This window comes from Isoptericola sp. NPDC057559, from assembly GCF_042801555.1.
Lineage (GTDB): Bacteria > Actinomycetota > Actinomycetes > Actinomycetales > Cellulomonadaceae > Isoptericola.
On record NZ_JBHVFQ010000003.1, the window covers coordinates 190,576 to 234,690 of the forward strand.

Sequence of the window (44,115 nt, forward strand, 5' to 3'; positions counted from 1 at the left end):
GCGGTGCGGGCCGCGGTGAAACGGGCCACCGGCAACGCCTACACCGTGCTGCCGCTGGAGGGCCTGTGGTGGGCGGACGACCTGAGCCGGTTCAGCGTGGACGCCAAGGACCGGTGGCGCTGGACGATGATGATCGGCCTGCCCGACCCCGTCCAGCACGTCGACGCCCCGGCGCTCGTCTCCCGCGTCGCGCGGGAGAAGGACCTGCCCGCCGGCCACCTCGTCCGCCTCGAGCACTTCGGCGACGGCGACGCGGCGCAGGTGCTGCACGTCGGGCCCTTCGCCACCGAGGGGCCCACCGTCGCAGCGCTGCACGCGTTCATCGCCCAGCAAGGTCGTGAGCTGGCCGGCACGCACCACGAGGTCTACCTGTCCGACGCCCGCCGCGTCGACCCGTCCAGGTGGCGCACGATCGTCCGCCAACCCGTCGCCCCCTGACCGCCAGATCGAGGTAGCCGTCGTCAGGTCGACCTTCGGTGGGTCGATCTCATGACAGGTCCCTCGATCTCGGAGGGCGTGATCGCAGCGCCGACCGGATGCGGGCGGTCAGGAGCTCGGGATGCAGCAGGTCCTCCCAGACGACGCGGAGGACGAGCCACCCGGCCTCCGCCAAGGCATCGTGCCTGAGCTTCTCGTCGAAGAGGCGCTGGGCCGGGTCGCCGTACTCGCCCCCGGAGTACTTCACGGCGCCGTCGAACTCGAGCGCCACCTTGCGGTCTGGCCACGCCAGGTCGAGCCAGAGGTCGCCGCGCCGGGTCGTGACGCGGTGCCCGGTCTCCGCGGCGGGCAGGCCGGCGTCGTGGACGATCCAGCGGAGCAGCGACTCGCCCGGTGACTCGGAACGTGGGTCGGCGAGCCCGATGACCTCGCGGGCCCGCCGGACGCCGCGCCCGCCCCTGGACTCGTCGAGGATCGCGTCGATCAGCGTGAGGTCGGCACCTCCTCGCAGCGCGGAGTCGGCGATCACGAGGCCTTGGTCGGGGGGCAGCGTCCGTGCACAGTCGACCACCGTCCGCTCGAGGCACGTGACGGGCAGTCCGTCCAGGTCGGTCCGGTCGCGCTCTGGTAGAGCGGCCCAGTGACGGCGGAGGTCCCGCTCGCGGGTCTGGTCGGCATTGGGCGGCCGCAGCTGGGTGACGTGGACCGTAGGGGAGAGCCGGACCGTCCAGCACCCGTGCAGCAGTGCCGCGGTCGCGTGCGAGTACCAGAACGCCGTCGAGAGCCGGACCTCGACGGCGCGGACCTGCCGGAGGATCTCGGCGTGCCTTGTGCGCGCCGGCCCCTCCGCCGCGACGGGTGCGAGGTAGACGCCCTTACGGACGCGCTCCAGCGCGCCACGCGCCGCCATGCCCGCGATCTCGCCGCGGCGGGCCTCGCTGAACAGAATGGCGGGTGGGACGGCCGGCGCGGTGAGCTCGCGACGGTCGCCGGGCCGCGGGGGCAGCGTCGTCATGCCGAGCGAGCGTGTCAGAAGCGGGCACCGCGCGGAGGGGACGTTGTGGACAACCCCACGAGATCGAGGCACCCGGCACGAGATCGACCTTGGGTGGGTCGACTTCGCAACGGGTGCCTCGATCTCGGCGGGCGGGCTACTCGTGCTGCCAGCTGTGCCAGAGCTTGGCGTAGTCGCCGCCGGCGGCGACGAGGTCGTCGTGCGGGCCGATCTCGGTGATGCGGCCGCCGTCGACGACGGCGACACGGTCGGCGTCGTGCGCCGTGTGCAGGCGGTGCGCGATGGCGACCACCGTGCGGCCGGTGAGCACGGCGTTGAGCGACCGCTCGAGGTGGCGGGCGGCGCGCGGGTCCAGCAGCGACGTCGCCTCGTCGAGGACGAGCGTGTGCGGGTCGAGCAGCACCAGCCGCGCGAGCGCGATCTGCTGCGCCTGCGCCGGGGTGAGGGTGTGCCCGCCCGACCCGACGGCCGTCTCGAGGCCCTCGGGGAGCGCGGCGGCCCAGCTCGTGGCGTCGACGGCGCCCAGCGCGCCCCACAGGGCGTCGTCGGTCGCCGACGTGTCCGCGAGCCGCAGGTTCTCCGCCAGCGACCCGACGAACACGTGGTGCTCCTGCGTCACCAGCGCGACGTGGTGGCGCAGGTCCTCCAGCGGCAGCTCGACGAGCGGCACGCCGCCCACGGTGACCGACCCGCCGGTGGGCGGGTGGATGCCCGCGAGCATGCGGCCCAGGGTCGACTTGCCCGCGCCCGACGGCCCGACCACGGCCAGCCGCTCGCCGGGCGCGAGGTCGAGGTCGATGCCGTGCAGCACGTCGTGACCCTCGCGGTACGCGTACCGCACGGCACGGGCGCGCACGTCCTCCGACGTCGGCACCGCGGTGCCTGCCGTGCGGTCCGGGCCGACGAGGCCGACGCCGACCACGCGGGCCAGCGCGACGGCCGCGACCTGCAGCTCGTCGAGCCAGAACACGAGGTCGAACACCGGGCCGCCCATCTGGTGCCCGTACATCGCGATCGTGGCGACCGTGCCCACCGTGGTGAGGTCCTGCGAGACGAGCCAGCCGCCCCACAGGATGACGACGATCGGCGCGATCGCGACCGCGGCGTCGAGCGACGGGATGAGCCGCAGCCGCAGGCCGAGGGTGTACGACTCGGCGTCGAACGCCTCGCGCAGGTCGCGGTCGATCCGCCGGCGCACGCGCCCGCCGAGGTGCAGGGCGTCGGTGGTGCGCGCGCCCTCGACGGCCTCGGTGATGGAGCCGTTGATGGTGGCGTAGGCCGCCGACTCGCGCAGGTAGCCCGGCGTGGCCCGCTTGAGGTACCAGCGCGTGGCCACGACGATCAGCGGCACGCCCGTCAGCAGGCCGATCGCGACCAGCGGGCTCGCGAGGAACGACGCGACCAGGGTCAGCGCGATCGTCACCACGCAGACCAGCACGCGGGGCACGCCGAACCGCACGGCGTGCTGCAGCTTGTTCACGTCGTTGGTGGTGCGCGCGACGAGGTCGCCGGTGCCGGCCTTCTCCACCGTGGACAGCGGCAGCCGCGTCACGGCGTCCATGAACTCCTCGCGCAGGTCCGCGAAGACCCGCTCGCCGAAGACCATGGACAGCCGCTGCGCGTAGCGCGTGACGACGGCCTGCACGACGACGGCGCCGACGAGCACCATGGCGAGCGAGTCGACGGCCTCCAGGGTGGTGCCGGCGGCGACCTTGTCGATGATCCGGCCCAGGAGGAACGGACCGGCCAGGCCGGCCAGGGCGGCGAGCGTGTGCAGCACGGCGACGCCGCCGAGCTGGCCGCGGTGGCGCCGGAACAGGCGGCCCACGGTGCGGTTCACCTCGGCGCTGTCGGCGATCGGCAGCAGGTTCGGGTTGGCCGCGGGTGCGGCGGCGGGGGCGCTCATCGCGCGGCTCCTTCCAGGTCGATCTCGTCGGTACCGAGCTCGTCGGTCTCCTCGTCCTCGGCCATGCTGCGGCCGACGACGGCGCGGTACGCCGCGCCGTGGGCGTCGCCACGGGCGAGCAGCTCGGCGTGCGTGCCGCTGGCGGCCACGGTCGCGTCGGCGTCCAGCAGGACGACCTCGTCGACGTGGTCGAGCACGAGCGGGCTCGCGGTGACCACCAGGGTGGTGCGGCCGCGGCGGACCTCGCTCACGCGCTCGGCGATCCGCGCCTCGGTGTGGGCGTCCACCGCGCTGGTGGGCTCCACGAGCACGAGGATCTCCGGCTCGGTGAGCAGGGCGCGTGCCAGCGCGACGCGCTGCCGCTGCCCGCCCGACAGGGAGCGTCCCTTCTCCGGCAGCTCGCCGGCGAGGCCGCCGGGCACGCTGTCGAGCACGTCGTGCGCGTCCGCGGTGACCATGGCGGCCAGCAGGTCGGCCTCGGTGGCGCGGCCGCGGGCGTCGAGCGCCTCGCCGAGCACGCCGGAGAACAGGTGCGGGGTCGCCTCGGAGACGACCACACGGTGCCGCAGCGCCTCCTTGTCGAGGTCGGCCAGCAGCACCCCGCCGAGCCGGACCGGCGTGCCGGCCTCCGCCTCGTCGTCGAGCCGCCCGAGCCGCGTCGCGACCCGCGCCGAGGCGTCCGGGTCGGCGCTGACGAGGCCCACGACGCGGCCGTCGCGCAGCACGAGGCCGCTGGTCTCGTCGACCAGGTCGACGCCGGCGTCGGGCGCGTCGGCGGGAGCCTCGGCGGACGGCGTCGCCTCGGTGACCCGCAGCACGTCGAGGATCTTGCGCGACGAGATCACGGCCCGGATGACCATCTGCAGCATCTGCGTGGCCATCTGCACCGGCCAGGCGAGGAACGCGGCGTAGCCGTAGAACGTCACGAGCTGCCCGCTGGTGATCTCGCCCCGGACGGCGGCGCGCGCGCCGAGCCACAGCACGAGCGCGGCGAGCAGGCCCGGCAGCAGCACCTGCAGCCCGTCGAGCACCGACTGCAGCACGGCCACGCGCACGCCCTGGTGGCGCACGTCCTGCGACTGGCGCGCGTACCGGGCGGCGAACTCGTCCTCGCCGCCGATGCCGCGCAGGATGCGCAGCCCGGAGACGGTGTCCGCGCCGAGCGACGTGAGCCGGCCGGTGGCCTCGCGCTGCGTGGTCTGGCGCGACTGCAGCGGCTTGACCAGCAGGCCGAGCACGACGGCGACCGCGGGGATGCCGAGCGCCAGGACCAGCCCGAGCTGCGCGTGCTGGGACAGCATGATCGCGACGACCACGACGTACGCGATCACGCCGCCGGTGAACCGGCCGGCCATGGAGAACATGTCGCCCACGCGGAGGGCGTCGTTCGCCACGGCGGACACCACCTCGCCGGTGGGGAGCTTGCGCGTGATCGCGTGCCCCGCGCGCGACGCCTTGTAGCCGACGAGCTGGGAGAACGACAGCGACGCCCGCACCCAGTTCTCGACGTCCCAGATGTGGTTGAAGATGCCGGCGACGACGATGACGAGCGCGGCGCCCAGCATCGCGCCGCACCACAGGAACAGCGGGCCGCCGAAGCCCTGCGACAGGCCCTCGTCGATGGCGCGACCGATCAGCAGCGGGGCCGCGGCCGACGCGAGCATCGCCACCACGCCCGCCACCAGGGACTTCGCCAGCACGTCGCGCTGGCGCCACCCCTGCCAGGCGAGGAGCTTGGCGGGGGACGTCAGAGGGGGGTTGCCCACGTCGGGGAGGGGGAGGGGTCGCACGGGGATCAAGCGTACGGAGCCGTACCGACACCGGGCGACGGAATAACGCGCGGGCGGGCGGGCCGTCGAGGTCCGAACCCCGCCTACGATGCTGGGGTGAGCACGCCGCAGCAGACCCCCGCCGCCAGCCAGGCCCAGGCCGAGACCGCCATCCGCAAGGCCCGCGGAGCCCTGAAGCGCTACCGGTTCATGGCGATCCTCACCGGTGTGATGCTGCTGATCCTGTGCTTCGAGCTGTTCTTCAAGTACGTGGTGAAGGTCGACGTCGTCGTCGACTACCTGGGCTGGGTGCCGTTCGCGCACGGCTGGATCTACGTGGTCTACCTCGTGAGCGTCCTCGACCTGTGGTCCAAGATGCGCTGGGGCTTCGGGCGGCTCGCCACGATGGTCTTCGCCGGCGTCGTCCCGGTGATGTCGTTCATCCTCGAGAAGCGCGTGCACGCCGGCGCGGACGCCAAGCTCGCCGCGCTCGCGGAGCGGTACTCGGCATGAGCGACCCGGCCGCCGTCGCCCTCGCCCCGCTCGTCGCGCCCGGCCCGGCGCTCGACGCCGCCCGCCTCGCCCGGTACGCCCGGCACCTGCCGCTGCCGGGCGTCGGCGCGGAGGGGCAGCGGCGGCTCGCCGCGGCGCGCGTGCTGGTCGTGGGCGCGGGCGGCCTGGGCAGCCCGGCCCTGCAGTACCTCGCGGCCGCGGGCGTGGGCACGCTCGGCGTCGTCGACGACGATGTCGTGGACCTCTCCAACCTGCAGCGCCAGGTGGTGCACGGCACCGCCGACGTCGGCCGGCCCAAGGTCGACTCGGCCCGGGACCGGCTGGCGGACCTGGCGCCCGACGTCGACGTCGTCGCCCACGCGGAGCGCCTGACCCCCGAGAACGTCCTCGACATCCTGCGCGGGTACGACCTCGTGCTCGACGGGGCCGACAACTTCCCGACGCGCTACCTCGTGTCGGACGCCGCGGAGGTCCTCGGCGTGCCGGTCGTGTGGGGCGCGATCCACCAGTTCGACGGGCAGGTGAGCGTCTTCTGGGGCGCGCCCCGGTCGGCCGACGGGGTCCGCGAGCGCGGCGCCACCTACCGCGACGTCTTCCCCGTGCCCCCGCCGCCCGGCACCGTGCCGGACTGCGCCACCGGCGGCGTGCTGGGCGCGCTGTGCGGCACCGTCGGGTCGGTCATGGCCACCGAGGCCGTCAAGCTGATCACCGGCGCGGGCACCACGCTGCTCGGCCGCATCGCGGTCTACGACGCCCTCGACCTCACGTGGCGGCAGCTCGCCGTCCGCCCGGACCCCACGCGCGAGCCCGTCACCGCCCTGCTCGCCGACGACGCCGCGTACGCGGCGTTCTGCGGCCTGCCCGCGCCGTCGGGCGGCGCCGCCGACGCGGGCATGGGCCCGGCGAGCGTCACCGCGCGCGAGGCGGCCGCGCTGCTCGCGGGCGACGCCCCCGTGGCGCTCGTCGACGTCCGCGAGGACTGGGAGGCGCAGGCCCTGCCCGTCGCCGGGTCGCGGCTCGTGCCGAGCGGCGTGTTCCTCGGGCCCGACGGCGCCGACGTGGCGCGCGCGGAGCTGCCCGTCGACCGCCCCGTGCTGCTGGTCTGCGCCGCGGGCGCCCGCTCGGCCCGCGTCGCCGACGTCGCCCGCGCCGCGGGCGTCGACGCCCGGTCCGTCGAGGGCGGCGCGCCCGCGCTCCTCCTCGCCGTCTGACGCCGAGGGGGTCCGCACACCTCGCGAGGTGGCTCGAGCACGGGCCCACCTCGGCATGGTGCGGACCCTCGCGCCGGGCGGGCGGGGCGGTCAGAGGGCGAGGTCGAGGCGGCCGTCGGGCGTCGAGCTGGCCAAGGCGCCCTCGCGCCGCGGGATGCGGCCGGCGCCGGCGGCGAGCCGGCCGGCCTGGACGGCCAGGCGCATGGCGTGCGCCATCCGGACGGGGTCCGCGGCCCGCGTGACGGCGGTGGCGAGCAGGACGCCGGCGCAGCCGAGCTCCATCGCGAGGGCCGCGTCGGACGCCGTGCCCACGCCCGCGTCGAGGATGACGGGGACCCGCGCGGCGGCGGCGATCGCCTCGATGTTGCGCGGGTTGAGCACGCCCAGGCCGGTGCCGATCGGAGCGCCCAGCGGCATGACGGCGGCGCAGCCGACGTCCTCCAGGCGGCGGGCCAGGATCGGGTCGTCGTTGGTGTACGGCAGCACGACGAACCCGTCGCGCACGAGCTCCTCGGCGGCCTCGACGAGGCCGAACGGGTCGGGCAGGAGGGTGACGTCGTCGGCGATCACCTCGAGCTTCACCCAGTCGGTGCCGCACGCCTCGCGGGCGAGCCGCGCGGTGAGCACCGCCTCGCGGGCCGAGAAGCAGCCGGCGGTGTTGGGCAGGGCGCGGATCCCGAGGCGCTCGAGCAGGCCCCAGATGCCGCCGTCCTCGGCGCCCGCCCCGCCGGGCCGCACCGCGACGCGCCGCATCGCCACGGTGGTGAGCCCGGTGCCGGACGCGACCAGCGCGTCCTCGAGCGTCATGAGGTTGGCCGCCCCGCCCGTGCCCATGACGAGGCGCGAGCCGATCGTGGTGCCGGCGATCTCGAGCGGGTCGGCGAGGGTCGCGGTGCTGGTCATGGTTCCTCCTCAGCCGCCCTGGACGGCGGTGACGATCTCGACCCGGTCGCCGGGCGCGACGCGGGTGCCGGCCCACAGGCCGCGGGGGACGACGGCGTCGTTGACGGCGACGGCGATGCCCTGCACCGTGCCGTCGGCCACGAACGCGGGGACGAGGGCGGCGACCAGGGCCTCGACGCCGTCGCCGTGCGGCCCGTCGAGCGGGTAGGGCTCGCCGTTCACGGCGGCGGTGGGGGTGGGGGGCGCGGTGGTCATCGGACGGCTCCTTCGGTACGGCGGGCGGGGGAGGGGGCGAAGCGCCGCGGGTCGGCGGCGGCCAGCGCGGGGTCGGGGGCGGGCGCGCCGGTGAGCGCGGCGACGACGGCGTCCGCGGTGAGCGGCGCGAGCAGCACGCCGTTGCGCCCGTGGCCGACGGCGGCCAGCAGCCCGGGGGCCGCGGTGGCGCCGACCAGGGGCAGGTTGTCGGGGGTGGCCGGGCGGGCGCGCGGCGTGACGTCGACGAGCGCGGCCTCGTCGATGCCGGGCACGAGGGCGCGCGCGTCGCGCAGGAGGGCGAAGACGCCGCCGGCCTCGGCCCGGCGGTCGTCGGGTCGCTCCTCGCTGGTGGCGCCGACCACGACCTCGCGGTGCGCGGGCCCGCCGCCGGGGCCGGTCCCGGTGCCCGGCGCGCGCGGCACGAGGTACACCGGCCGACCCTGCACGGTGCCGCGCACCACGTGCTCGAGGGCGAGCCCGGGGCCGGCGTCGAGCCGCAGGGTGATCCCCTTGACGGGCCGGACGGGCACGGGCGCCTCGGGGACGGCGTCGAGCAGCGCGGCCGCGGGGACGGCGCCCGTCGCGAGCACCACGGCGCCCGCGGCGTGGCGCGCGCCGGCGTCGTCCTGCACCGCGACGACCCGGCCCGCGCGGTCGCGCTCCAGCCGCACGGCGGCACGGGGGACCAGGGCGTCGCCGAGCGCGGCGCGCAGCGCGGCGTGGGCCCCGCGCGGGTCGACGGCGAGGTCGCCCTCGACCGCCGCCGCGCCCGCCAGGCGCGGGCCGAGGTACGGCTCGCGGCGGCGGGCGTCGGCCACGGTGAGCTCGGCCGAGCCGAGCCCCCAGCCGCGGTGCAGCGTCAGGACGCGGCGGAGCAGGGCGAGGTCGTCGGCGTCGTACGCGACGGCGAGGGAGCCGGCCCGCTGCAGGGGGACCTCGCGGCCCGACGCGGCGGCGAGGTCGGCGGCGAAGCCCGGCCAGCGCGCGGCGGACGCGAGGTTGAGCCGCGTCAGCTCGTGCTCGCCGAAGTCGGCCTCCGCGACGGCGGCCAGCATGCCCGCGGCCGCGCGGGTCGCGCCGTCGCCGGGGGCGGGGTCGAGCACCGTGACGGACATCCCGGACGCGGCGGCGCGCCACGCGACGGCGAGGCCGACGATGCCGCCGCCCACCACGACGACGTCGCGGGGGGACGGAGGGACGGACGTGGGCATGTGCGCTCCCTTCGCTGGCATGACCCAGATCAGGTTCGACGGTCGGCTCCTGCGCCCTCTCAGCCCCGAGCGGGGCTCCCGTGCGCCGTCACTGTAACCCGGGCCGTGGTTACCCTGACCGGCGTGACCACGACCAGCGCCGCTCCCGGCACGACGCGCGCCCGCCTCGCCGCCGCCCGCCTGTACCTCTGCACCGACGCCCGCGAGGACCGCGGCGACCTCGAGGACTTCCTGCACGCGGCGCTCGCGGGCGGGGTCGACGTCGTGCAGCTGCGCGACAAGTCCCTCGACGTGGCGCGCGAGCTCGAGCTGCAGGAGGTCGTGGCCCGCGTCGCGGCCGAGCACGGCGCGCTGTGGGCGGTGAACGACCGGGCCGACGTGGCGGCGGTGACGGGGGCGCCCGTGGTGCACATGGGGCAGCGGGACCTGCCCGTCCCGGCCGTGCGGGGGCTGCTCGGTGCGGCCCCGGTGCTGGGCCGCTCCACGCACTCGGCGGCGCAGGCGGCGCAGGCCGAGGCGGACCCCGAGGTCGACTACTTCTGCGTGGGCCCGCTGTGGGCCACGCCCACCAAGCCCGGCCGCGCCGCGGTGGGCCTCGACCTGCTGCGGGAGGTCGCCGCGACCCGTCCCGCCACGCCGTGGTTCGCGATCGGAGGCGTCGACGCAACCCGGCTCGGCGAGGTGCTCGACGCGGGCGCGGACCGGGTCGTCGTCGTGCGGGCGATCACGCAGGCGCCGGACCCGGAGCGTGCCGCGCGCGAGCTCCGCGAGCGCCTCGGCTGACGACCCTCTCCCCGTCGGGCGCTCTCCCCGTCGGGCGCGGGTCGCCGATGGGGAGGTCTCCCCGTCGAATCCTCTCGCCCCGGGCGGGCGGCCCGTGCCAGGGTGAGGCCGACCCCCCTCACGGCCGGCGACGGCCGCCCGGAAGACGGAGCACCCATGACCGCACGGCCCTTCGCCCGCGCCCGCACGGCCACCGCGCTCGCCCTCGCCGGCTCCCTCCTGCTCGCCGGGTGCACCGGCGAGGCGGACGACGACGCGACCGCCACGACGGGCGGCCCGGAGCAGGGCGCGGACGCCGAGCAGGCCGCGGCCGACCCCGGCACGGCGACCGTCGCCGACCAGGCGATGGCCGAGCAGAAGCTCGCCACGCCGCACGGCTCGGACGCCGCCCCGGGCGGCGAGGTGACCGTGACGCTGCGCGCGGTCGAGGTGGGCGACGGCGTGATGACGGTCCGCTGGGCGCTGCGCTGGGACGACGACGCGGCACCGGCCGACGCGGGCGTCAGCTGGTACGACATGTCCGTCGAGCCCGCGACGACGGTGACCGACCGCGCGGGGCTCAAGGCCTACCGCCCGTTCTGCACCGAGGGCGCCTGGCAGGAGGACACCGACAGCGCGACGGACGCGGCGCTCGCGCAGATCCGGTGCCGCGAGTCGATGCTCGTGTCCCCGCTCGAGAAGCACTCCTTCGAGTTCCCCAACCACGGCGCGGTCGAGGTGTCCGCGGTGCTGCCCGCGCCGGAGGGCGAGCCCGCGACCGTCGACGTCCTGCCCGCCGAGGGCCTGCCGCTGTTCACGGACGCGACGGTCACCTACCGCGACGGCGCCGCCGAGTGAGCGTCCGCCGCGCCGTCGCCCCGCTCGCCGCGGCCCTCGCGCTCGTCGCCGCGGGTGCGGTGCCCGCCGCGGCGACGACGGACCCGTCCGCCTCGCCGGCGGCGACCGGCTCCGCGGCCGTGGCCGACCCCGACCTGCTGACGGCGGCCGCGGACGCGCTCGCGGAGGCCCGCGCGCGGGTGGAGGGAGCGGAGACCACCCCGGAGATGGCGGCCGACGCGGCGGTCGACCTCCGCGCGGCGGACTCCACGTTCGCGCTGCGGCCGGACGACTCCACCACCGTCCTGGAGAAGAAGCGGGAGAAGAAGGAGGACACCGTCGTCACGCTCACCGCCGACCTGCTGTTCGAGTTCGGCGAGGCCACCCTCACGCCGGAGGCGAGGGCGGCGGTGGCGGAGCTCGCCGAGGACGTCCCGCAGGGCGCGACGGTGCGCGTGGACGGGTACACCGACTCCGTGGGCGCGGACGCGTTCAACCGGAGGCTCTCGACGCAGCGCGCGACCGCCGTCGCCGACGTGCTCGGGGCCGAGCGCCCGGACCTGGCCCCGAAGGTCGAGGGGCACGGCGAGCAGGACCCGGTGGCGGAGAACGAGGTCGAGGGCGAGGACAACCCGGCGGGCCGAGCGCTGAACCGCCGCGTGGAGGTGACCTACCCGACGCGGTGAGCGGGCCGACGGCGGGTGGCGCGCCGCTACGATGGGTCGGTGACGTCTCCCGCCACCGACTCCCCCCGCCCGGTCCTGGTCGTCGACTTCGGCGCCCAGTACGCTCAGCTCATCGCACGCCGCGTGCGCGAGGCCAGCGTCTACTCCGAGATCGTGCCGCACACGTTCACCACGGAGCAGATGCTCGCCAAGAACCCGGCGGCGATCATCCTGTCGGGCGGGCCGTCGTCGGTGTACGCCACCGGCGCGCCGTTCGTCGACCCTGCGCTGTTCGAGGCGGGCGTCCCGGTGCTCGGCATCTGCTACGGCTTCCAGGCGATGGCCCAGGCGCTCGGCGGCACCGTGGCCCAGACGGGGCAGCGCGAGTACGGCGGCACCGAGGTCGAGGTCTGCGAGGCCGGCGTGCTGCTGGCCGGCACGCCCGACCACCAGACCACCTGGATGAGCCACGGCGACTCCGTGCACGCGGCGCCCGCCGGCTTCCAGGTGCTGGCCACGTCGTCCGGCTCGCCCGTCGCCGCCTTCGAGGACACCGGCCGCCGCCTGTACGGCGTGCAGTGGCACCCGGAGGTCAAGCACTCCGCCCACGGCCAGGCCGTGCTGGAGAAGTTCCTCTACGAGGGCGCCGGCCTGAAGCCCGAGTGGACGGCCGGGAACGTCATCGCCGACCAGGTCGCCGCGATCCGCGCGCAGGTCGGTGACGCCCGCGTCATCTGCGCGCTGTCCGGTGGCGTCGACTCCGCCGTCGCGGCCGCCCTGGTGCAGCGCGCCGTCGGTGACCAGCTCACCTGCGTGCACGTGGACCACGGCCTGCTGCGCGAGGGCGAGGTCGAGCAGATCGAGCGCGACTTCGTCGCCTCCACGGGCGTGAAGCTCATCATCCGCGACGAGAAGGAGCGGTTCCTCACCGCCCTCGCCGGGGTCAGCGACCCGGAGACGAAGCGCAAGATCATCGGCCGCGAGTTCATCCGCGTCTTCGAGGACGCGCAGCGCGACATCGTCGCCGAGGCGGGCGCGCACGGCGAGGAGGTCAAGTTCCTGGTGCAGGGCACGCTCTACCCGGACGTCGTGGAGTCGGGCGGCGGCGAGGGCGCGGCCAACATCAAGAGCCACCACAACGTGGGCGGCCTGCCGGACGACCTGCAGTTCGAGCTGGTCGAGCCCCTGCGCACCCTGTTCAAGGACGAGGTCCGCGCCGTGGGCCGCGAGCTCGGCGTGCCGGAGGAGATCGTCGCCCGCCAGCCGTTCCCCGGCCCCGGCCTGGGCATCCGCATCGTCGGCGAGGTCACGGCCGAGCGCCTGGCCACCCTCCGCAAGGCGGACGCCATCGCCCGCGAGGAGCTCACCAGGGCGGGCCTGGACGGCGAGATCTGGCAGTGCCCCGTGGTGCTGCTGGCCGACGTCCGCTCCGTCGGCGTGCAGGGCGACGGCCGCACCTACGGCCACCCGATCGTGCTGCGCCCGGTGTCGTCGGAGGACGCCATGACGGCCGACTGGACGCGCCTGCCCTACGACGTGCTGTCCGTCATCTCCACCCGCATCACCAACGAGGTGAGCGAGGTCAACCGTGTGGTGCTCGACGTGACGAGCAAGCCGCCGGGCACCATCGAGTGGGAGTGACACCCCGCGGCCCCGCCCCCCGGAAGGGGAGCGGGGCCGCGGTCGTTCCCGGGGTCGCGGTCAGGAGATCGCGAACGAGCTCGCCCGGTTGTCGAGCGCGCCGAGCCGGCCGGTGCGGTCCACCCAGCCCGTGTGCGTGCCGTTCTTCGACGCGCCGTCGAACAGCTTGATGTCGCAGTGGTTGTACGTCCGGACCGACGTCACCTTGTTGGACATCGCGCCGAGGACGGAGCCGCCCTCGTTGTCGGTGGTCTTCGCCGTGCAGCCCACCTTGTACTTCGGGTTGAAGATGACGACCTGCCGGCCGGAGTAGTTCGCCCCGTCGTACAGGCGGGCGACGACCAGCCCCTTGCCGGGGGAGTACGGCTTGCAGCCGAACGTCCCGTCGAGGACGGCGCAGTACAACGTGCTCGACGACGCGGTCGCGGCGACGTCCTGGACGGTGACGGGCCTGTCGCTCGCCACCTTCTGGACCTGGACCGGGGCGGCGCCGTCGTCGGGCGCCGCCGTGGCGGCCGGGCCGGTGAGGCCCAGGGCCGCGATCGCCGCGAGCCCGCCGACGACGGCGGCGAGCCGTGCGCGGCGGGTGCGGGTGCGTGTCGTGATGGTCATCGTCGCTCCTCACGTCAGCCGGCGATCCCCTGGTCGCCGGTCTGCGAGTGACAGAGGGGGCCGCGCCCGCGGGTGATACGCCGGGGCATCGATCGGTGCGTGGCCAGGGCCGTCACCCGCGACGGGCCCGCGGGACCGACGTCAGCGGGCGAGCGCGGCGGCCCGGTCGTAGGCGGCGGCCACGTCGGCGAGCACCCGCGGCCACGACGTCGCGAGCTCGGCGGTGCGGTTGTGGGCGACGATCGCGTCGAGCAGGTCCGGGTCGTCGGCGAGCCGCACCAGCGCGTCGGCCAGCGCGGCGTCGTCGTCCACGAGCAGCGCGTCGCGGCCGTCGACGAGGCGCTCCGCCACGCCCGACTGCGACCGGCTCACCACCGCCAGGCCCGCGGCCTGCGCCTCCAGGGCGGCGATGCCGAACGCGTCCTGCACGGCCGGGGCGACGAACACGTCCGCGCGCACGTACAGGCGCTTGAGCTCGGTGGGGGTGAGCCGCCCGACGAGGCGCACGACGTCCGCCAGCCCGCGCTCGCGCACCCACCGGCGCGCCTCCGCGAGCTGCGGCCCGTCGCCGCCGATCGTCGCGACGAGGCGCCCGGGCGCGCGGTCGTGAGCCACGGCGATCGCCTCGAGCATGGGCAGCACCCGCTTGCGCGGCGCGAACCGGGTGGCGGACACGACGTGCACCTCGTGCCCCTCGGCCCGCTCGCCGCGCTCGACGCGCGGCAGGCGCCACGCCTCGACGTCGATGCCGTTGCCCAGCACCGACACCCGTTCCGCGGCCGCGGCAGGGCCGAGCCGGCGGCCGACGACGCGGCGCAGGGGAGCGGCCGTCATCTCGCTCACCGCGGACCACTGCACCGGCCACGCGGACCAGCCCGTCAGCCGGTCGAGCCCCGCGAACGCGCGCTCCCAGCCGCCCCACACGCTGTGCACCGTGAGCAGGGCCGGCAGGCCCAGGCGGGTGACGGCGCGCAGCGACGCCTCCACGGTCGGGGCGAGCACGCCCATGTGCAGGTGCACGACGTCGGGCCGGCGACCGTCGGCCTCCAGGGCCCGCAGCCGCGCCACGACGTGCCGCGTCGCGCGCGGGTGCACGGGGTACCCGCCGGGGACCCGCGCCGCGACGCGGTGCACGACCACGCCGTCCTCGTCCCGCGCGGTGGTGACGCCGTGGGCCCCGCGCGCCGCGGGGGTCGTCGTGATCACCTCGACCTCGTGCCCCGCCTCCGCCTGCCGGCGGGCGAGCCGGGCCACCTGGGTCTCGATGCCGCCCAGCAGCGGCAGGTAGGAGTCGGAGACGTGGACGATGCGCACCGGGTCATCCTGCCATCGCGACCGGCGCGGTCACCTGCGGCTTCACCGAGCCGGTCCCGCGCGAGAGCGCTACCGTGCCAGGAGCAGTACCTGCGCATGCATCACGGCCCACCTCAAGGAGAAGGTGCGACATGTCGAGCACTGTCACCGTCCAACCCCCCAAGGGCGTCCGGGGCATCGGTCTGATCACCCTCATCGCTGGCATCGTCATGATCGTCGCCGGCGTCGTGGTCTGGATCGTCGTCTCGCAGACGCTCTCCGACGAGCAGATCACCGTGTCGGACGACGCGAGCATGTTCGCGGGCCAGCACGTGTCGGGCCCCTTCACGGCCTACGCGCAGGCCGAGGTGATCAACAAGCACGCCCTGGAGGCCTCGGGCGGGCAGACGTACGCGGAGCTCCCGCAGGACGACCCGACCCGGGACACGGTCATGCAGGCGTCCTTCCTGCGGGCGTCGCTGTTCACCTCGGTCGTGGCGTTCGGCGTCTGCGCCCTCGTCATCGGCCTGGGCATCGTGTTCCTCCTGCTCGGCAGCGCGCTACGCAGGCTCGCTGGCGGGCCGCAGATGGTGATCGACTCGGGGCCGGTCACCTCGGGCGGCGACCTCTCGCACGCCGCCCACCGCGCCGACCCGGTCGAGCCGGCACGGCCCAGCACCCCGGCCCCGCCGCCCGAGCGGCCGACCACCCGCCCCGCCCCCGAGGCGCCCCCGGCCGGGACCACGCCCCCTCCGTCCACGTCGTCGACACCTCCGTCGACGCCCCCGGAGAACCCGCCGTCGGCCCCGCCGGCCGGGAGCAGCGGCTCGCCGACCGCCTGAGGTCCGCGGCCGCCCAGCACGACGACGCGGTGGTGACCCCCACCCGGGGGTCACCACCGCGTCGTCGTGCTGCGCGTCAGCGGGCGGACGTCGTGCGGCGCCGGCGGCGCACCGCGCTCACCACCGAGCCGATGACGAGCAGCACGCCCGCGGCGGCGAGCAGCACGATGGCGGCGAGCTCGACGTCGATGTGCATCCCCGCGCCGTTGGCGACCAGGCCGACGCCGAACGCCACCACCAGGAAGCCCCACACGATCGTGCTGGCCCGCGGGCCGGGGCTCGGGGCGTGGCGGTCGTCGACCGGGCCAGCCGCGGCCGCGGGTACGTCCGTCGGCGTCGCGGGCGGCACGTCCGCCGCCGCGGCCGTCGCGGACCCGGCCGACTGGTCGTACGCCGGCTGGTCGTACGCGGGCTGGTCGTACGCGGGCTGGTCGTACGCCGGCCGGCCGGGGGCGGGCTGGCCGTACGCAGGCCGGTCCGGCTGGTCGAAGATCGACAGCGGGTCCTCGGGCCCGGCCACGGGCAGCGCCCGGGTGGCGTCCGTCGTCGCGAAGGCCTGCGTCTCGTCCGGGGACGGGAGGGCCTGGGTCTCGTCCGGGGACGGGAGGGCCTGGGTCTCGTCCGCGGCGGGGAGGGCCTGGGTCTCGTCCGCGGCGGGGAGGGCCTGGGTCTCGTCGCCGCCGTCCGTGAGCCCGGGGTCGGGCGTCGTGGGCTTGTCGTCGCTCATCGGGACTCCTCGATGGTCAGGTCGCCGGCGCGGACGTCGACGTCGAGCACCAGGCGGGCGCCGCCCGCGGTGTGCACCTCGTCGGTGGTGAACCGCGCCGGGCCGTTGGTGTAGGTGTTCACGGAGTTGTCCTGACCGTCGGCGCGCCAGGTGGCGTTGCCGGCGATGACCTGGACGTCGGCCTGGACGGCCTGGTCGGCGGGGATCAGCACCTGCGTGCTGCCCGCGGCCATGGAGATCGGCACGACGACGGGGTCGCCGGGGGTGACGGAGCCGAGGTCCAGCTCGGTGAGGTCGACGACGGCGCTGCCGAACCGCACGTTGACGCCGTCCTCCGCCTCCTCGATCGACCGCGGGGTGACGGTGCCGTCGCTGACGACGGTCGCGGAGCCCGACTCCTGCGGGCCGGCGTCCCAGAAGTCCCACGAGCCGCGGGTACCGGCGAACGGCCAGGTGATGACCCCGGCGATCAGGGCGAGGATCGCGAAGAAGGTCAGCATGCCGCCGCGGCGGCCGCGCAGCCCGGTCACGACGAGCCCGACCCCGAGGACGACGATCGAGATGCCCAGCCAGGTGGGGCCGAGCGGCAGCCCGAGGTTGTTCGTGCGGTCGGCGACGAGCAGGAGCGCGCCGGCGAGGAGCACCAGGCCGAGGACGATGCCCACGGCGCCCGCACCCGGCCCGCGGCGCACGGGTCGCGGCGGCCGCGGCGGTGCCGGGGGAGCGAGCGGTGCCGGGGCAGCGAGCGGCGCGGCGGGGGCCGGCGCCGCCGCCCAGGAGCCCGTGGCTGCCGGGGCGGGCGGCTGCGGCAGGGTGGGCGCGGCCAGGTACGGCGCGGGGGGCGCCGGGGCGAACGAGTCCGTGGGCACGGCGCCGGACGGGCCGCCGGCGCCGTACGGCATCCCGGTGTCGGAGGTGCCGCCGCCGGCGGTGCCCGACGGGGCCGGGGCCGCGGTCCCGGGGGCCGGCGTCGAGGCGTACGGCGTCGCCGGGTACGGCGTCGCGGGGTACGGCGGGGCGGGCGGCACGTTCGGGCCGCCGGAGCGCGGCTTGCGGTCGCGGATCAGCTTGACGATCAGCCAGACGATGGCGACCCAGACGGCCACCCAGAGGATGCCGGCGACCCAGTCGAAGAAGCGTCCGCCGCCCCACGACCAGAAGCCGTCGCCCCACGCGAAGCCGACGATCAGCGCGACGACCGCCCCGAGCAGCGCGACGTCGAAGTCGCCGCGGAACGCCTGCTGGAGGTGGATCCGTCCGTCCCGCTCCGGGAGCAGCGCCCACGCGATCGCGTAGATGACGATGCCCGCGCCGGTCAGGAAGAAGCTGAGGATCAGCAGCCCGCGCACCAGCAGGGGGTCGAGGCCGAACCGCTCGGCCACACCGCCCGCGACGCCGCCGACCCACCGGTCGTCGGACCGGGTGACGCCGAGGCGGCGGATGGAGTCGAAGAAGCCGTCGCCGCTGCGGGGCGGCACGGGCCCGCCCGTGGCGGGGGCGCCGCCGGCGCCGGGCTGCGGCCCGGGCGGCTGGGGGAGGTCGTCGGTGCTCATGGCTCCATCCTGACGACCGGGGCGGCGTCGCGGCATCGGGTGCTGCCCTGAGGGGACCCTGATTCACCGGGCCCGGCCACCCTGAAACCTCGGGATCCCGCGCCCGGGGGCGCCCCTGACGTGCCAGGATCGGGAGGGTGAGCACCGACCGTCCCCCGCGCCTCCCGCTGCGCCGGCCCCCGCGGGGCCGGATGCTCGGCGGCGTCGCCGCGGGCCTCGCCGCGCACCTGGGCCTCCCGGTCCTCGTGGTGCGCCTCGCCTTCCTCCTGCTCACCCTGGCGGGCGGCGCGGGCGCGGTGGCGTACGTGTTCTGGTGGGTAACCGTGCCGTCTGGCGACCCGAGGCTGGCCGCGGACACCACGCCGACGTCGCTGCAGCGGCTCGCGCCGCGGCTGCGCCTGCGGGGCCCGGTCGCCGCGCTGCCGGTGCGGGACGTCCTCATCGGGGCGGCCCTCATCGCGGGCGCGTTCATCCTGGTCGCGATCCGCGCGGGCTGGGACGTGGGCGCGTCGTGGGTGCTGCCGGCCCTCGTCGCGGTGGGCGGGCTGGCCCTCGCCTGGAGCCAGCTCGACGCGGCGCAGCGCGGTCGCACGGGGGATGGCGGCGGGCACGCGCGGCGCCCCACGCTCGTGCTGCGCCTCGTGGGCGGCGTCGTGCTCGTCATGGTCGGCGTCCTGCTCCTCATCGGCCAGGACGCCCCGGTGCCGGTGCTGCTGCAGGCGGGCGCGGCGTCCCTCGCGGTGCTGGCGGGCGCGGCGCTCATGCTGGCGCCCTGGTGGCTGCGGCTGGTCCGCGAGCTCGGCGACGAGCGCGCGGCGCGCGCCCGGGAGGCCGAGCGCGCCGACATCGCGGCCCACCTGCACGACTCGGTGCTGCAGACCCTGGCCCTCATCCGCTCGCGCGCGGACGACCCGGAGGCGGTGGCGCGCATGGCCCGCGCCCAGGAGCGCGAGCTGCGGGAATGGCTCTACACGGACCGGACCGCCCCCGGCACGTCGCTCGCGGCCGAGCTGCGGGCCCTCGTCGCGGAGGTCGAGGACGGCCGCGCCGTCGAGGTCGAGACGGTCGTGGTGGGCGACTGCGTGCCCACCGAGGAGACGTCGGCGCTGCTGCAGGCCTCGCGCGAGGCCCTGGTCAACGCCGTCGTGCACGGCCGGCCTCCCGTGACCGTCTACCTCGAGGTGACCGACGGCGCCGTCGAGGTGTTCGTCCGTGACCGCGGCGACGGCTTCGAGATGGACGACATCGCGCCGGACCGGTTCGGGGTGCGAGAGTCCATCCTGGGCCGCGTGCATCGGCGCGGCGGCACGGCGGACGTCACCAGCCGCGAGGGCTGGGGCACCGAGGTGCGGCTGCGCATGCCGCGCGACGGCCAGGCCTCGCCCGCCGCTCCCGCGCCGTCCACCCCGTCGGCCGAGGACGGGACGCCCGCCCCGACCGCGGTGCCGACCGGCACGACGACCAGTGACACCGACGAAGGAGCACGCACGTGAGCGCCACGCCCGACGCCCCCCAGCCGCCCACGGGGCCGGTCCCGGTCGTCCTCGTCGACGACCACCACATGTTCCGCACCGGCGTGCGCGCCAGCCTGGACGGGCGGGTGGACGTGGTCGGCGAGGCGGCCGACGTCGACCAGGCCGTCGCCGTCGTGCACGAGCTGCGGCCCCCCGTGGTGCTGCTCGACGTGCACCTGCCCGGCGGCAACGGCGGCGGCGGCGCCGAGGTGGTGCGGAGGTGCGTGGACCTGCTGGGCGGCACGAAGTTCCTCGCGCTGTCCGTCTCGGACGCCGCGGAGGACGTCGTGGCCGTCATCCGCGCGGGGGCGCGCGGGTACGTCACGAAGAACATCTCGGCGTCGGACCTGTCCGGCGCGGTGGTGCGGGTGGCCGGCGGCGACGCGGTGTTCTCGCCCCGGCTGGCGGGCTTCGTGCTCGACGCGTTCGGCACGGCGGCGGGCGACGTCGCGGTGGCCGACGACGAGCTGGACCGGCTGTCCAAGCGCGAGCAGGAGGTCATGCGCCTCATCGCGCGGGGCTACTCCTACCGCGAGGTGGCGAGCGAGCTGTTCATCTCCATCAAGACGGTGGAGACCCACGTGTCCGCCGTGCTGCGCAAGCTGCAGCTGTCCAGCCGCTACGAGCTCACGCGGTGGGCCGCCGCCCGGCGCCTGCTCTGACCTCGTCGAGGTAGCGGTCGACGACGACCTCGACCAGCTCGGCGGGCGCCTCCGCGCCCGCGACCAGCAGCGGCGCGGTCGTGACGTCGCCGCCGGCGCGCGCGGCGAGGTCCGCGAAGAAGCCGGGCGCGAGCAGGTAGGTCGCGACGACGACGCGCCCGGGGGCGCCGGCGCGGGCCGCGGCGACGGCCTCGGCCGCCCGCGGTGTCGCGTTCGCGATGTACCCGACGGTGACGGGCCGGCCGACCCGCGCCGCGAGGCGGGCCGCGGTGGTCTCGCAGTCGGCGACGGCTCGGGCGTCGCTGGACCCGGCGGCCGCGAGCACCACGGTGTCGTCGGCGCGCAGGCCGGCCTCGTCGAGGCGCCGCACCAGCAGGTCGACGAGCCGGTCGTCCGGGCCGAGCGCGCCGCCGAGGACGACGTCGTCGCCGGCGTCGGCCGCCGCGTCGACGTCCTCGCGCAGGTCCACGTGCACGTGGTACCCGGCGGACAGGAGCAGCGGCACGACGACCGTCGCCGCGGCGGCCGGGTCGTCACGCAGCCCCGCGAGGCAGGTGGGCACGTCCGGCTGCTGCACGTCGACGAAGCCCGCGTGCACGGGGACGCCGGGGACGCGCGCGGCCACCGCGTCGACCAGCCTCGCGACGGCCGCCGCCCCGGTGGCCGAGTCCGTGCCGTGGGAGATCGCGAGCAGGGCGGGGGCGGGCTCGGGCAGGTGCGCGGTCACGGGAGCGACGCTACGCGGCGCGTCGGTCGGCGCGGTTGCGGCCGCGTGAACCACCGTCACGACGACCTCACGGCGGGCGCCTGCCCGGCGTGAGCCGCGACGGCAGCGGTCGGGACGGCGCCGTGGTCGGGCAGGGCGTCGGCCCACGCGGGGCTGCGCCGCACGACGTCGCCCACGACGGTCACCGCGGGCGCCCGCACGCCGACGGCGAGCGCCCGGTCCGCGATGTCCGCGAGGGTGCCCACGGTGGTGCGCTGGCGCGGGCCGAAACCGTCCTCCACCACGGCGACCGGCGTGGCCGCGGGCCGTCCGGCCGCGACGAGCGCGCGGGCGGTCTCGGCGAGCCGGGTGACGCCCATGAGCAGCACGAGGGTGTGGTCGGTGCCGCCGGGGACCTGCCCGACGTCGTCGTGCCCGGTGAGGATGCTGAACCCGCGGGCCAGGCCACGGTGGGTGACGGGGATGCCGGCGGCGGCCGGCACGGACACCGCGGAGGTGACCCCGGGCACGACCTCCACCTCGATGCCGGCGGCGCGGCAGGCGTCCAGCTCCTCGCCGCCGCGGCCGAACACGTAGGGGTCGCCGCCCTTGAGGCGCACGACGTCCCGCCCGGCGAGGGCGTGCTCCACCAGCAGGGCGGAGATCTGGTCCTGCGGCACCGGGTGGTGGCCGGACGTCTTGCCGACGTCGACCACCTCCACGTCGTCGCCGAGGCCGGCGAGCAGGGCGCGGGGCGCGAGGCGGTCCACGACGACGACGTCCGCGGTCGCGAGGAGCCGGCGGCCCCGCACCGTGACGAGGCCGGCCGCGCCGGGCCCGCCGCCCACGAGGGCCACCCGCCCGCGCCGCGAGGGCGCGTCGTCCGCCGGTGCCGCGTCGTCGGCGGGGCGCACCGCGCGCAGGGGCAGGCTGCCGTCGTCGAGCCCGACGACGACGGCGTCGCGCACCCGCACCGCGCGCCGCGGGTCCCGCGCCGCCGTGACGGCGACGGTGAGGTCGCCCGCCGGGCGGCCCGCGGCGTCCGTGACGGGCGTGCGGGCCACCGCCGGCACCCACGCGCTGCCGAGGCCGGCGTCGCCGGCGGTGACGCAGAACGTGCGCAGCTGCTCGGCGTCGCCCGCCACGCGGGCGTCCACGTCGGGGTCGCCGGTGGCCGTGTGCACGAGCCAGGCGCCGTCGAGGTCGCCGTCGCAGTACCCGCGCGTGACGCGCTCGATCGTGCCCGCGGAGACCAGCGCCGCCAGGTCGGGCACGACGTCGGGCGCGATCACCCGCACGCGGGCGCCCGCGGCGAGCAGGCCGCGCACGCGGCGCAGGGCCACGGGCCCGCCGCCCACCACGATGACGAGGCGGCCGGCGACGCGCAGGCCCAGGGGATAGGTGTCGTGCGGCGCCGCGGGCCGCGCTCCACGGGTTCCGGCCACCGTCGTCCTCCGCTCGGTCATACGTGCAGCCCGCACTCGGTCTTGTCGCGCCCGGCCCAGCGCCCGGCGCGGGCGTCCTGCCCGGCCTCGACGCGCTGGGTGCACGGCTCGCAGCCCACCGACGGGTAGCCGTCGCTGAGCAGCGGGTTGACGACGACGCCGTGCTCCCGTGCGTACTCCTCGACCTCCTCGTCGGTCCAGGCCGCGAGGGGGTTGATCTTCACGACGCCGTTCTTGTCGTCCCAGGCGACGAGCGGCGCGTTGGCGCGGGCCGCGGTCTCGCCGCGCCGCACGCCGGTCGCCCACGCCTCGTAGCCCTGCAGCGCCTGGCGCATGGGCGCCACCTTCCGCATGGCGCAGCAGGCCTCGGGGTCGCGGTCGTGCAGGCGCGGGCCGTGCTCGGCGTCCTGCTGCGCGACCGTGAGCTCGGGGCGCACGTCGACCACGTCGACGTCCATCTCGATCTCGACGGCGCCGCGCGTGCCGAGCGTCTCCGCGAAGTGGTAGCCGGTGTCGCCGAACAGGACGTCGACGAACGGGAGCTGCCGGGACACCAGGTGCGCCAGCACGAGGTCCTGCATCGACGACGCGACCGCGAGGTAGGGGCCGAACTCCCGCACCGCCCATGCCACGACCTCCACGGCCGTGGCCTCGGGCCGGTCGCCGTCGGCGTGCAGCTGGGCCCGCCCGCGCTCCACGACGTGGCGCAGCTCCTCGGGGGAGCGGCGGTGGCGCGCGGCGCGGGCGTGCTGCCGGGTCTCGCGCGCGGAGTCGCGCGCCTCCGCCCGGGCCCGGACCTGCGCGAGCCGGTCGGTCCCGGAGCCCGCGGGGGACAGGAGCGTGACGGGGGACGCGACGTCGACGGCGGTCATCGCAACGCCTCCTCGTCGGCCCGGTGCGCCCACTGCGCGAACGTCTCGTCGCCGGCGTGCTCGGCGTCGTAGCGCCGCACGACGCGCTCCACGTAGTCGCCGACCTCCGCGGCCGGGACCTTGAGGCCGCGCACCGTGCGGCCCAGCTCCCCGGCGTCGCGGCCGGCGCCCACGAGGCCGCCGCCCAGGTGCACCTGGAAGCCCGGCATCTGCTCGCCGTCGACCGTGATGATCTGGCCCTTGAGCCCGATGTCGGCGGTCTGGATCCGGGCGCACGAGTTGGGGCAGCCGTTGACGTTGAGCTCGATGGGCCGCCCGAGACGCGCGGTGACGTCGCCGAGCCGGTCCTCCAGCTCGCCGATGACGCGTGCCGCGGTGTCCTTGGTGTCGACGATCGCGAGCTTGCAGAACTCGATGCCCGTGCAGGCGATGGTCGAGCGGCGGAAGAGGCTGGGGCGGGCGGTGAGGCCCAGCGGCTCCAGCCCGTCGAGCAGCTCGTCCACGCGGTCGGCCGGGACGCCCAGGACCACGACCTTCTGGTGCGCCGTGAGCCGTGCCCCGTCCGCGCCCACCCGCTCGACGAGGTCCGCCAGCCCCGTGAGGGTGTTGCCGCCGACCCGCCCGACGACGGGCGCGGCACCCACGTAGAACCGGCCGTCCTTCTGCTCGTGCACGCCGACGTGGTCGCCGGGGCGGGTGGCCGGGGCGGGTGGCGGGCCGTCGGGCAGCGCGTAGCCGAGGTACTCGCTCTCCAGCACCTCGCGGAACTTCTCTGTGCCCCAGTCCGCGAGCAGGAACTTCAGGCGGGCCTTGTTGCGCAGCCGGCGGTAGCCGTAGTCGCGGAAGATGCGGATGACGCCGTGCCAGACGTCGGGAGCCTGCTCCTCGGTGACGAACACGCCGAGCCGCTCGCCGAGCCGGGGCGTCGTCGACAGCGCGCCGCCGACCCACAGGTCGTAGCCCGGGCCGAGCTCCGGGTGCACCACGCCGACCAGCGAGATGTCGTTGATCTCGTGCACGACGTCGAGGCTCGGGTGGCCGGTGATCGCCGTCTTGAACTTGCGCGGCAGGTTCGCCAGCTCGGGGTCGCCGATGTAGCGGCGCTTGATCTCGAGGATCACGGGCGTCGGGTCGATGATCTCGTCCGCCGCGATGCCCGCCACCGGGCTGCCGAGGAAGCCGCGGGGCGAGTCGCCGCACGCCGTCGTCGTCTCCAGGCCCACCGTGTCGAGGCGGCGCCAGATCTCCGGCATGCTCTCGATCTCGATCCAGTGGTACTGGATGTTCTGCCGGTCGGTGATGTCCGCCGAGCCGCGCCCGAAGTCCGCCGAGATGCCCCCCAGCACCCGCAGCGCCGCCGGGTCGAGCAGCTGTCCGTCCGAGCGCACCCGTAGCATGAAGTAGCGGTCCTCGAGCTCGTGCGGCTCGAGCGTGGCGGTGCGGCCGCCGTCGATCCCGGGCTTGCGCTGCGTGTACAGGCCCCACCAGCGGAAGCGGCCGTGCAGGTCGTCGTCGGCGATGGAGTCGAAGCCGTCGCGCGCGTAGATCGTCTCGATGCGCTCGCGGACCCCGAGCGGCGCCGCCTCCTGCTTGAACACCTCGTTGTGGTTGAGCGGCTCGGAGCCGTCGATCTTCCACTGGCCGTTCGGGCGGGTGGCGCGCGGCGGGCGCACGCGTGCGGAGGGGGCGTTGTCGCTGGTGGCGGTGGGTGCGGTGGCGGTGGTCTGCGTCGTCATCTGGGGGAGTTCCTCGGTCCTCGGGGGCGGGGACGCGCGACGACGAGCGACTCAGCAGGGGTGGGCCGAGGACCGACGGCGCGCGCCGGTGCTCAGGAGCCGCGGGGTGGCGGCGGGGCTGAGGTAGGGCGCGATCAGCGACAGCAGCACAGACAGCTGCGCATGCTGCGACGCACGCACGCCGGCATCTCGTGACGAGTCGTCACGAGGAGGCGGTGCGCGGCCGTGGTCATGGCGACGACGGTAACCGGTCGAGGGCGGGTTGCGCGAGACCGGGTCCACATCGTGGGACCACATGCTGGGACGGCCGGTGAGACGCTTGCGCCGGGCGGCCCGGGTGTGACATGTGACCGGTTGCGGACACCCGTGTCAGATCCCTGTCCCCGCGCGGATAGGGTGGCGGCATGGAGTTCCTCTACCACGTCTTCGTCGCCCTCCACTTCGTGGGCTGGGCGATCGTCCTCGGCGGCTACATCGCGTCGATCAAGGGTCCCGGCCTGTACCGCGGGGTCTTCCACGGCGCGGCGACGGCCCTCGTCGCGGGCGTCGTCATGGTCGGCATCGCCGAGATGGGCGACCTCTGGGCCGACGGCGGCCCGAGCATGGCCAAGATCGGCGTCAAGCTCGTGATCGCGCTGATCATCACCGTCCTCGCCTTCCTCGCCCGGCGCCAGGGCGCCAAGGGCGACAACGGCACGGGTGCGGTCAGCCCGGCCCTCAAGCACTCGATCGGCGCGCTGACGCTGGTCAACATCCTGGTCGCCGTCTTCTGGTGAGCCGTTGAACCTCCTCGGTGAGGTGCTGGTCGGGCTGGCGATCGCCGTCGGCCTGGTCGGCATCGTCGTGCAGGTGCTCCCCGGCAACGTGCTCGTGCTGGGGAGCATCCTCGTGTGGGCGTGGGTCACCGGCGGCACGACGGCGTGGGTGTGCTTCGCCGTCGCCGCCGTGGCGGTCGTGCTCGCCGAGACCGGGCAGTGGCTGCTCGCCGGCCGGCACATGCGCCGCGCGGCCGTGCCCTGGAGCACCCTCGCGATCGCCGGCGTCGCCGGGGTCGTCGGGTTCTTCGTCGTGCCCGTCGTCGGGCTCTTCCTGTTCTTCGCCGGCGCGGTGTTCCTCGTCGAGCTCGCCCGCCGGCGCGACGCCGCGGTGGCCTGGTCCGCCACGCGCGCCGCGCTCAAGGCCACCCTCATCACGATCGGCGTGCAGCTCGCCGGCGGGCTCGTCGCCACCGTCGCCTGGGTGGTCGGGCTCGTCCTCACCTGAGCCCGAGAGGAGCGCCGCCCTCAGCCCACGGGAGCCGGGCCCGCGACCCGGAACTGCACGAGGTCGACCACGTCGCCGTCGCCGATGCCCGGGTAGTGGTGCGTGCGCAGCGCGTCGCGCAGCTGGTCCGCCGTGCAGTTCTCCGGGGCGGCCTGCTCGTCGGTGATCTCGGCGAACCGCACCTGCTCCACGGACTCGACCATGCCGGGCAGGGAGCGAAGGCGGTCGTCGAACTCGAACAGGAGGGTCACGGGCCCGGGGCGCGACGGGTCCCGGAACCGGGTGGTGGCAGTCTTCGTCCCGGCGACGACGGCGTCCCAGTGCCGGGCGGCGAACCGCAGGAGGCGGGGCGGGGCCGCCTCGCGGCGCTCGTAGGCGTACGGCAGCAGCTCGCGGGCGCGAACCACGACCAGGCCCGCGCCGTCGGGCACGATGACGAGCGCGTCGGGGTGCTGGTCGACCAGCACCTGGCGGCACCGTCCGCACGGCGCCAGGACCCCGCGCCCGCCGTCGCCGACCGCGACGATCCCGGCCACCGGGAGGGCTCCCGCGGCGGCCGCGACGCCGAGGGCGACCATCTCCGCGCACGGTCCCCCCGTGAAGTGGTGCACGTTGACGCCGGTGTGCACGCGGCCGTCCACGTCCATGACGGCGGCCGCGACGGTGTGCAGCCCCGTGCCGTCCTCCGGCAGCCGGCGCGCGGCGACCACGGCGGCGTCGAGGAGGAGCTTCTCGGGAGGGAAGAGCACGCGACGGACCGTACACCGCCCACCCGTCGACGTCGCCGGGTGGATGCTCCGACGTGAGGCGGGGAGGTCCCGAGCGCGTGACGAGCAGGGGCGAGCGGAGCCCGCGCCGTCAACCGGCGGGGTTCTCCGAGACGTAGAGCGTGTTGCCGTCGGGGTCGCGGAACGAGAACATCGGCGGCGCCGAGTCCCAGAGCAGCAGGTCGCCGACGTCCGCGCCGGCGCCCGCCAGCGCCGCGTGGGCGGCGGGCGCGTCGGGCGTCACGAGCCGGATGCCCGTGTCGACGCCGGCGGGCAGGCCGTCGCCGGCGCGCACCAGGGCGAGCGAGGTCGGGGCGCCCGGGGCGGCGACGTCGATCCAGCGGAAGCCGGGCTGCAGCTCGGCGTCGAAGCGGACCTCGAGGCCGAGCGCGCCGGTGTAGAAGGCGAGCGCCGCGTCCTGGTCGCGGACGGGGACGGCGACCGTGTGGACGCCGGTGAATCGGGCGGTGGGCATCGGTGCTCCTCTGTTCCGGCCGCGCCCGGGCACGGGGCGGCTCCTCGTCCCTTCGACGTCGCGGAGGGGGCGGACTCATCGGTGGGGTGCGGCCGGGCCGGCGGCGCTTAGGGTGTCCGACGCAAGGACGGTGCGGGCGAGGGAGCGGTGATGGTGCAGGACGGCGGGACCCAGGGTGCGGGCGGTCACGACGAGCGGTGGGTGGTGCGCGTCGCGACGCTCGACGAGCTGGACGCGCGGACCGGCTACGAGGCGTGGCGGCTGCGCCAGGACGTGTTCGTCGTCGAGCAGGCGTGCGCTTACCCCGACCTGGACGGCCGTGACGCGGAGCCCGGGACCCGGCACGTCGTGCTGCTCGACGAGGAGCGGGGCGGCCGCGTGGTCGCCACGGCGCGCGTGCTCGACGACGGCGACGTGCAGCGCATCGGCCGCGTCGTCTGCCACCCCGACGTGCGGGGCACCGGGGCGTCCGGCGTCCTCATGCGGGCCGCGCTGGACGTGGCCACCGCCGCCGCGCCGCGGGCGGACGTCGTGCTCGGCGCGCAGTCCCCGCTGACCGGCTTCTACGGGCGCTTCGGGTTCGCGCCGGACGGGCCGGAGTACCTCGAGGACGACATCCCGCACACCCCGATGCGCCTGCGCCGGTAGTCAGGCGCCACGAGCGCCACGAGCGCCGCGACGGGCACGATCGGCCGGGCGGCCCGCCCACGCGGTCAGCGCTTCGGCGAGCCCGTCCGCGGAGTCCTGCCCGACCCACGCCACGTGGCCGTCGGGGCGCACCAGGACGGCGGTCGGCGCCTCGACGGCGCCCAGCACGGGCAGCACCCACGGTCCGTCGGAGGTCGCCCGCACGTGCCGGACCCGGCCGGACCAGGGACCGGCGTCCAGGGCAGGGCCGCCGAGCTCCAGGAGCACCGGCCGCGCCCGGTGCAGCAGCTCGAACACCCGACGCGCGCCGGCGCCGCCGTCCGGCGCCGACAGATCGAGGTCCGGCATCCGCCGCCCCCGCAGCGGGTGCCCCTCGCCGAGGTCGTAGGTGACGTCCAGCCCGGTGACCAGACCCGCGACCGGGGTGCCCGCCCCGTCGACGGCGAGCACCGCGTCGAGCAGGTCGCGCAGCGCCTCCTGCCGGGGGTCCGACCGCTGGAACAGCGACTGCGCCATCGTGTAGCCGAGCGCCCGGGCCCCGGCAGGGTGGCGCTCTGCGTGGTAGCTGTCGAGCAGCTCCTCGCCGGCGACGCCGCGCACCACCTGACCGAGCTTCCAGCCGAGGTTCACGGCGTCCTGGATCCCGAGGCCGATGCCCTGCCCGCCCGTGGGGGAGTGCACGTGCGCCGCGTCCCCGGCGAGCAGCACCCGGCCGACGCGGTACGACGCAGCCTGCCGGGTGGCGTCGGTGAAGCGCGACAGCCAGGACGGGTCGCGCACGCCGAAGTCCGTGCCGAACACGTCGGCGAGCCCGCGGCGCAGGTCCTCCAGGGTGGGTTCGGCGGTCGACGGCGCGGCCTCGGTCAGCACGACCCGCACCGTGCCGTCGTCCATCCGGAAGAGCCCGTGCGTGCCGCGCTCGTCGACCCTGCCGGTGCGCTCCAGGTCGCCGTCGACCCGGACGTCGGCGATGAGCGTGCTGCGGGTCGCGTCGGGCCCCACGAGGTCGATCCCTGCCGCGCGCCGGACGGTGCTGCGCCCGCCGTCGGCCCCCACGACGTACCGAGCCCGCACCGCCTCGCCGGAGCCGAGCAGGACGCGGGCGCCCTCGTCCTGCTGCGCCACGTCCTCGACCTCCGCGTCGCGCCGGACCGGCGCCGCGAGCTCCTCGGCCCGAGCGAGCAGGAGGCGCTCGATGCGGCCCTGGGGCAGCGCCAGCGTGTACGGGTGGCGGGTGGGCAGGCCGCCCAGCGGCAGGCGGGTGCCGCCGAACGTCACCGCCGGGACGGTGGTGCCCTCGGCGAGGAACCTGTCGGCGATGCCGCGCTGGTCGAGGAGCTCGATCGTTCGCGCGTGGAACCCGCCGCCGCGGGAGCCGACGAGGTCCTGCGTGGAGCGGCGCTCGAGGACGACGACGTCGGCCCCGGCGAGCCGCAGCTCAGCAGCGAGCATCAGCCCCGTCGGCCCGCACCCGACCACCGCGACGTCGTGCATCGTGATCCCCCGATCGCTCGCCTCCCGCCATCGTGCCTGGTTCCCCGGGTGTCGGCCGCGGAGCCTAGTCTTGGTCCACGATGACCTCCCTGTTCGACAGCCTGTCCCTGCCCGGGTTCGACCACGCCGCGAAGGACGACACCGCACGCCTGCCGTCCACCGCCCCGCGCTGGGACGACGACGCCGCCGACCCGTCGTCGGGCGCGCCCGCGTGGGTGCGCGACGCGGCGTCGGAGGCGCACGACGGCGGGGGCGAGGACGGGCGGCCGCGGTCGCGCGGGGCGTTCTCCCACCTGGACCCGGACGCGCTGGTGGAGGGCCTCAACCCGCAGCAGCGGGCCGCCGTCGAGCACCACGGGTCGCCGCTGCTCATCGTCGCGGGCGCGGGGTCGGGCAAGACGCGCGTGCTCACGCACCGCATCGCGCACCTGCTCGCGACGGGCCGGGCGCGCGCGGGGGAGATCCTCGCGATCACCTTCACCAACAAGGCCGCCGCGGAGATGCGGGAGCGCGTCGAGCACCTGGTGGGCCCGGCGGGCGGGCGGATGTGGGTCTCGACGTTCCACTCCGCGTGCGTGCGGATCCTGCGCAAGGAGGCCAAGACCCTCGGCCTGCGCTCCAGCTTCTCCATCTACGACGCGGCGGACTCCCAGCGGCTCATCACGCTGGTGACGCGCGAGCTGGACCTGGACCCGAAGAAGTACCCGGCGCGCTCCCTGGCGCACAAGATCAGCGACCTGAAGAACGAGCTGATCGACCCGGACACCTACGCGCGGCAGTCGGGCGCCGACACGGCCGAGCACGCCGACGCCGCCGAGCCGCCCGCCGCGGGCTGGCGCGCACGGGCCGCGGGCGGCGGCCTGGCCGACGGCGGGGCGCCCGAGTTCGACACGGTGCTGGCCGACGTCTACCGGCGCTACCAGCAGCGGCTGGCGCAGGCCAGCGCCCTCGACTTCGACGACATCATCATGACCACGGTGAACCTGCTGCAGGCGTTCCCCAACGTGGCCGAGCACTACCGGCGCCGGTTCCGGCACATCCTCGTGGACGAGTACCAGGACACGAACCACGCGCAGTACATGCTGGTGCGCGAGCTCGCGGGGGCGACCGCCGACGGACCCGGCGTCGACGGCCTGGACCCGGCCGAGCTGACGGTGGTGGGCGACGCCGACCAGTCCATCTACGCGTTCCGCGGCGCCACGATCCGCAACATCGTGGAGTTCGAGGAGGACTACCCGGACGCCACGACCATCCTGCTCGAGCAGAACTACCGCTCCACGCAGACGATCCTGTCCGCCGCCAACGCCGTCATCTCGCGCAACCCCGACCGCAAGCCGAAGCGGCTGTGGACCGACGCGGGCGCGGGGGAGAAGATCGTCGGCTACGTGGCCGACGACGAGCACGGCGAGGCGCGGTTCGTCGCGGAGGAGATCGACCGGCTCGGGGACGCCGACGGCGTGCGCCCCGGCGACGTCGCGGTGTTCTACCGCACCAACGCCCAGTCCCGGGCGCTGGAGGAGGTGCTGATCCGCGTCGGCCTGCCCTACAAGGTGGTGGGCGGCACCCGGTTCTACGAGCGCCGCGAGATCAAGGACGCCATCGCCTACCTGCGCGCGCTCGCGAACCCCGACGACGACGTCAACCTGCGCCGCGTCCTCAACGTGCCCAAGCGCGGGCTGGGCGACAAGGCCGAGTCGCTGGTCGCGTCGTTCGCGGACCGGGAGCGGCTGTCGTTCGGGGCGGCGCTGGAGCGCGCCGACGAGATCGGCGGCATGACGACCCGCACGTCCAGGCCCCTCATGGCGTTCCGCGACATGATGCGCGACCTGCGCGCGCTGGTGGACGACGGCGAGCCGCCCGCCACGATCCTCGGCGCGGTGCTGGACCGCAGCGGCTACCTCGCCGAGCTGCGTGCGTCGGACGACCCGCAGGACGCGTCGCGCGTGGAGAACCTCGCCGAGCTGCACGCCGTCGCGGCCGAGTTCAGCGAGCTGGACCCCGAGGGCGACCTCACGGACTTCCTCGAGCGCGTGTCCCTGGTGGCCGACGCCGACCAGATCCCCGACGAGGACGTCGCCGACGGTGAGGCGGAGCAGGAGCCCAAGGAGGACCAGGGCGTCGTCACCCTCATGACGCTGCACACCGCCAAGGGCCTGGAGTTCCCGGTCGTCTTCCTCACGGGCATGGAGGACGGCACGTTCCCGCACATGCGCTCGCTGCACGACGACTCCGAGCTCGCCGAGGAGCGGCGGCTCGCGTACGTCGGGATCACGCGCGCGCGCCAGCGGCTGTACGTCACGCGCTCGGCGGTGCGGTCGGCGTGGGGCATGGCGAACGAGTTCCCGCCCAGCCGGTTCCTCGAGGAGGTCCCCGAGGAGCTGTGGGACTGGCGGCGGCGCGAGTCGTCCACCCAGTACCTGCGGCGCGGCGGTTCGGCCTGGGGCGGGTCGGGTCGCGACCGGCGTGGTGGCGGCTCCGGGAGCACCTGGTCGCCGGAGCGGCGGTCGTCGGGCAGCACCTCGGGCGGCACGTCGGGCGCGGGCGAGCGTCGCTCGCCGTCGTCGGGCGTGGGCGCGCGGCTCGGCCGGCCCAAGGACGGAGCGGCGGCGGGTACGGGCGCGACGTTCGGCTCGGCCACGCCGCGCAAGGACGCGGACGTCCCGTCGCTGGACGTCGGCGACAAGGTCACGCACGACGCGTACGGCGTCGGCACGGTCGTCTCCCTGGAGGGCAGCGGGCCCAACTCCGTCGCGCGCATCGACTTCGGCGCGGACGGCACCAAGCGACTGCTGCTGCGGTACTCGCCGGTCACGAAGCTCTGATGTCGCCGGGCGGGGGCGCGCCGCCGCTGGCATCGTGACCGTGTGCTGCTGGACGCGAGGACGCTGCGCGGTCTCGCCGACGGGACGGTGACCCACACCTACCGCCGGTGGGCCGTGGTGCGGGTGCACGCCGGGTCGACGATGCGCACGCGGGTGGGCGTGGTCGAGGTGACGGCCGTGGACCCGGTGTCCCTGGAGACGGTGGACGACGCCTACGCCCGCGGTGCGGGATTCCGCACGGCGACGACGGCACGCGCCTGGATCGAGCGGCGCGGCGAGGGCGACCTGTACCGCGTGGGGCTGCGCCTGGCGGGGCCGGACCCGCGCGTCGCGCTGCGGGAGGACGACGACCTCGACGACGACGCCGTGGACGCCATCCGCGCCCGGCTCGCGCGCATGGACCGCGCCGCGCCCGCGCCGTGGACCCGCGACTACCTGGAGCTCATCGAGGCGCGGCCCGCCGTCGTCGCGCGCACGCTCGCCGAGGGGCTGGGCATGGAGCGCGACCCGTTCAAGATCCGGGTGCGGCGGCTCAAGGAGCTGGGCCTCACGGAGAGCCTCGACGTCGGCTACCGGCTCTCGCCACGCGGGCGCGCCTACCTGGGGCGGACCGGGCGCCGGTAGCCGGGTGGTCGGGCCGCCGGCAGGCGGTGCGCCGTCCTGCTGCCCCGGCCCGCGGCCTCAGGCCGCGCGGTCCTCCCGCGCGGCAGCGTCGCGAAGAGCGGGGACGTCGGTGCCGGCGTCGCGCAGGGCGGTCTCCAGCACCCGGCCGCCGGGGCAGTCGGCGCGCAGGACGCCGAGCAGCAGGTGGCGCTCGTCGATGCCCTTGTCGCCGAGGCGGACCGCCTCGCGGAGCGCGAGCTCGAGCGCCTTCTTCGCGTCGGGGGAGAACGGGTGGTGCGACCGCTGCCGCCGCGGCTTGCCGGCGCGGTCGAGGGCGCCGCGGCCGAAGACCTCGTCGGTGCGCTTCCGGACCTCGTCGAGGTCGACGCCGACGGAGGCCAGCGCGGCGCCGTCGAGGGTGTCGTCCGACTCGACGGCGCGCCGGCAACGGGCCTCGACGTCGGCCGGCTCCAGCCCGGCGGCCCGGAGGGCGGCGGCCGCGGAGCCCCCGCGACGGGCCAGGGCGACGACCAGGTGCCGGGTGTCGATCGTCGCGGTGCGCAGGTCGACCGCCACCTCCTGGGCGTCGACGACGACAGCGCGTGCGTCCTTCGTGAACCTCTCGAACATCAGATCCTCCTGCCGTGCTTCTTGTGGACGGCCTGCTTGGTCACGCCGAGCGCGTCCGCCACGTCCTGCCACGACCAGCCGAGCGTCCGGGCCCGCTCCACCTGGAGCGTCTCGAGCCGGTCGGCCAGGTCCCGCAGCGCGCGGACGGCCCGCAGGCCCTCTCCTGGGTCGTCGCCGGCGGCTGCACCGACGAGCGTCTTCTCCGTCATGGCGTCAACTATGGTTGACGCTTCCGATAGTGTCAACCCTGGTTGACGCCGACCTGGCAGGATAAGCGCCGGGCATGCCCGGCGAGCCCCCTGACGCGTCGGGCGGCGCGGTGTGGGATCGGTCACCCGCAGCGGAGGATCGGGGGGCTGATGTTCCGGCGGTGCGCGGGTCGGACTACCCTGTTCGGGGATGTCTTGATGTCGAGACATCCGTTCGTGCCGGCCTCTGCCGACCCAGGGGCACCACCGATGGAAGGACGCAGCAGGGTGGACCTGTTCGAATACCAGGCTCGCGACATCTTCGAGAAGCACGGCGTGCCCGTGCTCGGCGGCGTCGTCGCGACGACGCCCGAAGAGGCTCGCGCAGGTGCAGAGAAGCTCGGCGGCGGGACCGTCGTCGTCAAGGCCCAGGTGAAGGTCGGTGGCCGCGGCAAGGCCGGCGGCGTCAAGCTGGCCCACTCCCCGGCGGAGGCCGAGGAGAAGGCCACCGAGATCCTCGGGATGGACATCAAGGGCCACACGGTCCACCGCGTGATGATCGCGCAGGGCGCCAAGATCGCCGAGGAGTTCTACTTCTCCGTGCTCCTGGACCGCGCGAACCGCAACTACCTCGCCATGTGCTCCGTCGAGGGCGGCATGGAGATCGAGCAGCTCGCCGTCGAGCGCCCCGAGGCGCTCGCCAAGGTCGCCGTCGACCCGATCGTGGGCATCGACGAGGCCAAGGCGCGCGAGATCGTCGACGCCGCGAACTTCGCCGAGGAGCTCAAGGCCCCCGTCGCCGACGTCATCCAGAAGCTCTGGACCGTCTTCACGGCCGAGGACGCCACCCTCGTCGAGGTCAACCCGCTGGTCCGCACCGAGGACGGCTCGATCGTCGCCCTCGACGGCAAGGTCACGCTGGACGACAACGCCTCCGAGGTGCGCCACCCCGACCACGAGGCGCTCGAGGACAAGGCCGCGGCGGACCCGCTGGAGGCCAAGGCCAAGGAGAACGGCCTCAACTACGTCAAGCTCGACGGCGAGGTCGGCATCATCGGCAACGGCGCGGGGCTCGTCATGAGCACGCTCGACGTCGTCGCGTACGCCGGCGAGGCGCACGGCGGGGTCAAGCCCGCCAACTTCCTCGACATCGGCGGCGGCGCCAACGCCACCGTCATGGCGAACGGCCTCGACGTCATCCTCAACGACCCGCAGGTCAAGAGCGTGTTCGTCAACGTCTTCGGCGGCATCACCGCCTGCGACGAGGTCGCCAAGGGCATCGTCGGCGCGCTGGAGATCCTCGGCGACGAGGCCAGCAAGCCGCTGGTCGTGCGCCTCGACGGCAACAACGTGGACCTCGGCCGCGCCATCCTGCGCGAGGCGAACCACCCGCTCGTCACCCTCGCCGAGACCATGGACGGCGGCGCCGACAAGGCCGCCGAGCTGGCCAACGCCTGACCCGCCGCCGGACCGCAGAGAGCAGAGACTAGAAGAGCCATGTCGATCTACCTCAACAAGGACTCGAAGATCATCGTCCAGGGCATCACCGGCGGGATGGGTGCCAAGCACACCGCCCTGATGCTCGACTCCGGCGCGCAGATCGTGGGCGGCGTCAACGCCCGCAAGGCCGGCACCACCGTGAGCCACAAGGACCACGCGGGCAACGACGTCACGCTCCCCGTCTTCGGCACCGTCAAGGAGGCCATGGCGGAGACCGGCGCGAACGTGTCGGTCCTGTTCGTGCCGCCGGCGTTCACCAAGGACGCGGCGATCGAGGCCGTCGACGCCGAGATGCCGCTGATCGTCGTCATCACCGAAGGTGTCCCGGTGCAGGACTCGGCCGAGGTCTTCGCCTACCTCCAGGGCAAGAAGACCCGCATGATCGGCCCGAACTGCCCCGGCGTCATCACGCCGGGCGAGTCGCTCGCCGGCATCACGCCGCACACCATCACGGGCAAGGGCCCGATCGGCCTCGTGTCGAAGTCGGGCACGCTGACCTACCAGATGATGTACGAGCTGAAGGACCTCGGGTTCTCGACCGCCATCGGCATCGGCGGCGACCCGGTCATCGGCACCACGCACATCGACGCGCTCGAGGCCTTCGAGAACGACCCGGAGACCAAGGCGATCGTCATGATCGGCGAGATCGGCGGCGACGCCGAGGAGCGTGCCGCGGCGTACATCGCCGAGCACGTCACCAAGCCGGTCGTCGGGTACGTCGCGGGCTTCACCGCCCCCGAGGGCAAGACCATGGGCCACGCCGGCGCCATCGTCTCCGGCTCGGCGGGCACCGCGCAGGCCAAGAAGGAGGCCCTCGAGGCCGTCGGCGTCAAGGTCGGCAAGACGCCGTCCGAGACCGCCGAGCTCATGCGGGAGATCCTGCAGGCGCTCTGACGACGCCGAGCACGCTGCGCGCGACGGCGCCCGTCCCTCCGGGGGCGGGCGCCGTCCGCGTGTCCGCGGGGTCCTGTGTGTCTGCGCGGTTCCGCCCGGCGCCCGGGTGACGATGGCCCCGTGAGCGCACCGTCCGGAACCCGATCCACCCGCACCGGCCGCACGGTCGAGGGCGGCGCCCCGGCCCGGCGCCCCGGCCGCGGGGGAGAGCGGTTCGCCGCGTCGACGTCCGGCGCCTGGGCCGCCCTGCAGGGGATCGTGCTGTCCGGCGCGGTCGTCGTGCTGCTCGCCGTGGTCGGCGTGCTCGGCGGCTCGCCCGACTCCGCCTGGACGGGCGCCGTCGGCGTCGCGACCGGGCTCTGGCTGCTGGGCCACGGCGTGCCGCTGGCCGCCGGGACCGGCGTGGTCACGCTCGTCCCGCTCGGGATCGGGGCCCTCGCGGTCTTCACGACGTACGTCTCGGTCAAGCGCTCGGCGCTGCCCACGCTCGCGGCCTGGGTCGGTGCGGCGACCGCCTATGCCGTGGTGACCTGTGCGCTCGCGATCGCCACCGCCGGCGTGGCCGGCGGGGACGGGCTGGCCGCGACCGGGCCGCGGCTCGCGCTGGCGGCGCTCGGCGGACTCGTCGTCGGGGGGACGGGCGCCGCGCTCGGGATCCTCGTGCCGCCGGACCGGCCCGTCGTCGTCGCGCCCGGCGGGCTCCTCGACCGCGCCGTGCCCGACGTCGTGCGGCTCGGGATGCAGGCGGGCACCGTCGCGCTGGTGGCGCTGGTGGGCCTCGGCGCCGCGCTCACGGGGGTGTGGGTGGTGGCCGGGCGCGCCACGTCGGAGGACGTGGTCACGGGCCTCGACCCCGGCTGGATCGGCGGCGTGGTGTTCGCGGTCGCGCAGCTCGCCCTGCTGCCCAACCTCGTGCTGTGGGCGACGGCGTGGATGGCGGGGCCCGGGTTCGCCGTCGGGCAGGAGACCCTGTTCGCCTCCGGCGGCACGACGACCGGTCCGCTGCCCGCCGTGCCCCTGCTGGGCGCGCTGCCGGGGCCGGACTGGTCGGGCACGGCGGCGACGGTGGCCGGCCCGCTGGCGGTCGTGGCCTGCGGGCTGCTCGCGGGGTGGTTCGCGTGGCGCCGGCTCGACCCGGAGCGGGTGCGCTGGCCCGACGTCGCGCAGGTGCTGCTGGGCGTGGTGCTGCTGGCCGGCGTCGTGACGGGGCTGCTGCAGTGGTGGGCCGGGGGAGCGGTCGGTGCCGGCCGCCTGGCGCAGGTCGGCGCGGACCCGTTGCTCGTCGGCGCGGTGGTGGCCGTCGAGGTCGGGGTCGGCGCCGCGGTGGTGCTGGTGGGCGCGTACCTGGACGTGGGGGCCCGGCTGCGGCGCGAGTAGGGGTCGCCGGTAGGGTGGGCGTCGTGCAGACCCCGTCCGGCCACCCCGTCGCGTCCACGTCGGCCCAGGGGACGGCCCAGGCCCGGCTCGTCGTCCTCGCCTCCGGCGGGGGATCCAACCTCGCGGCGCTGCTCGCGGCCCACGACGACGCCGCCTACGGGGCCCGCGTCGTCGGCGTGGTCTCCGACAAGCCGGACGCGGGCGCCCTCGACCTGGCCCGCGACGCCGGCGTGGCGTCCGTCGTCGTCTCCCCGCGGGACTTCGACGACCGCCCGGCCTGGAACGTCGGCATCGCCGAGGCGGTGGCCGTCTTCCGGCCGGACTACGTGGTGCTCGCGGGGTTCATGCGCATCCTCGCGCCGTCGTTCGTCGAGCGCTTCGCGGGGCGGGTCGTCAACACGCACCCCGCCCTGCTGCCGTCGTTCCCGGGCGCGCACGGCGTGCGCGACGCCCTCGCCTACGGGGTGAAGGTCACGGGGTGCACGGTCCACGTCGTGGACTCCGGCGTCGACACCGGCCCGATCCTCGCGCAGGCCACCGTGCCCGTGCTCGAGGCCGACGACGAGTCGGCGCTGCACGAGCGGATCAAGGTCGCCGAGCGCGCCCTCCTCGTGGAGACCGTGGGACGCGTCGCCCGCGAGGGCCTGCGCGTCGAGGGCCGCCGCGCGACCCTCGGCTGAGTCCCCTGCCCTTCGTCGGCTCGGTCCCTCGTCGGCTCAGCCCTTCGGCGCCTCGGCGCCGTCGTCGTCCGCCGGCGTGTCGTCGCGGGGTCCGAGGACCGTGACCACCTGGTAGGTCCCGCGGGGGACGTCGGCGTCTTCACGGGCCTTCGCGAGGTTCTCCTGGCTCCACCGGTCGATCAGCGAGGACAGCTCCTGCGCCATCTCGTCCGCCTCGTCCTTGGTGAGGAGGAGCGTGGTGAGCAGGAACTGCCGCCGGGCGGTGCCGTCGTCCCGTTCCTCGAACGAGAAGACGTCGGAGATCCAGCGCAGGGCCGGCCGCAGGATCGCCGTCCCGGCCGCGGGGGAGTTGGACCTGATCTGGAAGGTCTCCGCCACATTGGTCCACACCCGGTCGCGCTTGTCGCGCGCGTGCTCGGGCGCCTCGACGATGAGCCCGGCCTTGGCGAGCACGCGCAGGTGGAAGCTGACCGAGTTGGCGGGCTGCCCGATCGCCTCCGCGAGATCGGCGGCGCGCGCGTGCCCCACCACGGACAGCTGCATGAGGATCCGCTGACGGACCGGGTTCGCGATGGCGCGCAGCGCCTCGGGCTCGCTGATCTCCATGGTTTCCAGCACGGGGACGAGCCTAGCAAGATTCCCGCAACATCAGATGCGCAATAACTATTGCGCAACAAGAGTTGCGGGTCTAACGTCGTGCTCATGACCGAGACCCTGACGGCCGCAGCGCCGTCCACCGCGAGCGAGACCGTCACCGTCGACGCGACCGAGGCGCTCGCGCCCCTGCGCCGCAACCGGCCGTACATGCTGCTGATGACGGGTCTCACGACACAGTCCCTGGGCGGCAGCATCACCAAGTTCGCGGTGCCGCTCCTGGCGCTGCAGCTCACGGGCTCGCCGACCGCCGCGGGCGTGGTGGCGGCGGTGGGGCAGACCGGCGCGCTGCTCGCGGCGCTGCCTGCCGGCGTCGTCGCCGACCGCACGGACCGGCGCCGGCTGGTCGTCGTCGCCGCGAGCGTCGCGGCCCTGCTGTGGGCGACGGTCGTCGTCGCGGGGGTCGTCGGCGGGCTCACCGCGTGGCACCTCGCCGCTGTCCTCTTCGGCGCGGCGGTCGCCACGGCCTTCCTCGACCCGGCGATCAGCGGCGCGTTCCGCGCCGTCGTCCCGCAGCCGCAGCTGCCCACCGCCTACGCCGCCGCGCAGGGGCGCGACGCCGTCGCCGGGATGCTCGGGGGGCCGCTGGGCGGCGCGCTCTACGGCGTCGCGCACGTCGTGCCGATGGTCGGGGCCGTCGTGGGCCAGGCCGCCACGGCCGCCTGTGCCTTCTTCGTCCGGGAGCCCCTGGGCGGTGACGACGCCACGGCCCGCGCCACCCGACCGCTGGACTCCCTGAAGCAGGGCCTGCGCTTCGTGTGGGCCGTGCCGCTGTTCCGTGCCTGCATCGGGCTGTTCGTCATGGTCAACGTCGCGCTGGGCGGCATGATGATCGGCATCAGCCTCGAGCTCGCCGCGACCGGGACCTCGCCGGTGCTGATCGGCGTGTTCAACATGGTCGCCGCGGCGTCGATGCTGCTCGGTTCCCTGATCGCGCCGCGGCTCGTCGCGCGGCTGCGGCTCGGCGCCGTGACCGTCGTGTCCCTCGGGCTGCTGGTGGTCGCGTTCGTGGGCATGGCCCTGGTGCAGACCTACCTCGCGTACGTCGTCCTCATCGGCGTGGGCGTGCTGCTCGTCCCGGCGGTGAACGCCGCGATGGCGGGCTACACCGCGGCGATCACGCCGGGGGAGATGCAGGGGCGGCTGGCCTCGGTGCTCGGGCTCAGCGGGGTGGCCGCGATGCCGTTCGCGCCGCTGGTCGGCGGCAGCCTCCTCGGCGCGGGCGGCATCGGCGTGGTGCTGTGGACCCTCGTGGCGCTGCTCGCCGCCACCGTCGTCGGGCTGGCCCTGGTGCGGTCCCTGTGGCGGGTCGGCACCCCGGACGCCTGGGCCGACGACGCCCTCCCGATGCCCGCGGAGTGATCTCGCGACACGTCGGAGCCAGGGCGGGGTGGGTCCCGCCCTGGCTCCGACGCGTCGTGGGGGTCAGACGGCGGACCAGCCGCCGTCCGACGCGACGACCGCGCCGTTGAGGTTCACGGCGTCCGTCGACAGCAGGAACGTGATGGACGCGGCGAGCTGCTCCGCGGTCGCGATCCCGGGGATGTTGCCCATGAACCGGCCGAGGCGGGCGGCGCCGAACTCGGCCTGGCCCGGCACCTGGATGCCGGTGGCCACCCCTCCAGGCGCGACGGCGTTCACCTGCACGCCCGTGCCCGCGTACATCACGGCGGACGACTTGGTGAGGCCGACGACGGCGTGCTTGGACGCCGTGTACGCGGCGCCCGCGGCGGACCCGCGCAGCCCCGCCTCGGAGGCGACGTTGACGATCCGGCCGCGGCCGGCGGCGAGCATGCCGGGCAGCACGGCGCGCATGAGGCGCATGGTGCCGTCCACGTTCACGCGCATCACGCGCTCCCACATCGCGTCGGTGAGCTCGTGCACCGCGCCCATGTCGTCCATGATCCCGGCGACGTTGGCGAGGGCGTCGACCCGGTCGCCGGCGGCGCGGACGATCTCCTCGACGGACTCGGGCGAGGTGATGTCGCCGGCGACGGGGACGACCTCTGCGCCCCCGAGGGACGTGGCGAGCTCGTCCAGCTTCTCCTTCGCGAGGTCGACGGCGACGACGCGCCCGCCCTCGCGCGCCACGCGCGACGCGACGGCCCGGCCGATGCCGGACGCGGCGCCCGTGACGACCACCGTCTGGCCGGCGAAGCGGCCGGGGGTGACCTGCTCGGCCCAGGGGGCGGGCGCGCCGGTCGTCCCGGGGTCGTCGGAGCCGGCGGCGTCGTCGGGCGCCTGCTCGCGGTAGGCGGCGACGAGGCCGTCGACCATCTCCGCGGGGAACTGGCCGTTCGACAGGGTGACGAGCTGCTCGAGCGGCAGGCTGCGGGCCGGGGCGAGAGCCTCGGCGGACGCGCCGGCCTGCTCCAGGACGGCGCCGAGGATGCGGCCTCCGACCGGGTGGTCGAGCCACTCGCCGACGGTCGAGGATGCGGTCAGGGCCATGGTGCTCTCCTTGCTGGCGGTTCCCTCGCGGGCTGGTGCGTCGCCTCTCGACGACCTAACCGGACAACACTGTCCGGTTGCTAGTGTATTCCGGTGCCCACCGTCCCGAGCAAGTCCGGCCCGCCCGCCCGGAGCAACCCCGGCCCCGCGGCGGCCGCGCGCAACCGCGCCGCCCTCCTCGAAGCCGCGCACACGGTCTTCGCCGAGTCCGGCACGGCGGCGCCCCTGAGCTCCGTCGCGCGCCTGGCGGGGGTCGGGCAGGGGAGCCTCTACCGGCACTTCCCGGACCGCGTCGCCCTCGTGGCCGCCGTCGTCGAGGAGAACGTCGCCGCCGTCGAGGAACTCGCCGCCGACGGCGCGGCCGCCCTCCCGGACGTGCTCGGCCTGCTCACGACGCACGCCGTCGAGTCCGTCGGGGTCGTCGACCTCCTCGTCGAGGGGCGGCCGCAGCGGCTGGCGGAGCTGCGCGACCGCGTGGAGCGGGTCCTCGCCGACCGGCTGGGCCCGGCGCTCGAGGCCGGCGACGTCCCCGCCGGCACCACCGTGGCCGACGTCATGCTCGGCGTCGAGCTCGTGGCGGGCGCGCTCACCCGCCGCCCGCCGGCCGAGCGGCCCGGCCTGGCGACCCACGCGTGGCGGCTGCTGGGGTACGTCGTGCGGCTGCCCGCCGGGCGCGGAGTTCGGTAGACTCGCCGCGGCCGTGACTGGCGAGGGTGGGTCACCACCGGGGAGCGGCCGCCCCCAGATCGACCCGCTGTGCGCGCCGCCCGCCTGGGTGCCAGGGTCTTCGAGAGACGACTTTCGAGGAGACCTTCATGTCCGGCGCACCGTCCGACTCCCACGTCACCGCCCCTGACGTCCAGCTCGCCGACGACGCCCAGCGTCCCGTCCGGCGCGCGCTGCTGAGCGTCTACGACAAGACCGGCCTGGTCGAGCTGGCCACCGCCCTGCACGCGGCCGGCGTCGAGCTCGTCTCGACCGGCTCCACCGCCGGGAAGATCGCCGATGCCGGCATCCCCGTCACGCGCGTCGAGGAGCTCACGGGCTTCCCCGAGTGCCTCGAGGGCCGCGTCAAGACGCTGCACCCGCGCGTGCACGCCGGCATCCTGGCCGACACCCGCAAGGCCGACCACCTCGCCCAGCTCGCCGACCTCGGCATCGAGACGTTCGAGCTGGTCGTCGTGAACCTCTACCCGTTCGCGGCCACGGTCGCGTCGGGCGCCGGCCCCGACGAGGTCGTCGAGCAGATCGACATCGGCGGCCCGTCCATGGTGCGTGCGGCGGCCAAGAACCACCCGAGCGTCGCGGTCGTCGTCGACCCGGCCCGCTACGAGGACGTCGTCGCGGCCGTGCAGGGCGGCGGCTTCACGTTCGCGCAGCGCAAGCGCCTCGCCGCCGCCGCGTTCGCGCACACCGCGCAGTACGACGTCGCGGTCTCCTCCTGGTTCGCGAGCGCCTACGCTCCCGACGAGGTCGCGCTCGAGTCCCACATGCCCGACGTCGCGGGCGCCACGTTCGAGCGCGCCGCCGTGCTGCGCTACGGCGAGAACCCGCACCAGCGCGCCGCCCTCTTCACGCGGACGGACGGGTCCACCGGCCTCGCCCAGGCCGCGCAGCTGCACGGCAAGGCGATGAGCTACAACAACTACGTCGACGCCGACGCGGCGTGGCGCGCCGCGCACGACCACGAGGGCCCGGCCGTCGCGATCATCAAGCACGCCAACCCCTGCGGCATCGCCGTCGGCGACGACGTCGCGCAGGCGCACGCCCGCGCGCACGCCACCGACCCGGTCTCCGCGTACGGCGGCGTCATCGCGGCCAACCGCGTCATCACCCGGGCCGCGGCCGAGGGGATCGCGCCGGTCTTCACCGAGGTCGTCGTGGCCCCCGGGTTCGAGCCCGAGGCGCTCGAGATCCTGCAGAAGAAGAAGAACGTGCGCCTGCTCGTCGTCGACACCCCGCCGCGCGCCGTGGCCGAGAACCGCCCGATCTCCGGCGGCATGCTCGTCCAGGAGGTCGACCGGTTCCAGGCCGAGGGCGACGACCCCGCCGCCTGGACCCTCGCCGCCGGCGAGGCGGCCGACGAGGCCACGCTGGCCGACCTCGCCTTCGCGTGGAAGGCCGTGCGCGCCGCGAAGTCGAACGCCATCCTGCTCGCCGCGGACGGCGCCGCCGTCGGCATCGGCATGGGCCAGGTCAACCGCGTCGACTCCTGCCGCCTGTCGGTCGAGCGGGCCAACACCCTCGCCGAGGGCGAGTCCGGCCCGGTGGAGCGGGCGCGCGGCTCCGTCGCCGCCTCCGACGCGTTCTTCCCGTTCGCCGACGGCCTGCAGGTGCTGCTCGACGCCGGCGTGCGCGCCGTCGTCCAGCCGGGCGGGTCCATCCGCGACGCCGAGGTGATCGAGGCCGCCCAGGCCGCCGGCGTGACGATGTACCTCACCGGCACGCGCCACTTCGCGCACTGACCGGAGCCCGACCCGGAGCCTGACCCCCGCAGCATCGAGCGTGGGGGGGGGTTTAAGCGACCATGCGGGGGGGGGTGGAAACCACCCCCCCCGAGGGGGCGGGGGCGGGGGGGGCC

Annotated in this window: 43 protein-coding genes and 1 riboswitch (1 of these 44 only partly in view); of the genes, 22 read left to right on the forward strand and 21 right to left on the reverse strand. The window is 75.6% G+C overall.

What is annotated here, in order from left to right:
• Positions 1-438: the 3' portion of a GyrI-like domain-containing protein gene (locus ACFU5J_RS05920; protein ID WP_430578100.1), read on the forward strand. The gene continues 171 nt to the left of window position 1, outside the view; the window shows 438 of its 609 coding nt (coding positions 172-609); the start codon falls outside the window, past its left edge; the stop codon is at positions 436-438.
• A 49-nt stretch (positions 439-487) separates the two neighbouring features.
• Here ACFU5J_RS05920 and ACFU5J_RS05925 read toward each other — a convergent pair whose 3' ends face one another.
• From ACFU5J_RS05925 to ACFU5J_RS05935, 3 genes are all read right to left on the reverse strand, one after another.
• Positions 488-1,453 (reverse strand): hypothetical protein, encoded by a 966-nt coding sequence (locus tag ACFU5J_RS05925; protein ID WP_430574665.1) that lies wholly within the window; start codon positions 1,451-1,453, stop codon positions 488-490.
• Between the two features lie 136 nt (positions 1,454-1,589).
• Positions 1,590-3,359, reverse strand: a complete 1,770-nt coding sequence (locus tag ACFU5J_RS05930) for an ABC transporter ATP-binding protein (protein ID WP_430578101.1) — start codon at positions 3,357-3,359, stop codon at positions 1,590-1,592.
• A complete protein-coding gene (locus ACFU5J_RS05935; protein WP_430575359.1) occupies positions 3,356-5,155 on the reverse strand; it encodes an ABC transporter ATP-binding protein in 1,800 nt (599 codons plus the stop codon). The genes ACFU5J_RS05930 and ACFU5J_RS05935 overlap by 4 nt, the downstream gene beginning before the upstream one ends.
• 90 nt (positions 5,156-5,245) lie before the next feature.
• On the opposite strand from ACFU5J_RS05935, the gene ACFU5J_RS05940 reads away from it, so the two are divergent.
• Together ACFU5J_RS05940 and ACFU5J_RS05945 are read left to right on the forward strand one after the other, a co-directional pair.
• Positions 5,246-5,641 (forward strand): DUF3817 domain-containing protein, encoded by a 396-nt coding sequence (locus ACFU5J_RS05940; RefSeq protein ID WP_430574667.1) that lies wholly within the window; start codon positions 5,246-5,248, stop codon positions 5,639-5,641.
• Positions 5,638-6,852: a ThiF family adenylyltransferase gene (locus ACFU5J_RS05945; RefSeq protein ID WP_430578102.1), complete on the forward strand. Its 1,215-nt coding sequence runs from the start codon at positions 5,638-5,640 to the stop codon at positions 6,850-6,852. Before ACFU5J_RS05940 ends, ACFU5J_RS05945 begins: the two co-directional genes overlap by 4 nt.
• A gap of 90 nt (positions 6,853-6,942) precedes the next feature.
• Here the strand turns inward: ACFU5J_RS05945 and ACFU5J_RS05950 are convergent, their stop codons facing one another.
• From ACFU5J_RS05950 to thiO, 3 genes are all read right to left on the reverse strand, one after another.
• A complete protein-coding gene (locus tag ACFU5J_RS05950) occupies positions 6,943-7,755 on the reverse strand; it encodes a thiazole synthase (RefSeq protein WP_430574669.1) in 813 nt (270 codons plus the stop codon).
• Positions 7,756-7,764: 9 nt separating this feature from the next.
• Positions 7,765-8,010 (reverse strand): sulfur carrier protein ThiS, encoded by a 246-nt coding sequence (gene thiS, locus ACFU5J_RS05955; RefSeq protein WP_430578103.1) that lies wholly within the window; start codon positions 8,008-8,010, stop codon positions 7,765-7,767.
• Positions 8,007-9,221, reverse strand: a complete 1,215-nt coding sequence (gene thiO / locus ACFU5J_RS05960) for a glycine oxidase ThiO (RefSeq protein WP_430574671.1) — start codon at positions 9,219-9,221, stop codon at positions 8,007-8,009. The genes thiS and thiO overlap by 4 nt, the downstream gene beginning before the upstream one ends.
• Positions 9,211-9,313, reverse strand: a riboswitch (TPP riboswitch). (Overlaps the previous gene by 11 nt.)
• A 31-nt stretch (positions 9,314-9,344) precedes the next feature.
• Here thiO and thiE point away from each other — a divergent pair.
• From thiE to guaA, 4 genes are all read left to right on the forward strand, one after another.
• Positions 9,345-10,004, forward strand: coding sequence for a thiamine phosphate synthase (gene thiE / locus ACFU5J_RS05965; RefSeq protein ID WP_430578104.1), 660 nt, complete (start codon positions 9,345-9,347; stop codon positions 10,002-10,004).
• Positions 10,005-10,160: 156 nt separating this feature from the next.
• Entirely contained in the window at positions 10,161-10,841 is a 681-nt protein-coding gene (locus tag ACFU5J_RS05970) for a hypothetical protein (protein ID WP_430578105.1), read from the forward strand.
• The gene (locus ACFU5J_RS05975) at positions 10,838-11,506 is read left to right on the forward strand and encodes an OmpA family protein (protein WP_430578106.1); all 669 of its coding nucleotides are present in this window, start codon (positions 10,838-10,840) and stop codon (positions 11,504-11,506) included. The genes ACFU5J_RS05970 and ACFU5J_RS05975 overlap by 4 nt, the downstream gene beginning before the upstream one ends.
• Before the next feature lie 39 nt (positions 11,507-11,545).
• Positions 11,546-13,126, forward strand: a complete 1,581-nt coding sequence (gene guaA / locus ACFU5J_RS05980) for a glutamine-hydrolyzing GMP synthase (RefSeq protein ID WP_430578107.1) — start codon at positions 11,546-11,548, stop codon at positions 13,124-13,126.
• A gap of 60 nt (positions 13,127-13,186) precedes the next feature.
• On the opposite strand, the gene ACFU5J_RS05985 is transcribed toward guaA, so the two are convergent.
• The gene (locus tag ACFU5J_RS05985) at positions 13,187-13,738 is read right to left on the reverse strand and encodes a hypothetical protein (protein WP_430574676.1); all 552 of its coding nucleotides are present in this window, start codon (positions 13,736-13,738) and stop codon (positions 13,187-13,189) included.
• 141 nt (positions 13,739-13,879) lie between these two features.
• Complete coding sequence (locus ACFU5J_RS05990) at positions 13,880-15,052, reverse strand: glycosyltransferase family 4 protein (protein ID WP_430574677.1); 1,173 nt, start codon at positions 15,050-15,052, stop codon at positions 13,880-13,882.
• Positions 15,053-15,183: 131 nt separating this feature from the next.
• Here ACFU5J_RS05990 and ACFU5J_RS05995 point away from each other — a divergent pair, with 131 nt between their 5' ends.
• Complete coding sequence (locus tag ACFU5J_RS05995) at positions 15,184-15,873, forward strand: hypothetical protein (RefSeq protein ID WP_430578108.1); 690 nt, start codon at positions 15,184-15,186, stop codon at positions 15,871-15,873.
• Between the two features lie 76 nt (positions 15,874-15,949).
• Here ACFU5J_RS05995 and ACFU5J_RS06000 read toward each other — a convergent pair whose 3' ends face one another.
• Entirely contained in the window at positions 15,950-16,600 is a 651-nt protein-coding gene (locus tag ACFU5J_RS06000; RefSeq protein WP_430578109.1) for a hypothetical protein, read from the reverse strand.
• The gene (locus tag ACFU5J_RS06005; protein ID WP_430578110.1) at positions 16,597-18,153 is read right to left on the reverse strand and encodes a PspC domain-containing protein; all 1,557 of its coding nucleotides are present in this window, start codon (positions 18,151-18,153) and stop codon (positions 16,597-16,599) included. Before ACFU5J_RS06005 ends, ACFU5J_RS06000 begins: the two co-directional genes overlap by 4 nt.
• Before the next feature lie 137 nt (positions 18,154-18,290).
• Between ACFU5J_RS06005 and ACFU5J_RS06010 the strand changes: the two genes are divergently transcribed.
• On the forward strand, positions 18,291-19,646 hold the full coding sequence (locus ACFU5J_RS06010; RefSeq protein WP_430578111.1) for a PspC domain-containing protein: 1,356 nt from the start codon (positions 18,291-18,293) through the stop codon (positions 19,644-19,646).
• 68 nt (positions 19,647-19,714) lie between these two features.
• On the forward strand, positions 19,715-20,329 hold the full coding sequence (locus tag ACFU5J_RS06015; RefSeq protein WP_430575360.1) for a LuxR C-terminal-related transcriptional regulator: 615 nt from the start codon (positions 19,715-19,717) through the stop codon (positions 20,327-20,329).
• Here the strand turns inward: ACFU5J_RS06015 and ACFU5J_RS06020 are convergent.
• Genes ACFU5J_RS06020 through ACFU5J_RS06035 form a run of 4 tightly spaced genes read right to left on the reverse strand, consistent with a single transcriptional unit; the run spans position 20,295 to position 25,088 of the window.
• On the reverse strand, positions 20,295-21,056 hold the full coding sequence (locus tag ACFU5J_RS06020; RefSeq protein ID WP_430578112.1) for a sirohydrochlorin chelatase: 762 nt from the start codon (positions 21,054-21,056) through the stop codon (positions 20,295-20,297). The genes ACFU5J_RS06015 and ACFU5J_RS06020 overlap by 35 nt on opposite strands.
• A 56-nt stretch (positions 21,057-21,112) precedes the next feature.
• Entirely contained in the window at positions 21,113-22,501 is a 1,389-nt protein-coding gene (gene cobA, locus ACFU5J_RS06025; RefSeq protein ID WP_430578113.1) for a uroporphyrinogen-III C-methyltransferase, read from the reverse strand.
• Positions 22,498-23,352, reverse strand: coding sequence for a phosphoadenylyl-sulfate reductase (locus ACFU5J_RS06030; RefSeq protein WP_430578114.1), 855 nt, complete (start codon positions 23,350-23,352; stop codon positions 22,498-22,500). The genes cobA and ACFU5J_RS06030 overlap by 4 nt, the downstream gene beginning before the upstream one ends.
• Complete coding sequence (locus tag ACFU5J_RS06035) at positions 23,349-25,088, reverse strand: nitrite/sulfite reductase (protein WP_430578115.1); 1,740 nt, start codon at positions 25,086-25,088, stop codon at positions 23,349-23,351. The genes ACFU5J_RS06030 and ACFU5J_RS06035 overlap by 4 nt, the downstream gene beginning before the upstream one ends.
• Before the next feature lie 404 nt (positions 25,089-25,492).
• Here ACFU5J_RS06035 and ACFU5J_RS06040 point away from each other — a divergent pair, with 404 nt between their 5' ends.
• Together ACFU5J_RS06040 and ACFU5J_RS06045 are read left to right on the forward strand one after the other, a co-directional pair.
• Complete coding sequence (locus ACFU5J_RS06040; RefSeq protein ID WP_430574686.1) at positions 25,493-25,864, forward strand: hypothetical protein; 372 nt, start codon at positions 25,493-25,495, stop codon at positions 25,862-25,864.
• A 4-nt stretch (positions 25,865-25,868) separates the two neighbouring features.
• On the forward strand, positions 25,869-26,351 hold the full coding sequence (locus ACFU5J_RS06045) for a DUF456 domain-containing protein (RefSeq protein ID WP_430574687.1): 483 nt from the start codon (positions 25,869-25,871) through the stop codon (positions 26,349-26,351).
• Between the two features lie 20 nt (positions 26,352-26,371).
• On the opposite strand, the gene ACFU5J_RS06050 is transcribed toward ACFU5J_RS06045, so the two are convergent.
• Positions 26,372-27,100 carry an ASCH domain-containing protein gene (locus tag ACFU5J_RS06050; RefSeq protein ID WP_430578116.1) on the reverse strand — a complete coding sequence of 243 codons (729 nt, stop codon included), beginning with the start codon at positions 27,098-27,100 and terminating at the stop codon, positions 26,372-26,374.
• A gap of 109 nt (positions 27,101-27,209) precedes the next feature.
• Positions 27,210-27,593, reverse strand: coding sequence for a VOC family protein (locus tag ACFU5J_RS06055; protein ID WP_430574689.1), 384 nt, complete (start codon positions 27,591-27,593; stop codon positions 27,210-27,212).
• A gap of 150 nt (positions 27,594-27,743) precedes the next feature.
• On the opposite strand from ACFU5J_RS06055, the gene ACFU5J_RS06060 reads away from it, so the two are divergent.
• Positions 27,744-28,241 (forward strand): GNAT family N-acetyltransferase, encoded by a 498-nt coding sequence (locus ACFU5J_RS06060; RefSeq protein WP_430574690.1) that lies wholly within the window; start codon positions 27,744-27,746, stop codon positions 28,239-28,241.
• Here the strand turns inward: ACFU5J_RS06060 and ACFU5J_RS06065 are convergent, their stop codons facing one another.
• The gene (locus ACFU5J_RS06065; protein WP_430578117.1) at positions 28,242-29,735 is read right to left on the reverse strand and encodes an FAD-dependent monooxygenase; all 1,494 of its coding nucleotides are present in this window, start codon (positions 29,733-29,735) and stop codon (positions 28,242-28,244) included. It lies immediately after the preceding gene.
• An 80-nt stretch (positions 29,736-29,815) separates the two neighbouring features.
• On the opposite strand from ACFU5J_RS06065, the gene ACFU5J_RS06070 reads away from it, so the two are divergent.
• Positions 29,816-32,557 (forward strand): UvrD-helicase domain-containing protein, encoded by a 2,742-nt coding sequence (locus tag ACFU5J_RS06070; protein ID WP_430578118.1) that lies wholly within the window; start codon positions 29,816-29,818, stop codon positions 32,555-32,557.
• Between the two features lie 42 nt (positions 32,558-32,599).
• Complete coding sequence (locus ACFU5J_RS06075; RefSeq protein WP_430578119.1) at positions 32,600-33,181, forward strand: hypothetical protein; 582 nt, start codon at positions 32,600-32,602, stop codon at positions 33,179-33,181.
• 57 nt (positions 33,182-33,238) lie between these two features.
• Here ACFU5J_RS06075 and ACFU5J_RS06080 read toward each other — a convergent pair whose 3' ends face one another.
• Both ACFU5J_RS06080 and ACFU5J_RS06085 read right to left on the reverse strand, forming a co-directional pair.
• The gene (locus tag ACFU5J_RS06080) at positions 33,239-33,790 is read right to left on the reverse strand and encodes a Clp protease N-terminal domain-containing protein (protein WP_430578120.1); all 552 of its coding nucleotides are present in this window, start codon (positions 33,788-33,790) and stop codon (positions 33,239-33,241) included.
• Entirely contained in the window at positions 33,790-33,999 is a 210-nt protein-coding gene (locus ACFU5J_RS06085) for an RNA polymerase subunit sigma-70 (RefSeq protein ID WP_380320433.1), read from the reverse strand. Before ACFU5J_RS06085 ends, ACFU5J_RS06080 begins: the two co-directional genes overlap by 1 nt.
• Before the next feature lie 267 nt (positions 34,000-34,266).
• Here ACFU5J_RS06085 and sucC point away from each other — a divergent pair, with 267 nt between their 5' ends.
• From sucC to purN, 4 genes are all read left to right on the forward strand, one after another.
• Entirely contained in the window at positions 34,267-35,436 is a 1,170-nt protein-coding gene (gene sucC / locus ACFU5J_RS06090) for an ADP-forming succinate--CoA ligase subunit beta (RefSeq protein WP_430574695.1), read from the forward strand.
• Between the two features lie 39 nt (positions 35,437-35,475).
• Positions 35,476-36,372, forward strand: coding sequence for a succinate--CoA ligase subunit alpha (sucD, locus tag ACFU5J_RS06095; protein WP_430578121.1), 897 nt, complete (start codon positions 35,476-35,478; stop codon positions 36,370-36,372).
• A 120-nt stretch (positions 36,373-36,492) separates the two neighbouring features.
• The gene (locus ACFU5J_RS06100; protein ID WP_430578122.1) at positions 36,493-37,749 is read left to right on the forward strand and encodes a DUF6350 family protein; all 1,257 of its coding nucleotides are present in this window, start codon (positions 36,493-36,495) and stop codon (positions 37,747-37,749) included.
• A gap of 23 nt (positions 37,750-37,772) precedes the next feature.
• Entirely contained in the window at positions 37,773-38,429 is a 657-nt protein-coding gene (gene purN, locus ACFU5J_RS06105; protein ID WP_430578123.1) for a phosphoribosylglycinamide formyltransferase, read from the forward strand.
• A 36-nt stretch (positions 38,430-38,465) separates the two neighbouring features.
• Here purN and ACFU5J_RS06110 read toward each other — a convergent pair whose 3' ends face one another.
• Positions 38,466-39,047 carry an ArsR/SmtB family transcription factor gene (locus ACFU5J_RS06110; RefSeq protein ID WP_430574699.1) on the reverse strand — a complete coding sequence of 194 codons (582 nt, stop codon included), beginning with the start codon at positions 39,045-39,047 and terminating at the stop codon, positions 38,466-38,468.
• Positions 39,048-39,131: 84 nt separating this feature from the next.
• On the opposite strand from ACFU5J_RS06110, the gene ACFU5J_RS06115 reads away from it, so the two are divergent.
• Positions 39,132-40,445, forward strand: coding sequence for an MFS transporter (locus ACFU5J_RS06115; RefSeq protein ID WP_430578124.1), 1,314 nt, complete (start codon positions 39,132-39,134; stop codon positions 40,443-40,445).
• 63 nt (positions 40,446-40,508) lie between these two features.
• Here the strand turns inward: ACFU5J_RS06115 and ACFU5J_RS06120 are convergent, their stop codons facing one another.
• Positions 40,509-41,534, reverse strand: a complete 1,026-nt coding sequence (locus ACFU5J_RS06120; RefSeq protein ID WP_430574701.1) for an SDR family NAD(P)-dependent oxidoreductase — start codon at positions 41,532-41,534, stop codon at positions 40,509-40,511.
• 93 nt (positions 41,535-41,627) lie between these two features.
• Here ACFU5J_RS06120 and ACFU5J_RS06125 point away from each other — a divergent pair, with 93 nt between their 5' ends.
• Both ACFU5J_RS06125 and purH read left to right on the forward strand, forming a co-directional pair.
• Positions 41,628-42,221 carry a TetR/AcrR family transcriptional regulator gene (locus ACFU5J_RS06125; protein WP_430574702.1) on the forward strand — a complete coding sequence of 198 codons (594 nt, stop codon included), beginning with the start codon at positions 41,628-41,630 and terminating at the stop codon, positions 42,219-42,221.
• Positions 42,222-42,349: 128 nt separating this feature from the next.
• Entirely contained in the window at positions 42,350-43,999 is a 1,650-nt protein-coding gene (gene purH / locus ACFU5J_RS06130) for a bifunctional phosphoribosylaminoimidazolecarboxamide formyltransferase/IMP cyclohydrolase (protein ID WP_430578125.1), read from the forward strand.
• Positions 44,000-44,115: the final 116 nt, after the last annotated feature.

Excerpts from the sequence above, each read along its gene's own strand:
- ACFU5J_RS05925 (WP_430574665.1), bottom strand. The coding sequence starts at position 1,453 with ATGACGACGCTGCCCCCGCGGCCCGGCGACCGTCGCGAGCTCACCGCG.
- ACFU5J_RS05930 (WP_430578101.1), bottom strand. The coding sequence starts at position 3,359 with ATGAGCGCCCCCGCCGCCGCACCCGCGGCCAACCCGAACCTGCTGCCG.
- ACFU5J_RS05945 (WP_430578102.1), top strand. The coding sequence starts at position 5,638 with ATGAGCGACCCGGCCGCCGTCGCCCTCGCCCCGCTCGTCGCGCCCGGC.
- ACFU5J_RS05950 (WP_430574669.1), bottom strand. The coding sequence starts at position 7,755 with ATGACCAGCACCGCGACCCTCGCCGACCCGCTCGAGATCGCCGGCACC.
- thiS (WP_430578103.1), bottom strand. The coding sequence starts at position 8,010 with ATGACCACCGCGCCCCCCACCCCCACCGCCGCCGTGAACGGCGAGCCC.
- thiO (WP_430574671.1), bottom strand. The coding sequence starts at position 9,221 with ATGCCCACGTCCGTCCCTCCGTCCCCCCGCGACGTCGTCGTGGTGGGC.
- ACFU5J_RS05970 (WP_430578105.1), top strand. The coding sequence starts at position 10,161 with ATGACCGCACGGCCCTTCGCCCGCGCCCGCACGGCCACCGCGCTCGCC.
- ACFU5J_RS05985 (WP_430574676.1), bottom strand. The coding sequence starts at position 13,738 with ATGACCATCACGACACGCACCCGCACCCGCCGCGCACGGCTCGCCGCC.
- ACFU5J_RS05995 (WP_430578108.1), top strand. The coding sequence starts at position 15,184 with ATGTCGAGCACTGTCACCGTCCAACCCCCCAAGGGCGTCCGGGGCATC.
- ACFU5J_RS06000 (WP_430578109.1), bottom strand. The coding sequence starts at position 16,600 with ATGAGCGACGACAAGCCCACGACGCCCGACCCCGGGCTCACGGACGGC.
- ACFU5J_RS06005 (WP_430578110.1), bottom strand. The coding sequence starts at position 18,153 with ATGAGCACCGACGACCTCCCCCAGCCGCCCGGGCCGCAGCCCGGCGCC.
- ACFU5J_RS06015 (WP_430575360.1), top strand. The coding sequence starts at position 19,715 with ATGTTCCGCACCGGCGTGCGCGCCAGCCTGGACGGGCGGGTGGACGTG.
- cobA (WP_430578113.1), bottom strand. The coding sequence starts at position 22,501 with ATGACCGAGCGGAGGACGACGGTGGCCGGAACCCGTGGAGCGCGGCCC.
- ACFU5J_RS06030 (WP_430578114.1), bottom strand. The coding sequence starts at position 23,352 with ATGACCGCCGTCGACGTCGCGTCCCCCGTCACGCTCCTGTCCCCCGCG.
- ACFU5J_RS06035 (WP_430578115.1), bottom strand. The coding sequence starts at position 25,088 with ATGACGACGCAGACCACCGCCACCGCACCCACCGCCACCAGCGACAAC.
- ACFU5J_RS06040 (WP_430574686.1), top strand. The coding sequence starts at position 25,493 with ATGGAGTTCCTCTACCACGTCTTCGTCGCCCTCCACTTCGTGGGCTGG.
- ACFU5J_RS06055 (WP_430574689.1), bottom strand. The coding sequence starts at position 27,593 with ATGCCCACCGCCCGATTCACCGGCGTCCACACGGTCGCCGTCCCCGTC.
- ACFU5J_RS06060 (WP_430574690.1), top strand. The coding sequence starts at position 27,744 with ATGGTGCAGGACGGCGGGACCCAGGGTGCGGGCGGTCACGACGAGCGG.
- ACFU5J_RS06065 (WP_430578117.1), bottom strand. The coding sequence starts at position 29,735 with ATGCACGACGTCGCGGTGGTCGGGTGCGGGCCGACGGGGCTGATGCTC.
- ACFU5J_RS06070 (WP_430578118.1), top strand. The coding sequence starts at position 29,816 with ATGACCTCCCTGTTCGACAGCCTGTCCCTGCCCGGGTTCGACCACGCC.
- ACFU5J_RS06080 (WP_430578120.1), bottom strand. The coding sequence starts at position 33,790 with ATGTTCGAGAGGTTCACGAAGGACGCACGCGCTGTCGTCGTCGACGCC.
- ACFU5J_RS06085 (WP_380320433.1), bottom strand. The coding sequence starts at position 33,999 with ATGACGGAGAAGACGCTCGTCGGTGCAGCCGCCGGCGACGACCCAGGA.
- sucD (WP_430578121.1), top strand. The coding sequence starts at position 35,476 with ATGTCGATCTACCTCAACAAGGACTCGAAGATCATCGTCCAGGGCATC.
- ACFU5J_RS06115 (WP_430578124.1), top strand. The coding sequence starts at position 39,132 with ATGACCGAGACCCTGACGGCCGCAGCGCCGTCCACCGCGAGCGAGACC.
- ACFU5J_RS06120 (WP_430574701.1), bottom strand. The coding sequence starts at position 41,534 with ATGGCCCTGACCGCATCCTCGACCGTCGGCGAGTGGCTCGACCACCCG.
- purH (WP_430578125.1), top strand. The coding sequence starts at position 42,350 with ATGTCCGGCGCACCGTCCGACTCCCACGTCACCGCCCCTGACGTCCAG.